Raw genomic sequence first — 53,677 nt, forward strand, 5'->3', positions numbered from 1 at the left:
GGTCGGGGGCCGCCTGGCCGAGGCGCTGCGCGGACTGGGCTGGACGGTGCTGGTCTGCGATCCACCCCGTCAGGCGACCGAGCAGGGCGACTTCCACAGCCTGGACGAGTTACTGGAGCGCTGCGACGTGCTCTGTCTGCATACCCCGCTGATCCGTGATGGCGAGCAGCGCACCCTGCACCTGTTCGAGGCGACGCGCCTGGCGAGGTTGCGTCCGGGCAGCTGGCTGCTCAATGCCTGCCGGGGCGAGGTAGTCGACAACGCCGCGCTGTGTGCCCATCTGGCTGGTGGCGCCGAGCTGGCGGTGGCCCTGGATGTCTGGGAAGGCGAGCCGGGTATCGATCCTGAATTGGCCCGTCTCTGTCAGCTGGTGACGCCCCATATCGCCGGGCACAGCCTGGAAGGCAAATGGCGCGGCACGGCGCAGATCTACGCGGCCTTCTGCGCCTGGACCGGGGAAACACCGAGGCTGGGTTTGAGCGACCTGTTGCCGCCGCAGCAGCTGGAGCGCCTGGTGTTTGGTGCGGATACGCCCGAGGCGACGGCCTTCAGGCGCGTCTGTCGTGCGGTCTATGACCCGCGCGACGACGATGCGGCGCTACGCGCGACCCTCGCCTTGCCGGGCCTGGCGCGGGCCCAGGCGTTCGACGCCCTGCGCAAGGGCTATCCCATGCGTCGGGAGATTCCGGGGCTGGTGCTCGAAGGGACGGGCGTGGCTCGCCTGGCGAGGGCCCTGGGCTGCAGCTGGCGACATGGCGACGACTCCGAAAGCGGCGGTGTCGCTTAGGACCGAGGCGAAGCGGAAGCGTTCAGGCGGGACAACGGACTCCCGCCACCCGGCCCGCGCGGCCGAATGACGGAGCCCAAGACGAGGGAGCCGTACGGCCCCCCGAGCTTAGTGGTATTCGCAGAGATAGGCGGTGTCTTCCGCGACCTTGAGCTGGAACTTGGCGTTGGCCGGCACGGTGAACTGGCTGCCCGCGGCGAAGGTTTCCCAGGTCTCGCTGCCCGGCAGCTTGACGGTCAGGGCGCCGGCCACCACGTGCATGACTTCCAGCTGGCTGGTACCGAATTCGTATTCGCCGGGAGCCATGACGCCCAGGGTGGCAGGCTTGGACTTGAGGCTGAAGGCGATGGATTTGACGGTGCCGTCGAAGTATTCGTTGACCTTGAACATCGGATTTCCTTGTACGAGAGCGGTTGGGACCGTCGGCGAGTATGCCCAAGGCCGAGGCCCACTGTCACCGCTCCAGACGCGGCTAGCGCACGAGGGCCGGCAGGCTGGCGGGGATCAGCTTGGCGGTGTTGCGCGCGTCGGTCTCGGCGCGGTGCAGCACCCCGGTAAAGGCCAGTCCCGCCGATTCCAGGGCGGCGGTGAGACCCAGCGGACGCGCCAGACCACGGGCCTTGGCGAAGGCCTGCTTTAGATTGCGATGCGGGACCCGGGCGAGGTGGGTGTGCAGATCGTATTCGCGCCAGGCCCGCTCCAGCAGACGGCGGTCGAAATCGCCCCAGCTGCACCAGCCGGCGAGAGTGGTCTCATAGGCGCCCAGCCAGGCCTCGAACGTCGGCCAGGTGCTTTGCAGGGGTTCGGCGCCATCGACATCGGCCTGGCTGATATGGGTCAGGTCGCGGCAGAAGGGCGTCAGCAGCGGCAGCCGCCGGGGCTGGACGAAACTCTGATAGCGATCGAGCTCCTGGCCTGCGGCATCCACCATGACCGCGCCGATCTCGATGATCTCCATCAGCTCCAGCGGCCAGCCGCCTTCGTCGGTGGTCGCTTCCAGGTCCAGCACCAGCCAATGCTTCATCGTCACGCCCTCGGGCCAGCCGCCTCGCTCATCGCAGATAAGACGATGGAAAGGCCGCGGGGTTGCGTGGCGAGGTGCGAATGAATGTTACATTCATGACTCGATAGCGACATCTGGTCACGATTCGCTTGTGAGGCCCAGGCCTAGCTCTTAAGCTTGAAGCCTCTCTATCTGCGAGTTTCACCCATGGAGTGCCGTCCGGGTTGTGGCGCCTGTTGCATCGCGCCCTCGATCTCCTCACCGCTGCCACGCATGCCCCAGGGCAAGCCCTCCGGGGTGCGCTGCGCCCACCTGGACAGCACCAACCGCTGCGACCTGTTCGGTTCGCCGCTGCGCCCGGCGGTGTGCGGCGGTTTCCAGGCCGAGCTGGCGTTCTGCGGCACCAGCAGCGCCGAGGCGATGGCCATCCTGCTGCGCCTCGAAGGTGAAACCGCCGCCTGATCCGGTTTTGAATTGCGCTCTCCGACAACCACAACAACAAGGGACGTCCCATGCACAAGCCGCTTCGCTCCATCCTCGCCCTGACCCTGCTCGCAGCCACCGGCCTGGCCCAGGCCGAGGACTGGCAACTCGCCAAGCAGGAAGATGGCATCCAGGTCTATACCCGGGCCGTCGCCGGCTCCAAGTACAAGGCCTACCGCGGCGTGGTCCAGATCAAGGCCGATCCGGCCACCATCGCCAAGCTGCAGGACGATCCCCTGGGTTCCTGCAAATGGATCTTCCGCTGCCAGTCGCTGCAGGTGCTCAAGCGTCAGGACAACCAGGCCTGGACCTACATGCGCATCGACATGCCCTGGCCGGTGACCGCCCGTGACGTGGTGCTGCACATCACCGAGCAGAAGACTCCCGATGGCGGCTTCACCCGCACCCTCGAAGGCCAGCCGGACTATCGTCCCGCCGCCGACGGCTACATACGGGTTGCCAGCTTCCAGGGCCAGTGGCGGGTGGTACCGAAGAACGGCGGCTCGGAAGTGACCTACGAGGCCCAGAGCGAACCGGGCGGCAGCGTGCCGTCCTGGCTGGCCAACAGCTTCGTGGTGGATGCGCCGCTCAACACCCTGAAGGGCCTGCGCCAGGCCGCGCAGCGCTGAGCGACCGCCCTCGGGCAACGGCCTGGCGCACTGGCGCCAGGCCCGTTCAATGCTACCCCTCTGCCAAGCCGTGGCGGTCCACCCGCATACCTCGACAGCTGTTTTTAATACCACCCCTACAAACTTGCCCATGAGGGATCAACCCCTCTGCCTGGGCGGTGGTAATCAGCGAGCAGGGACGGTTGCTGCCCGACTGCGTCTTTTTCGACGCCAGCCATCTACCAGGCGGAAGGCCAGCAGGGCGGCGCCGATGGCGGCGTAGAGTGCCCATTCTTCCAGGTCCGAGCGCACGATCCAGAGGTAGTGCAGCAGCCCCAGGCCCAGCACCAGGTAGGCCAGTCGATGCAGCTCCTTCCAGCGCTTGCCCAGGCGGCGCATGGCGGGGCGGTTGGAAGTGACGGCCAGGGTCAACAGGATCAGCAGCGCGGCGGCACCCACGATGATGTAAGGGCGGCGCTGTAATTCCACCCCCAGTTGCGACAGGTCGAAGCCCAGCACGAAGGCCAGGTAGCCGAGGAAGTGCAGCAGGGCATAGGTGAAGGTCCAGAGGCCGAGCTGACGGCGGATCACCGGCCAGAGCTTCCAGCGGGTGAGGCGCGACAGCGGGGTCAGACTCAGCGTCAGCAGCAGCAGCACCAGGGCGCCGGTCCCCAGCTTGTCCACCAGCGCCTTGCCCGGGTCCGGGCCGAGGGCGAAGATCCAGGCCTGGTACAGCCACCACAGCGGCGGGCTGAGTGCGGCGACGAACACCGCGACCCGCCAGAGCAGCAATCCCATCAGTAGTTTCTCCGCAGATCCATACCGGCGTAGAGCGAAGCCACTTCCTCGCCATAGCCGTTGAACATCAGCGTCGGCCGCACGTTGGGGCTGAACAGGCCGCTGGGCAGGCGACGTTCACGAGCCTGACTCCAGCGCGGGTGGTCCACTTCCGGATTGACGTTGGCATAGAAGCCGTACTCGTTGGGCGCCATGCCCTGCCAGGTGGTGCGTGGCTGCTCGGCCACCAGGCTGATGCGGACGATGGACTTGATGCCCTTGAAGCCGTACTTCCAGGGCACAATCAGCCGCAGCGGCGCGCCGTTCTGGTTGGGCAGCACCCGACCGTACATGCCCACCGTCATCAGCGTCAGCGGATGCATGGCTTCATCCAGGCGCAGGCCTTCCACATAGGGCCAGTCCAGCAGGGCGAAGCTGGAATTCATGCCGGGCATGTGCTTCGGGTCCTTGAGCGTCTCGAACTTCACATAGCGCGCCTTGCCGGTGGGTTCGACCCGCTTGAGCAGGCTGGCCAGCGGAAAGCCCAGCCAGGGGATGACCATGGACCAGGCCTCGACGCACCTCATGCGGTAGATGCGCTCTTCCAAGGTGTCGGGACCGAAGAGGTCTTCCAGGCCGTAGGTGCCGGGTTTGCCCACTTCGCCATCGACCACCACGCTCCAGGGCTGGGTGGGCAGCTGCGCGGCATGGGCCGCGGGATCACTCTTGTCCGGCCCGAATTCATAGAAGTTGTTGTAGTGGGTAGCGTCCTTGAAGGGCGTGATGTCCTCGCCCTTGACCGTGGCCGCCTGCCAGCGGGTAGCGGGCAGCTTGCCTTCGAACCAGTCCGGGCCCTTGGCGGCTTCGACGTCGCCATAGCTGGAAGCGGCCGCCAGCGCCCAGCCGGGCAGGGCGGCGCCGGCGAGCAGGGCGCCGCTGGCACCGAGCAACTGGCGCCGGGACAGGTAGACGGCTTCGGGGGTGATCTCCGACCCCAGGCAGGCAGAGCGCGGAACGATCTTGATCGGCATGACGGACCTCGGTGGGGTGCGCTCGCAGGAGAGCGGCTGGCTAACAGCGTGAGACATCCCGGTCGTGAAAAGCTTCCAGGGCCCACGATAGCCTGCCGCCCCGGTCCGGCGGAAGACCGGTGCGCCTGGCCGAGTGAAGCGTTCAGGGCGCGGTCAGGGAGCCGTGGGACCCCGTGCCATACTGCGGCGACCTCTCGCCCTCAGGAGTCCCCGATGAAGAAGCTGATCAATAGCCCCACCGCGGTGGTTCGCGAACTGCTCGAAGGTCTCGTCAGCCTGGATCCCGGCCTGGCCCTGCTGGCCGAGGAGCAGGTCATCCTGCGCCAGCCCCTGGCCGCTACGGGAGATCGCCCGGTGGCGGTGATTTCCGGCGGCGGCAGCGGCCACGAACCGGCCCATACCGGCTATGTGGGCGAGGGCATGCTGACCGCCGCGGTGGCGGGAGACGTCTTCACCTCGCCCAGCGTCGATGCCGTGCTGGCCGCCATCCGGGCGGCCGCCGGTCCCGCGGGCGCCCTGCTGGTGGTCAAGAACTACACCGGCGACCGTCTCAACTTCGGTCTGGCCGCCGAACTGGCGCGCAGCGAAGGCATTCCGGTCGAGACGGTGCTGGTGGCGGACGATGCGGCTCTGCGGCACACCGTGGCGCCGGAAAGGCGCCGGGGCATCGCGGGCACCGTGCTGATCCACAAGCTCGCGGGCGCAGCGGCCGCCGCCGGGCGCCCCCTGGCCGAGGTAGCTGCGCTGGCCCGCGCCGCGAGTGCCGAATTGCGCAGCATGGGTGTCGCCCTGGGTGCCTGCACGGTGCCGGCGGTGGGGCACCCGGGTTTCCAATTGGCGGACGACGAAGTGGAATGGGGCCTCGGCATCCACGGTGAGCAGGGCGTCGAGCGCGGTCCCCGACTGGGCGCCGACGGCACCGTGGCGCGGCTGCTGGATACTCTCATTGAAGACGGCGGCTATCCCGCCGGCACGCGCCTGGCGCTGCTGGTCAATGGCCTGGGCGCGACGCCGCCGCTGGAACTCGCCCTGATGGCGCGGGCGGCGCTGAGCCAGTTACGCCAGCGGGGCCTGGTGGTGGAACGCGCCTGGACCGGTACCTTCCTCAGCGCCCTGGACATGCCCGGCTGTTCGCTGTCGCTGCTGCCGGTAGACGAGGCGCGCCTGGCGCTGCTCGATGCGCCGACCCGGGCGCGGGCCTGGCCGGGTGACGGCCGGGTCCCGGCGGCGCCCACCCTGCTGCCCGCACCCGCGGCAGCAGCCGAAACTACTCCTCATACCCCCGGTCCCCTGGCAGAGCCTCTGCAGGCGGGGGCCGCTGCGATCGTCGCCAGCCTGCTGGCCAACGAAGCCCGCCTCACCGATCTGGACAGTCGCGCCGGGGACGGCGACCTGGGCACCAGCCTGGCCCGTGGCGCTGAAGCCATGCGCGCCTTGCCCGCCAGTGCCTGGTACACCCCGACCAGCGCCCTGGCAGCCACGGGTCAGGCACTGCGCCGGGCCATCGGTGGCAGCTCTGGTCCCTTCTACGCCTGCGCCCTGATCCGCGCCGCCCAGGTGCTGGACGGGGTGGAGCGACCCACGCTGGCCCAATGGGCTCAGGCTATGGATGGTGGCGTCCAGGCCCTGGCCGAACTGGGTGGCGCCCAGCCGGGCCAGCGCACCATGCTCGATGCCTTGCGCCCGGCCGCGGATGCCCTGCTGGCCGGTGCCCAGGCGGGCGCCAACCTGACGCAGGCCTTTGCCGCGGCGCTCGCCGCCGCCCGCCAGGGCGCCGAGGCCACCGCCGAGATGCTGCCGGCCCAGGGCCGCGCCAGCTACCTGGGCGAACGCGCCCGCGGCATTCCCGATGGCGGTGCCGTAGCGGTGGTCTGTTGGCTGGAGGCCCTGGAGCCCGTGATCACCGGCTAGGCCATTTATCGCCCTGGCGGGTCGCGTGGCGATCGGGACAGCCAGGGCGCTCAGGAAGGTCGACACGCAGTCCAGAGCTACCTAGGCGCTCGGCCAGCTGCGCTATCCGGTCAGGCCCTGGACCCCCTCGTGAAAAGCCGCGTGCCTCGCCTGGCCGCGGGTCATCCAGGGGCCTGAGCGAACCGCTTATCAAAACATTTCAGAGCATCCTTAAGCCCAGATGCAACATGCCGATAGTTAGTATGACGATAACCAAATGGTTACCGTTGGCGCCTGTGCCGGCAGTTGGCCACCATTGAACTGGTTGATGTCGCACGGAGTAGATAACCCGCTAGATAAGGCACCCGCATGCGCACGAATTTGCCGGTCACCCAGCAAGGCCGTACCTTCAAGCAAGAGGAACGACTCATCTCCACCACTGATCTGCAGGGGAACATCACCTACTGCAACGAGGCCTTCATTGCCATCAGTGGCTATACAAGGGAGGAGCTGATCGGCAGTCCGCACAATCTGGTGCGTCATCCCGACATGCCGCCACCGGTGTTCGGCCACATGTGGGCGACCCTCAAGGAAGGCAAGCCGTGGATGGGCATCGTCAAGAATCGCTGCAAGAACGGCGATTTCTACTGGGTGAGCGCCTATGTCACCCCGATCCTCGAACAGGGCCGGGTGATCGGCTACGAATCCGTGCGGTCGCTGCCCAGCGCCAGCGAAGTCCGTCGCGCCGGCGAGCTCTATGCCCGCATCAATGCCGGCAAGGCCCCCGTGCCCATGACTCGCCGGCTGGGCAGCGCCATCGCCGCCTGCTGGTCGACGGTGGCGGCCACCGGGGTGATCCTGAGCGGCCACTTCCTGCTCGACGACACGACTCAGGCGGTGCTCATCGTCGCGGCGCTGCTGGGTATCAGCGGCCATCAGCTCTACCGTCAGCGCGCCAGCATCGAGCGCATCCTCGCCGATCATCCGAAGATGTTTTCCAGTGCCGTGGTGGCCCCGACCTACAGCGACCAGTGCGGTGCTCCGGCACGCCTGGATCTGGCGCTGCACAGCGAAGCGGCGCGCCTGCAGACGGCCCTGACCCGGCTGGCCGACGTGGGCGACAGCGTGCGCGTCAAGGCGCGCGAATCCTCCCAGCTCGCCCAGTCCGAAGCCGAATTGCTGGATCAGCAGCGCCACGAGACCGACCAGTCCGCCGCGGCCATCACCCAGATGACCTCCACCATCCACGAGGTCTCGCAGAACGTCCAGGAGACCGCTCAGGCGGCGGCCAACGCCGAGAGCCTGGTGCACTCCGGGCGTGACAAGGCCGAAGAGAGCCTGACGTCCATGCGCGAACTCGGTGCGGCGGTCAGCGACATCGGCCAGGCCGTGGGCGAACTGGCCAGTTCGACCCAGAGCATCGGCAGCGTCGCCGATGTGATTACCGCCATTGCCGAGCAGACCAACCTGCTGGCGCTCAACGCCGCCATCGAGGCCGCCCGTGCCGGTGAGGCCGGTCGCGGCTTCGCCGTGGTAGCCGACGAGGTCCGCTCGCTGGCCTCGCGTACCCGTGAATCCACCGAGCAGATCCACCAGATCATCGCCAACCTGCAGGCCAATGCCGACCGCGCCGTGGCCACCGCCAGTCGCGGCGAAGAGACCTCGCGCCAGAGCGAACGTCATTCGGCGGCGGTACGCGAGTCTTTGGAGGGCATCAGCGAATCGGTCAGCCTGATCACCGCCATGAGCCAGCAAATGGCCACCGCGGTGGAAGAGCAGAGCCACGTCTCCGAAGACATCAACCGGCAGATCAGCCGTATCGCCGATCTCTCCGATCACAGCTCGGCCCAGGCCCGTCGCGGCTCGGAACTGAGTCGTGAACTGGAAGGCATGGCCGACTATCTGCACGACCTCACCGCCCGCTTCAATCGCTGAGTCGGGGAGGGCGGCGGTGATCCGGTATGATCGCCGCCCCGATTCGCTCCGGAAGTGCCGATGTCCCGTCCCGCCTGCGCGCGCTGTCAGCGGCCCCTGCCGTTGTGCCTGTGCGCGCTGATCCCCTCGCTGGCCAGTCGCACGCGGGTGCTGTTGCTGCAGCATCCCAGTGAGCGCCGTCACCCACTCAACACGGCACGCCTGGCCGCGCTGGGACTCAGCAATGTACGCCTCGAAATCGGCGAGACCTTCGCCGAATTGCCGCTCTGGCTCGCCGGCCATGACGCCTGGCTGCTGTTTCCCGGGCCCGAGGCGATGCGGGTGGATCTGCTGCCGCCCGCCGCCGTGAGCGAGTCGCGACGGCTGCTGGTGATTCCCGACGGCACCTGGCGCAAGGCACGCCTGCTGCTGCATGCCAATCCGTTGTTGGCGGCCTTGCCCAGGCTCACCCTGCCGCCCGGGGCGCCGTCGCGTTACCGGGTACGCAAGGCGCCGGCGGCGGCTGCGCTGTCGACCGTGGAGGCCGTGGTCGCGGCGTTGAATGCACTGGAGGCTCCGCGCCGCTTCGACGCCTTGCTGGCGCCTTTCGAGGCGCTAATCGACGGCCAGATCGCCGCCATGGGACCGGAAACCTTTGCTCGCAATCATGGCCGGGCAGCGCCAGGCGATTGAGGGAATTACCCCGCGGTCGGACGACTCTACCTAGGGAGTCAGCAGAGGAGTCACCCCATGTCCCGCTTCCCGATCCGCCAGCACAGTGAATTTGCCAGCCTTACCGCCCTGGTCCAGCCCCGCGCGGGCGGTGAACCCGATCAGCCTGATCCGGCTCCCATCCAGCCCAGCGAGCCGGGCGAGCCCACCGTCCCCGATCAGGCGCCCCCGACCCCCATGGCCAGGGCCGCCTGACGCCGCCAGCGGCACCCATGAAAAAGGGCGATCATTGCTGATCGCCCTTTTTCGTGCCTGACAGTGGCTAGCGCCGGGTCTTCTGCCTGAGCAGGTAGACCGTCACCGCCGCGCAACTGGTGAAAGCCGCCACCCGGGCCCAGACATAGGGCACCAGCCAGCAGGAAAATCCCACGCTGATCCACATGGCGACGATGGCGTAGACCTTGCCCTTGAGCGGGATGCCGTCGCCTTCCAGATAGGGTTTGACCCAGGGGCCCAGCCATCGGTGGTTGATCAGCCACAGGTAGAACCGCTCCGAACTGCGCATGAAACAGGCCGCGGCCAGCAGCAGGAAGGGCGTGGTGGGCAGCAGCGGCAGAAAGGCGCCGATGATGCCCAGGGCCACGCTCAGCCAGCCGATGCCCAGCAGCAGGTAGCGGACCCAGCCCTTGCGCTGGCGGGGTCTCGGAGTGGCCTCGTCCATCGCTCAGTGACGCGGCTTGAGCAGCGCCGGCTTTTCTTCGGGGGAATGGCAGAGCAGGAACAGCTGGGTCAGCAATTCCGGAATCTGCACCATCATGTCGGCAACCAGGCGGCGGTCCTGGGCGATCTCGGCGAACTCCGGCTGCTCATCGAACAGGCCCGAACCGACCATGATCGGCAGCAGCAGCTCGCTGACTTCGTCTTCGGCGTCTTCGAACCATACGGCTTCGCGCAGGAAAACCCCTTCCATGAAACCGATGCACCAGCCGCGCAACTCGGAATCGTCCGGCTCCGGACCGAGCTCCAGGTCGCACGGCAGATCCAGCTCTTCGTCGCTGCCCAGCACGCGCAGGATATGCGCCTTGAGCTGCACCAGGGAGCGCTCGATCTCTTCCTGCTGGGCGGCATCGCGATACTGCGGCGGCTCGGCGAAGAGCGCGTCGATCCACTCGCGTTCAGGAACCTCTTCCGGGCAGATGGACAGGGCGGTCAGGTAGCCATGGGCGGCTACGTAGTCGAGCGCTTCTTCGTGCAGATCGTCTGCATCGAGAAAATCGCGCAGACGGGTCAATTGTTCGGCGAAGGACATCGGCTACTTACCTCGGAAAGGATTCGAAAGGGCAGAACGGCCGGAATTGTAGACGAGCGCCCGAGTCACGTCGAACCCGACGGCCTGGGGCCGGCCGACGGAAAAGCACCGCCGCAGCGACCCCGGCATCCGTATAATGGCCTTTCCATTCGAGGAGGCTTCATGTCAGAACCCGCGCTGCGCATCCTTAAAGACGTCTTTGGCTACGACGCGTTCCGTGGCAACCAGGCCCGGATCATCGAGCGTGTGGCCAGCGGTGGCGATGCGCTGGTGCTGATGCCTACGGGCGGCGGCAAGTCCCTGTGCTACCAGGTGCCGGCGCTTCTGCGGCCGGGCGTCGCCGTGGTGGTCTCGCCCCTGATCGCGCTGATGGACGACCAGGTCGCCACCCTGCTGGAACTGGGTGTGTCGGCGACCGCGCTCAACTCCACCATGACCGGCGAGCAGCAGAGATCCGTCGCCGCGCAGCTGGAGCGTGGCGAGATCAAGCTGCTCTACCTCGCACCCGAGCGCCTGGTCCAGCCGCGCATGCTGGACTTTCTCAAGCGCCTGCCGATCGCCCTGTTCGCCATCGACGAAGCCCATTGCGTGTCCCAGTGGGGCCATGACTTCCGTCCGGAATACATGCAGCTCGGCCAACTGGCCGAACACTTCCCCGACGTGCCGCGCCTGGCGCTCACCGCCACCGCGGATTCCCGCACCCGCGAAGAGATGGCCAGCCGCCTGCATCTGGAAGAGGCCGAGCGCTTTCTGTCCAGCTTCGATCGTCCCAACATCTTCTACCGCATCGTGCCCAAGGAAGCGCCGCGCAAGCAGCTGCTGGCCTTTCTTGCCGAGCGTCGCGGCGATGCCGGTATCGTCTACTGCATGTCGCGCAAGAAGGTGGAGGAGGTGGCCGAGCAGCTCAGCAGTCAGGGCTTCCCCGCCTTGCCCTATCACGCCGGCCTGCCCAACGACGTGCGCGCCGCCAACCAGAAACGTTTCCTCAACGAGGAAGGGCTGATCATGGTCGCCACCATCGCCTTCGGCATGGGCATCGACAAGCCCAACGTGCGCTTTGTCGCCCACCTCGATCTGCCCAAGAGTCTGGAAGCCTACTACCAGGAAACCGGCCGGGCCGGTCGCGATGGCCTGCCCGCTGACGCCTGGATGGCCTACGGCCTGCAGGACGTGCTGCTGCTGCGGCAGATGATGCAGAGCTCCGAGGGCGACGAGCGTCACAAGCGCATCGAGCGGCACAAGCTCGAAGCCATGCTGGCGCTGTGCGAGGAAACCCGTTGCCGGCGCCAGGTGCTGCTGGCCTATTTCGACGAGCACCTGCCCCAGCCCTGTGGCCATTGCGACAACTGCATCGACACCGTCGAGACCTGGGATGCCACCGAGCCGGCGCGCCAGGCGTTGTCGGCCATCTACCGCAGCGGTCAGCGCTATGGAGTAGGGCACCTGGTCGACATCCTGCTCGGTCGCGAGACCGAAAAGATCACCAGCCTCGGCCACCAGCGGCTGGCCGTGTTCGGCCTGGGCAAGGCCCGTGGCGAAGACGAGTGGCGCACCCTGTTCCGCCAGCTAGTGGCCCGCGGCCTGGCCGAGGTGGACGTCGACGGCTATGGCGGCTTGCGCCTGACCGAAAGTTGCCGGCCGCTGCTGCGCGGCGAGGTGCGCATCGAATTGCGCCGTGACCCCAAGCCCCAGCGTGGCCGGGGCAGCGGTGGCAGCGGCTCGGCCAGTGCCGCCAGCCAGCTGGTGCGCGCCGACGAGCGCGAACTCTGGGAGGTCTTGCGCACCCTGAGACGCAAGCTGGCCGAAGAGCATTCGGTGCCGCCCTATGTGATCTTCCCCGACGCCACCCTGCTGGAGATGCTGCGCAGCCAGCCGCGCTCGCTGGACGAGATGAGCCGCGTCAGCGGCGTGGGCGCACGCAAGCTGGAGCGTTATGGCCAGGCTTTCCTCGACGTCCTCAATGACGGCGACGCCGCGCCGCCTCCGGTCGCTGACGTGCGCCACGAGGTGCTGACGCTGGTACGCGCCGGCATGACGCCCGAGCAGGCTGCGCGGCAGCTCAATTGCTCGGAAAAGAATGTCTATGCACTATTGGCCGAAGCCATCGCCGGGCAGCAGATCGCCCTGGAACAGGCCCTTGACCTGCCGGAGGATCTGCTGGCGGAAATCCAGGATGCCTTCCTCGAAGACGAGGGCGAGCTGCCGCCGGTAGCCCATGTCGCCGCGCGCTTCGAGGGGCGGGTGGCGGGTGGCGCGCTGTACTGTGTGCGGGCAGCTCTGCAGGCGGAATTGGCGGACTAGCGAGGCGCGGCGGTTGCCCCACCATGCCTGTAACCAGAATAATGAGAAAATCCAAGTACAAGGTTTAGCCTGAATGACCCCTACCGATCCACACCTGTTTGGCCGCCAGATCTTCCACGTCTCCCGTGCCTGGCGCGCCGAGCTAGACCGGCGCCTGAGCCACCTGGGGCTGTCTCAGGCGCGCTGGCAGGTGTTGCTGAACCTGGCCCGGATGAAGGGTGTCCAGCCCACCCAGCGTGAGCTTGCCCAGAGCATCAGCATCGAGGGGCCGACCCTGGCACGGCTGCTGGACGGCCTGGAAAAGCAGGGCCTGGTCAAGCGTCTGGCGGTCACCGAGGACCGTCGCGCCAAGCGCATCATGCTGACCCAGGAAGCCGGTCCGCTGATCGAGAAGATCGAGACCATCGCCGAAGCCCTGCGCAAGGAATTGCTCAGCGGCCTCGACGATGAGGAGATCGCCATCTGCCAGCAGGTGCATCAGCGCGTCCTGGCCAATCTCGAGCGCGGCTGACCGCCGTCTGGCGGCTGGCGTCGCCCGGGTGCCTCCGCCCAGCCCCGGGGTCGGATCTGGCCGGAGCGTCTGGCATCGCTGCTGGCGCCAGACGCCACCCCCGGCCGCTTTGTCGCGCGCGGGGCCATCGGTTTGCCGTCTGTCGGTATCGATGCTACGTTCCAGCGTAGCGGAGGCGATTTTTGTGAGCCACCGCGCTAAAACTCCGGTTTCCTCGAATACCTGACGCAGCGGTATCCATGGTCGCGAAACGCCGTCCCCTTGCCTTTGTTCTTCTGTCGGCCGCCGCGCTGACCCCTCTTCCTCAAGCGGCGTTCGCGCTCGGCCTGGGGGGCATCACCCTGCAGTCTTCGCTCAACGAACCTCTGCGCGCGCGGATCGAACTGGTCAACATCGGCGATGCCGGTGCCGAGGACTTCCGCATCCATCTGGCGGCGAACGAGGCCTTTGCCCAGGCCGGCGTGGATCGCACCCAGTTCCTCGACGATCTGAAGTTCACCCCGCACCTGCGCACGGCGGCCGGCAGCTATGTCGAGGTGACCTCACGCCGCTCACTGGTCGAGCCCTATCTGGGCTTCATCGTTCAGCTGGAACAGCCGGGCGGCAAGCAGCTGCGTGAGTTCACCCTGCTGGTGGATCCGCCGCGCAGTGGTGGCGCGCCCACCAGCGTCGCCAGTACCGCCCCGGCGCGCGTCCAGGCGGCATCCGCTCGCGCCGCCGCGCCGGCTGCTGATCCGGCGGTCCGCCAGGCCGTAGCTGCACCGCGTCAGGGGCTGGCGCCTTCGCCAGACCTGGCCGCCGGGGAAGGCGTCTACCAGACGCGTCCCAGGGACACCCTCTGGAGCATCGCCAAGCGCCTGGGGCCAATGGCCAATCGATCGGCCGAGCAGCTCATGGCCGATCTGTTCGCCCTCAATCCGGCGTCCTTCGCCAACAATGATCCCGGACGACTCAAGGCCGGTCAGCGCCTGCGCCTGCCCGTGGGTGTCAGCGAACCTGCGCCGCGGCAGCCGGTAGCGGCCAAGACCACGCCGTCCGCGCCCAGCCCGGTACCCGCCGCACCGGTCGCCACGGCGCCCGCCCTGTCACCCGCACCTGCTACGCCAGCACCTGCCGCTGCGCCGGCGCCGGCACCGGAATCAGTGGCGCCGCCAGCAGCCGCGCCGCAGCCGGCCGGAAGTTCTGCCGAAGACACCAAGCCCCTGCTGGTGACGCAGGACCTCGGGCGTCAGGTCGGCGATCTGGAAGGTCAGCTGACTCAACTGCAGGAGCGTTACGACGCACTGTTGGCGCAGAAAGAGGTGATGATCGAGCAGCTCCAGCAGGACCGTGAAGGTCTGCAGCAGCAATTGAAGCAGGCGCGGTCGGTGGCCCTGGCCACGCCGACGCCCGCCCCCGCGCCGCCGGCACCGGAAAGTCCTGCCGCTCAGGCGGCGCCCGTCGCCTCCAGTCCTGCCGCGGGCAGTACCGATGAAGGTCTGTTGTCACTACGCTCGCTGTTGTTGGTGGGTGGCGCGGCCCTGCTGGCCCTGGCCGGTGTGCTCTGGTGGCGCCGGCGGCAGGCGGAAGACGTCGTCTTCGCCGACGCGGATGACGTCGAACGTGTCGAAATGGTCGAGCCCTTGCCCGAGCCGGTGCTGGCCGCTACCCAGCCGGTGGTTGCCAAGTCCAGGACCAAGCCCGTAGCCGTCGCCGCCAGTCCGGCGCCGGTCGACGATCATGCCGGTCGTGCGGAGATCTACATCGCCTATGGCCGCTACGGCCAGGCGCGGGAAGTGCTGGAAAGCGGCCTGGCCGAAGATGATCGGCGCCAGGATCTGCGGTTGCTGCTGCTCCGGGTGCTGGCCACCCTGGGCGAGGCTCCGGCATTCAGGGAGCACGAGCAGCGTTTTCTGGCGCTGGGGGGCGTGGCGGCGAGCCTCGCGGTATTGCACGCCCAGTTTCCCGGGATGTCCGCCGATCCGGTGGAGCCCCTGCTGGAGGACGATCTGGACCTCGACCTGCCCGCCTTCGATGCGCCGGCCAGCGAATGGTCGGCGGAATTGCAGTTCGCCGAGCCGGCGGTATCTGCGCCGGTGACCGAAGAGCACTACGATCTGGATCTGGCGGATCTGAGTCTCGATGAAGCCATTGCCCTGACCGAAGAGCTGGATGCCGATTCCGGATGGAAGCAGGTCGATGCCCTGGAGGTCTCTTTGGAAGACGACTTCCCTGAAGGTCTGGGCGAGTTGCCGGCGGTCATGGAGCTGGACCTGAGTCTCGACGAGCACTTCATGGCCGATGCCATTGCCCGGCGGTTTGCCGAGGCCGAGGCCTGTCTCGATCAGGGTGACGTCCAGCACGCCACCTCGCTGCTGCAGGAAATAGTCAGCGAAGGCAGCGACAGCCAGCGCGAGCGGGCCGAGATCCTGCTCTCCCGCATCGCCTGATCACGCCTGATCAGAAGCTGTTGCCCAGGTTGATGTAGAAGGCGTGTTCGCCCTGGTCGCTCAGACCATAGGTGAACCTGAGTGGTCCCAGCGGCGTGTCCAGTCCGAGGAACAGGCTGGCCGCGCTGATGTTGCCGCTGTCGTAGTCGTCATCCCGATTCCAGATGCGTCCCTGTTCCAGGCTGCCGCCCAGATAGACCGGGGTGTCCAGCGGGAACAGCGAGCGCTGCGTGAGCTGGTGGTAGTAGATCAGCCGCGCCAGGCCGTAATTCTGGCCGGACAGGGCATCCTGCCGATAGCCTGAGAGCTGCCAGGCACCTCCCAGCAGGAAGCTGCTGGTTACCACGTTGGTGTCGCTGTCCGTCGACAGGGTGCGCCCCAGGCCGCCCCCCAGTACGAAGGTGTTGTAGCCATAGCTGAGCGCCTTGTTCAGGTGCAGGTCCAGCTGCCGGTAGCGTGAATCCGAGCCCAGGCTCGGATCGAACTGCTTGAGCGTTAACGCCAGGTCCTGGCCCTCCCGCGGGAAGTTCACGTCGTCCAGGTCGTCCAGCGAATAGCGCAACTCGTAGAAACCCTCGGTAAAGGATTCCTCCGGCGTGTCGCGCGGTCCGACATGCACCTTGGTACTGCCCCAATCGTGGCCGATACCCAGGCGCACCTCGGCCTTGTTGCCGATCTGCCGACCCACGTTGAGGCCGAAGCCATAGCGCTCGCGCCGGTATTCGGCAATGGGGTCATTGCGCTCCAGCTGCTCGATGTTGCGTGCCTCGCCGCCGACGTAGGGTGCGATGAAGTAGCGTGAGCCGACATCCAGAGGTTGGTAGAACTCGCTGTAGAGCTCCTGGTGATCACCGATCTGTACCCGGGTCAGCCATTCGCCGCCGAGGCGATTGAGGCCATTGATGCGATAGCTGGCGCCGAAGTTGAAGGCGCTGTCGCCCCGCAGGTCGTCCGACAGATTCAGGCCCAACCGCAGGAAGTCCGTACCGCTGCGCTTGCCGCGGGCATAGATCACCAGCACGTTGTCGCCAGGGCCGTCCCGGCGGATGCGGTATTCCACCTGGTCGAAATAGTCCAGGCCATAGAGGGTGCTCATGTCGTCCTGCAGCCGCTCGACATTCAGGGGGTCGCCCAGGCGTTGGCGGATATAGTGACGAATGACCTCGTCTTCGACCTTGGAGTCGTTCTCGATGCGGATGGCGTCGATGACCGGAGTTCGGCTGCTGGGCGCGCGAGCCGCTGCCACGGCCGTGGAGCGCTCGCTTTTCGCGTCCTTGCGCAACACCGCCAGTTCGCTTGCCATGGCCATGGTCGCCCGATAGCCGGCATCGATCAGCGCCCTGACCTCGCTGAAGTCGGCGCTGGTATAGCTGGCCAGCGGCGGCTGGATCAGCAGGTCCTGCTTGCCCAGGGTCGCCAGCTGCGCCTGGGAATTGTTGCGCGTCATCAGGGTGGTGGACTGATTGAGTACGTCCAGCACCGTGGTCAGGTCCCGGCGCTTGAGCAGGGGAGTGCCGATGTCGACCACCACCACCCGCTGCGCGCCCATGTCCCGCGCCACGTCGATGGGGATGTTGTCGACCATGCCGCCATCCACCAGCAGCCGACCGTCGATTTCCACCGGCGCGAACACCGCCGGAATCGACATGCTGGCGCGGATCGCTCGGGGCAGATGACCATGATCGAAGACCACCTTCTCGCCGGTGGTGATGTCCGTGGCCACGGCGCGGAAGGGGATGGCCAACTGGTTGAAGTCCCGGGTATCGCTGGTATGCACGAACAGCTTTTCCAGCATCATCCCCAGGTTCTGGCCCTGGATCACCCCGATGGGCAGGCCCAGGGTGCCGTCATCCCGAAAGCTGAGCTTCTGCTTGATCAGGAAGTCCCGGTCATCCTGCTTGCGCCGGAAGGGCACGTCCTTGCGTGGCGGCTGGTCGGACAGTACCTGGCCCCAGTCCATGCCCAGCGCGATGCGTTCCAGTTCCTCGGCGCTGTAGCCGGCGGCATAGAGGCCGCCGATCACCGCGCCCATGCTGGTGCCGGCGATGGCGTCGACCTGGATGCCCTGTTCCTCCAGGGCCTTGAGCACGCCGATATGCGCCAGCCCCCGGGCAGCACCGCCGGACAGCACCAGGCCGACCTTCGGCGGCGGGGCACTCCAGGCCAGGGCGGACAGGAGAAGGCAGGCTACCAGCAGCAACAGGCGCATAGGACGGACCACATGGCGGACGGGAACGGGGGCTGCGTATTATAGGGAGCCCAGGCCTTGCGAGGTGTACCGTGGCGAACGCCAGACCTATCATCACCATCCACTACTGCACCCAGTGCCAATGGCTGCTGCGCTCGGGCTGGCTGGCCCAGGAGCTGCTCAGTACCTTTGGTACCGATCTGGGCGGGGTGACGTTGCTACCGGGAACCGGGGGCGTGTTCGAGATCGCCTGTGGCGGAGAGGTGCTCTGGGAGCGGAAGAGGGATGGCGGCTTTCCCGATGCCCGAGCGCTGAAGAATCGGGTCAGGAATCTGCTGTTTCCGGAGCGCGATCTTGGGCACAGCGAAGGACAGCGGCGCGAAGAAGGAGATGGCGCCCCCGAAGGGGCGTGAGATCAGGCTTCCGTACTGACCGTATCCCGCACATCGAGGGCATTGGTGGCCGGCGCAGCGGCGGGTGCGCTCACTTCGGCCGCGCGAATCTCGACGGCGTGCAGGCCCTTGGGACCCTGAACGATATTGAAGCTGACCGCCTGGCCCGCCTTCAGCGTGCGGTAACCGTCCATCTGAATGGCCGAGTAATGAGCGAATAGGTCTTCATCACTGTTATCTGCAACGATGAAGCCATATCCTTTGGCGTTGTTGAACCATTTGACCTTGCCACTGAGCATACCGGCTCCCTCTGCAAAGGACTCCAAGCCTGGAGTATCATTCGACTACAGTTCCAGTGAATCCACACAGATGCCACTACAACGGAACCCTTGGTACCTCGTCGGTACAGGATGTTTGTAACACCCTTTCAGCCTTAGTCAAGGCGAGGCACTAGGCGGCTGAGACGTGGATCAAGCTCTTTTTTCCCTGCTATTCATCCCGTAATTCGGAATCGATCAGAATGCGTGTAATCGACCCCATCCGACTGGCGGCGGAAGACAACGAACATCAGGACGGCGACAACGGCGGCCTGGCGGTGCAGGAGGCAAAACCTGCACTAAAACGGCCAGCCAGATATCGAGTTCTGATGTATAACGATGACTACACCCCGATGGAGTTCGTCGTCGAGGTGCTGGAGCGCTACTTCAGCATGAACCGCGAAGCGGCTACCCAGGTGATGCTTACTGTGCATACTCAGGGAAAGGCAGTCTGCGGAACATTTACTCGCGATGTCGCTGAAACCAAGGCCATGCAAGTCAATCAATATGCCAGGGAGTGCAACCACCCGCTGCTGTGTGAAATCGAAATCGAAAGTTAGATCTGTGCTGCTTGGGCTACTGTGCTGCTTGGGCTATGAGGTGAAGCTATGTTGAATCGTGAGCTCGAAGTCACCCTGAATCTCGCCTTCAAGGAGGCGAGGACGAAGCGTCATGAATTCATGACCGTTGAGCACCTCCTGCTGGCGCTGCTGGACAATGAAGCGGCGGCCACCGTGTTGAGAGCCTGCGGCGCCAACATCGATCGCCTGCGGCGCGATCTGTTGGAATTCATAGATTCCACCACGCCCCTGATCCCACAGCAGGATGACGAGCGCGAGACCCAGCCGACGCTGGGCTTTCAGCGTGTCCTCCAGCGTGCGGTCTTCCACGTGCAGAGCTCGGGCAAGCGCGAAGTCACCGGGGCCAACGTCCTGGTCGCCATCTTCAGCGAACAGGAAAGCCAGGCGGTGTTCCTGCTCAAGCAGCAGAGCGTGGCGCGGATCGACGTCGTCAATTTCATCGCACACGGCATCTCCAAGGTGCCAGGGGCAGCACCCGAGGCCGAACAGGACCAGGACGCCGCCGAGGAGGAGGGGGCCGAGCCCAGCTCCTCCAACAACCCACTGGAAGCCTACGCCAGCAATCTCAACGAGCAGGCTCGCCAGGGTCGTATCGATCCGCTGGTAGGGCGTGAGTCGGAAGTCGAGCGCGTAGCCCAGATCCTCGCCCGGCGCCGTAAGAACAACCCGCTGCTGGTGGGCGAGGCCGGCGTCGGCAAGACCGCCATTGCCGAAGGCCTGGCCAAGCGCATCGTCGACGGTCAGGTCCCTGACCTGCTGGCCGACAGCGTGGTCTATTCCCTCGATCTCGGCGCGCTACTGGCCGGGACCAAATACCGCGGCGATTTCGAAAAGAGATTCAAGGCCCTGTTGGCCGAGCTGAAGAAGCGGCCCCATGCCGTGCTCTTCATCGACGAGATCCATACCATCATCGGTGCCGGCGCGGCCTCGGGCGGGGTGATGGATGCCTCCAACCTGCTCAAGCCGCTGCTGTCCTCCGGTGAGATCCGCTGCATCGGCTCCACCACCTTCCAGGAATTCCGCGGCATCTTCGAGAAGGACCGGGCACTGGCTCGGCGCTTCCAGAAGGTCGATGTCGTCGAGCCTTCGGTGGATGATACCTACGGCATCCTGCGCGGCCTCAAGGGGCGCTTCGAGCAGCATCACCACATCGAGTACACCGACGAGGCGCTGCGTGCAGCAGCCGAGCTGGCTGCGCGCTACATCAACGACCGGCACATGCCCGACAAGGCCATCGACGTCATCGACGAAGCCGGTGCCTACCAGCGCCTGCAGCCCGAAGATCGTCGTGCCCAGCGTATCGACGTACAGCAGGTCGAAGACATCGTCGCCAAGATCGCGCGGATCCCCCCGAAGACCGTCAACAGTTCCGACAAGGAGTTGCTGCGCAACCTGGAGCGCGACCTCAAGCTGACCGTCTTCGGTCAGGACCTGGCCATCGAATCCCTGTCCACCGCCATCAAGCTGTCCCGTGCGGGTCTGAAATCACCGGACAAGCCGGTTGGTTCCTTCCTCTTCGCCGGCCCTACCGGCGTGGGCAAGACCGAGGCTGCCCGGCAGCTGGCCAAGGCCATGGGCGTCGAGCTGGTGCGCTTCGACATGTCCGAGTACATGGAGCGGCATACCGTGTCTCGCCTGATCGGTGCGCCTCCCGGCTATGTTGGCTTCGACCAGGGTGGTCTGCTGACCGAAGCCATCACCAAGACGCCGCACTGCGTGCTGCTGCTCGATGAGATCGAGAAGGCCCACCCCGAGGTGTTCAACCTGCTGCTGCAGGTCATGGACCACGGCACCCTGACGGATAACAATGGTCGCAAGGCCGACTTCCGCAACGTGATCCTGATCCTGACTACCAATGCCGGCGCCGAAACCGCCTCCCGTGCCTCCATCGGCTTCACGCTGCAGGATCACACCACGGATGCCATGGAAGTCATCAAGAAGAGCTTCACGCCCGAGTTCCGCAACCGTCTGGATACCATCATCCAGTTCGGCCGCCTGAGCACGGAAGTCATCAAGAGCATCGTCGACAAGTTCCTTACCGAACTCCAGGCGCAGCTCGAGGACAAGCGTGTCCAGCTCGAAGTCACGGATGCGGCCCGCGGCTGGCTGGCAGAGCGGGGCTACGACGTGCAGATGGGCGCTCGTCCCATGGCACGCCTCATCCAGGACAAGATCAAGCGGCCGCTGGCCGAGCAGATCCTGTTCGGAGACCTGGCCGACCATGGCGGTATCGTCCACATCGATGCGGTGAACGACGAGCTGGAGTTCGAGTTCGAGACCACCGCCGAGCCTGCCTGAGGGCAGGTCGCGATTTACAATCGCTCATGAAAAAGCCCGGCATTGCCGGGCTTTTTCATGAAAGGCTTCGCTTAACGCGCGCGGTAAGTGATCCGGCCCTTGCTCAGATCATAAGGCGTCAGCTCCACGCGAACCTTGTCGCCCGTCAGGATGCGGATGTAGTTCTTACGCATCTTTCCGGAGATGTGCGCGGTGACGACGTGCCCATTTTCCAACTCCACGCGAAACATGGTGTTGGGAAGGGTGTCGACGACAGTACCTTCCATTTCGAAGCTGTCTTCTTTCGACATATATAGAAAAGCCCTCGGTGACAAGATAGGCCCAGAGCAGTCCGGGCGAAAAAGGCCCATATTCTGACAGAAATTCAGAAAAAGCGCTATTTCGTCAGGCCAGGGCAACCCAGCGCTGATTGACGAAGAGCTCAATGGGGCGGTACTCGGTCTTATAGGACATCTTGCGACACCCTTTGATCCAATAGCCGAGATAAACCGCATCGAGGCCTAGGCGGCGGGTTTCGGCGATCTGCCAGAGAATGCCGAATACGCCCAGGCTGCGCTTCTCTTCGCTGGGGTCGTAGAAGGTGTAGACCGCCGACATGCCATTGGGCAGCACATCGGTCACCGCGATGCCGATCAGGCGGTCCTCGACGCGCATCTCGTAGAAGAAGGCGTAGGGCAGGTGGCTGACCAGGAAGGTGGAGAACTGGCCGCGGCTCGGTGGGAACATGTCGCCGTCGGCGTGGCGTTCGCTGATATAGCGTGCATAGAGTTGATAGCGCTCTTCGGTGAAACCCGGGTCGCAGCGCGTGACCTTGATGTCGAGATTGCGCTTGAGCACGCGCGTCTGCTTGCGGCTGGGGCGAAAGCGGGCAATGGGGATGCGGGCGGGGACGCAGGCCTTGCAGAGCTGGCAGTGGGGGCGGTAGAGATGATCGCCACTACGACGGAAGCCCAGTTCGGACAGTTCGGCGTAGATCTGGCCGTTCATGGGTTGCGAGGGGTCGAGAAACAGCGTGGTCGCCTGCTCGTTGGGCAGGTAACTGCAAGCGTGAGGCTGGGTTGCGTAAAACTTGAGTCTCGCCAGCTCGGTCATGTCGAATCTCTACATAAGCCTGGCTTGAGTGTAAGTCACCCGTGGAAGCTAGGCCAGGCGGCCATGCTGGCCTGATCCAGGTATTTGGCCAGGTATTCGGCAAAGCGTTCCCGGGAGAGACTGCTCGCGCCGAGACTCTCCAGATGCGCGGTTTGCATCTGGCAGTCGATCATCACGAAGCCCCAGGCGGCCAGGTCCCGTACCAGGGTCACGAAGCCGATCTTGGAAGCGTTGTCGGCGTGGCTGAACATGGATTCGCCGAAGAACAGCTTGCCCATGGCGATGCCATAGAGACCGCCGACCAACTGGTCGCCGTCCCAGACTTCCACGGAGTGAGCCCAGCCCTGGGCGTGCAGTTCCTGGTAGGCCTGACGCATCTCCATGGTGATCCAGGTACCGTCGGCATCGCGTCGCGGACCGGCGCAGGCCTGGATCACCCTGGCGAAGGCCTGGTCGTAGGTGACGCGCAGCGGCGTCTTGCGCAGGGTCTTCGCCAGGCTGCGCGAGACGTGCAGGTCCGGCGGGAAAAGCACCGTGCGGGGATCCGGCGACCACCACAGCAGGGGTTGGCCGGCCTGGTACCAGGGAAAGCAGCCGTGACGATAGGCGCCGATCAGGCGTGCCGCGCTCAGGTCGCCGCCGATGGCCAGGAGGCCGTTGGGTTCGCGCAGCGCCTGCTGCAGGGGCGGGAAGTCAGGGCTTGCGCGGGTCAGCCATTTCACCATGGTAGGGGAGGGCGCCTTCTGATGGGTGAAGCCGAAGGGGTGCAGCTTGTGCGTAACAAGCTCAAGAAATCGTCATAACTCTTTGTCAGGACAACGAAAGAATGCTCCAATGTTGTGCCTGAAGGCGGTTCCGGTACGGCCGTCCGCTATCGTGCCATGTTTCGCCGCGGGACTGTAGAAGCAGGGCCCGGGCGATCTAGAATGGCGCACTGTTTTTGATTCACGGTCACACGTTCCGTGTGCGGGAAAAGCGCGCTTGAAGCAATCCAGTTCTGTCAGCCACGTCAACCAATGGCGTGAGCATCTGCATTATCGTCTCAAGGAGGTGGTGCTCATCGCACTGGCCGCCTTGTGCCTGTATCTGCTCATGGCTCTGCTGAGCTACGACCCCTCCGATCCGGGCTGGACCCACACCAGCCGCATCGATCAGGTCCATAACACCGCGGGCCGCGCCGGCGCCTGGCTGGCCGACGTGCTGTTCATGGCACTCGGCTACTTTGCCTTCGTGTTCCCCGTCCTGCTCGCCGTCAAGACCTGGCAGATCTTCCGCAAGCGGCACCTGCCCTGGGAGTGGAGCGGCTGGCTGTTTTCCTGGCGGCTGACCGGGCTGGTCCTGCTGGTGATCTCGGGTTCGGTGCTGGCCTATATCCATTTCCATGCCGTGTCGGCGCTGCCGGCGTCCGCTGGCGGCGCGCTGGGCGAGAGCCTGGGGCAGCTGTCGGTGGCCGCCCTCAATGTCCAGGGCAGCACGTTGCTGTTCCTCGCGCTGTTCCTGCTGGGATTGACCGTTTTCACCGATCTGTCCTGGTTCAAGGTGATGGATTTCACCGGCAAGCTCGTGCTCGACCTGCTGGACCTGGTGCAGGGTGGCTTCAGCCGCCTGGCCGGCGGTCGCCGTCAGGCGCCGGAACTGGACGTCTTCGACGAGCCGGTGTCGCCGCCGGTTGCGCGCAAGAGCAAGGCCCGCGAGGTGCCGATTCCCGTCGCCGACGAAGACCTCGACGACCTGCTCGACGTCGCGCCCCCGCCACGGGTGGAGCGCGCTGCGCCGCGCATCGAGATGCCCGCGCCCAGTCGCTTCGTCGCCGAAGCACCCGAGTCCGCGCCGGTGGCCGTTGCGCCCGTCGCAGCGCCGGCCCGTGTCGCCCTGCCCACGCCGCCACCGCGCAAGGCGGCGCCTGCACCGGCTGGGGCGTCCTATTCGCCCGCGGCTGCCGTGGTCCGGGTCGACGCGGATCTGGAAGGTACCCTGCCGCCGCTGTCGATCCTGGATCGTGCCGAGAAGAAACAGCAGAGCTATTCGCCGGAATTCCTCGAGAACATGTCGCGCCTGCTCGAGGTCAAGCTCAAGGAGTTTGGTGTCGAGGTCATCGTGGAGAGCGTGCATCCCGGTCCGGTGATCACCCGCTTCGAGATTCAGCCGGCGGCCGGCGTCAAGGTCAGCCGCATTTCCAACCTGGCCAAGGACCTGGCGCGTTCGCTCGCCGTGTTCAGCGTGCGGGTGGTGGAAGTCATTCCCGGCAAGACCACCGTGGGTATCGAGATCCCCAACGAGGATCGCCAGATGGTGCGCTTCTCCGAGGTCCTCGAATCGCCCGAGTACGCGGCGGCCAAGTCGCCCGTCACCCTGGCCCTGGGTCATGACATCGGTGGCAAGCCGGTCATCACCGACCTGGCGAAGATGCCGCACCTGCTGGTGGCCGGTACCACGGGTTCCGGTAAGTCGGTGGGCGTGAACGCCATGCTCCTGTCGATCCTGTTCAAGTCGAGTCCGGAAGACGCCCGCCTGATCATGATCGATCCCAAGATGCTGGAACTCTCGATCTACGAGGGCATTCCACACCTGCTCTGCCCGGTGGTTACCGACATGAAGGAAGCCGCCAACGCCCTGCGCTGGAGCGTGGCGGAGATGGAGCGGCGCTACAAGCTGATGGCGGCCATGGGCGTACGTAACCTGGCCGGCTTCAACCGCAAGGTGAAGGACGCCGAGGACGCGGGTACGCCGCTGACCGATCCGCTCTATCGTCGCGAGAGCATGGACGACGAGGCACCGCTGCTGAAGACGCTGCCGACCATCGTGGTGGTGGTGGACGAATTCGCCGACATGATGATGATCGTCGGCAAGAAGGTCGAAGAGCTGATCGCGCGGATCGCGCAGAAGGCGCGGGCGGCCGGCATCCATCTGATCCTGGCTACCCAGCGTCCCTCGGTGGACGTCATTACCGGTCTGATCAAGGCCAACATCCCGACGCGGATGGCCTTCCAGGTATCGAGCAAGATCGACTCCCGGACCATTCTCGACCAGGGCGGCGCTGAACAGCTGCTTGGTCACGGAGACATGCTCTATCTGCCGCCGGGTACCGGCCTGCCGATCCGCGTCCATGGCGCCTTCGTGTCCGACGAAGAGGTCCATCGCGTCGTCGAGGCCTGGAAGGAGCGCGGCGCACCCGACTACATCGAAGACATCCTCAGCGGCCCGGACGAGGGCGGTGGTGCCGGCGTCGACGGCAGCAGTGGCGAGGGTGGCGACAGCGACGAGGACGATCCGCTCTATGACGAGGCCGTGCGCTTCGTCACAGAGAGTCGTCGGGCCTCCATCTCCGCGGTCCAGCGCAAGCTCAAGATCGGTTACAACCGGGCGGCACGGATGATCGAAACCATGGAAATGGCCGGTGTCGTATCGCCCATGAACACCAACGGCTCGCGCGAGGTCACAGCGCCTGCCCCGGTGAGAGACTGACATCCATGAGGACCTCGATGCACAAGCTGCGTTGCTTCGCCCTGGCCGCCCTGGCCGCCGTAAGCTTTTCCGCCCATGCCGACCAGGCGTCGGTGGGTCGTCTGTCGCAACTGCTGGACAAGGCCCAGACCCTGACCGCGCGCTTTTCGCAGCTGACCCTGGATGGTTCGGGTACTCGCCTGCAGGAAACCGCCGGCAACATGAGTCTCAAGCGTCCCGGGCTGTTCCGCTGGCATTCCGATGCGCCCCAGGAGCAGCTGCTGGTGTCCGACGGCAAGCAGGTCTGGCTTTACGATCCGGACTTGGAGCAGGTCACCATCCGCAAGCTGGACCTGCGCCTGACCCAGACGCCGGCGCTGCTGCTGTCAGGTGACATTTCCAAGATCGAAAGCAGCTTCGATGTCACCAGCAAGGATGCCGGCAACGTCGTCGACTTCGTGCTTAAGCCCAAGACCAAGGACACCCTGTTCGACAGCCTGCGGCTGTCGTTCCGCAACGGCGTGATCAACGACATGCAGTTGATCGACGGTGCCGGTCAGAGAACCAACATCCTCTTCTTCAACGTCAAGCTCAACGATCCGGTGGCGGCGTCCCAGTTCACCTTCCAGGTGCCCAAGGGAGCCGACGTCATCCAGGAGTGATCGCACCCCATGGATCTCTTCAGCACCGCACCCGTCGGGCAGCCCTTGGCTGCCCGCATGCGTCCCGAAACCCTCGATGAATACGCGGGTCAGCAACACCTGCTGGCGCGGGGCAAACCCCTGCGCGAGGCGCTGGAGCAGGGCGCGCTGCATTCGATGATCTTCTGGGGGCCCCCAGGCGTGGGCAAGACCACCCTGGCGCGGCTGCTGGCCCAGGTTTCCGATGCCCACTTCGAAACGCTCTCGGCAGTGCTTTCCGGGGTCAAGGAGATCCGCCATGCGGTGGAGGTGGCCAAGCAGCAGGCTGCCCAGTATCGCCGCCGCACCATCCTCTTCGTCGACGAGGTGCATCGCTTCAACAAGTCGCAGCAGGATGCCTTCCTGCCCTATGTCGAAGACGGCACTCTGATCTTCATCGGGGCGACCACCGAGAATCCTTCCTTCGAACTCAACAATGCGCTGCTTTCGCGGGCGCGGGTCTATGTGCTCAAGAGTCTGGACGATGATGCCCTCGGCGGCCTGGCACGACGGGCTCTGACCAGTGCCAAGGGGCTGGGTGAGCGACGGCTGAGTCTGCCGGACGACGCCCTGGCGCTGCTGCTGGCCGCCGCCGACGGCGATGGCCGGCGACTGCTCAATCTGCTGGAGAACGCTGCGGACCTGGCCGAGGACGGTGGCGTCCTGGACGCCGAACTGTTCCAGAGTCTGCTGGGCGATCAGCGCCGTCGCTTCGACAAGGGCGGCGAAGCCTTCTATGACCAGATTTCCGCGTTGCACAAGTCGGTGCGCGGCTCCAATCCCGATGGCGCCCTCTACTGGTTCGCCCGGATGATCGACGGCGGCTGCGATGCGCTGTACATCGCCCGGCGCGTGGTGCGCATGGCCAGCGAAGACATCGGCAACGCCGATCCGCGCGCCCTGAGCCTGTGCCTGGACGCCTGGGATGTCCAGGAGCGCCTGGGCAGTCCGGAAGGCGAGCTGGCCATCGCCCAGGCGATCGTCTATCTGGCCTGCGCGCCCAAGAGCAACGCCGTCTACATGGGCTACAAGGCCGCCCTGGCCGACGTGCGCCAGAACGGCTCGCGCGAGGTGCCGCTGCACCTGCGCAACGCGCCGACCAAGCTGATGAAGAACCTTGGCTATGGCGACGAATACCGCTATGCCCACGATGAGCCGGAAGCCTATGCCGCGGGTGAGGACTACTTTCCCGAGGAACTCGAGCCGCGCCGCTACTATGAGCCGGTTTCCCGTGGGCTGGAGCTGAAGATCCGCGATAAACTGCAGCATCTGGCGGACCTCGACCGGTCCAGCCCGCGTCAGCGCCGGCCGCGTTCCTGACGCCCCGCCCGCACGGCTGCCCCCATTCCTAAGCAAGAGACACGGACATGCTTGATTCGAAACTGGTTCGCACCCAAACCGAGGAGGTGGCCGCACGTCTGGCGACCCGTGGCTACGTTCTCGACGTCAGCTTGGTGGAGTCGCTGGAAGCCCGTCGCAAGGCCGTGCAGACCCGCACCGAGACCCTGCAGGCCGAGCGCAATGCCCGCTCCAAGGGTATCGGTCAGGCCAAGGCGCGTGGTGAAGACATCGCACCGCTGCTGGCGGAAGTCGATCGCATGGGCAGTGAGCTGGAAGAAGCCAAGCGTGAGCTGGACATGGTCCAGGGTGAACTGGATGCCCTGCTGCTGGGCCTGCCCAACCTGCCCGACGCCTCGGTGCCGGTCGGCAAGGACGAGGAAGACAATGTCGAGGTCCGTCGCTGGGGTACCCCGCGCGACTTCGATTTCGAGATCAAGGACCACGTTGCCCTAGGCGAGACCCACGGCTGGCTGGATTTCGAGACCGCTGCACGGTTCTCCGGCGCCCGCTTCGCCGTGATGCGCGGCCCCATCGCGCGTCTGCACCGTGCCCTGGCGCAGTTCATGCTCAACCTGCACACCGGTGAGCATGGCTACGAAGAGACCTATACCCCCTACCTGGTGCAGGCCGAGACCCTGCAGGGCACCGGTCAGCTGCCCAAGTTCGAGGAAGATCTGTTCAAGATCGGCCGCGAAGGCGAGAGCGATCTCTACCTGATCCCCACCGCCGAGGTAACCCTGACCAATCTGGTCGCCGGCCAGATCCTCGATGCCAAGCGCCTGCCGCTGAAGTTCACCGCCCATACCCCGTGCTTCCGCAGCGAAGCCGGTGCCTCGGGGCGCGATACCCGCGGCATGATCCGTCAGCACCAGTTCGACAAGGTGGAGATGGTCCATATCGTCGAGCCGAGCACCTCCTTCCAGGCCCTGGAAGAGCTGACCGGCCACGCCGAGACCGTGCTGCAACGGCTGGAACTGCCCTACCGGGTGCTGTCGCTGTGCACCGGCGACATGGGTTTCGGCGCCACCAAGACCTACGACCTGGAAGTCTGGGTGCCGAGCCAGGGCAAGTATCGCGAGATCTCGTCCTGCTCCAACTGCGGTGACTTCCAGGCACGCCGCATGCAGGCCCGCTATCGCAACGCCGAAGGCAAGCCCGAGCTGGTACACACCCTCAACGGCTCCGGCCTGGCCGTTGGCCGTACGTTGGTTGCCGTGCTGGAGAACTATCAGCAGGCCGACGGCAGCATCCGCGTCCCCGAAGTGCTCAAGCCCTACATGGGTGGCCTCGAGGTCATCGGCTGATGGATTACCTGCCGCTCTTCCACAAGCTCGATGGCCGTCCGGTGCTGGTGATCGGCGGGGGCGACATCGCCCTGCGCAAGAGCGTGCTGCTGGCCGAAGCCGGCGCACGCATCACCCTGGTGGCGCCGGAGATCGAGCCGGAGGTACGCGCCTTCGTCGAGGCGCGGGGCGGCAGTTGCCGGGTCGAGCGCTATGCGGCGGATCACCTCGCCGGGCATTGCCTGGTGATCGCGGCCACCGACGATGACCAGGTCAACGAGACCGTGTCCCACGATGCCCAGGCCCTGGGCCTGCCGGTCAACGTGGTGGACGCTCCCAAGCTGTGCACCGTGATCTTTCCGGCCATCGTCGATCGCTCGCCCCTGGTGATCGCCATATCCAGCGGCGGTGACGCCCCGGTGCTGGCGCGCCTGGTGCGGGCCAAGCTGGAGAGTTGGATTCCGGCGACCTATGGCCAGCTGGCGCAACTCGCCCAGCGCTTTCGCGCCCGGGTGAAGACCCGCTTCGCCGACCTGCAGGCGCGGCGAATCTTCTGGGAAGAGGTGTTCCAGGGCGAGGTCGCGGAAAAGGTCTTTTCCGGCCAGCCCCAGGCTGCCGAACAACTGCTGGAAGCCAAGCTGAGCAGCGAAACGGCCACCTTTCGCGGCGAGGTCTATCTGGTCGGCGCCGGTCCCGGTGATCCGGACCTGCTGACCTTCCGCGCCCTGCGGCTGATGCAGCAGGCTGACGTGGTGCTCTACGATCGCCTGGTGGCGCCGACCATCCTCGACATGTGTCGGCGCGATGCCGATCGCATCTATGTCGGCAAGCGGCGCGCCGAGCATGCGGTGCCCCAGGACGATCTCAATCGCCTGCTGGTCAAACTGGCCCAGGAAGGCAAGCGGGTGCTACGGCTGAAGGGGGGTGATCCTTTCATCTTCGGCCGCGGTGGCGAAGAGATCGAAGAGCTGGCAGCCGAAGGCATTCCCTTCCAGGTGGTGCCGGGCATCACCGCGGCCAGTGGTTGTGCGGCCTATGCCGGCATCCCCTTGACCCACAGAGACCATGCCCAGTCGGTGCGCTTCGTCACCGGCCATCTCAAGGACGGCTCGGCGGATCTGCCCTGGACCGATCTCGTGGCGCCGGGGCAGACCCTGGTGTTCTACATGGGCCTGGTGGGGCTGCCGACCATCTGCGCGCAACTCATCGCCCATGGCAAGGATTCGGCAACGCCGGCAGCGCTGGTGCAACAGGGCACTACGCCTAATCAGCGGGTGTTCACCGGTACCCTGGAGGATCTGCCGCAACTGGTGGCCGAGCACGAGGTCCACGCGCCGACCCTGGTGATCGTCGGCGAAGTGGTGGCGCTACGCGAGAAGCTGGCCTGGTTCGAAGGCGATCAGGCGGCGGTCTGATCTCAGGCTGCGCCCTGGATGCCGGCACCGCTCAGGGCCTCGCGGCCGTGGGGCAGGTCCAGCTCTAGGGCCGGCCCCTTGGGCACGATAGCGGTCGGGTTGATCTGCGCATGGCTGCCGTAGTAGTGGTGCTTGATGTGCTGGAAGTCCACGGTCTCGGCGATCCCCGGCCACTGATACAGCTCTCGCAGCCAACCCTGTAGCGCCGGATAATCCCGGATGCGCCGCAGGTTGCACTTGAAGTGGCCGTGATAGACGGCGTCGAAGCGAATCAGGGTGGTGAACAGGCGCCAATCGGCTTCGGTCAGCCATTCCCCGGTGAGATAGCGCTGGGTCTGCAGCAGCTTTTCCAGGTCGTCGAGGGTGGCGAAGACCTCGTCGAAGGCCTCTTCGTAGGCCTCCTGGGTGGTGGCGAAACCGGCCCGGTAGACACCATTGTTGACCGTCGGATAGATACGGTCGTTGAGGGCATCGATGCGACCGCGCAGTGCCTCTGGGTAGAGATCCAGGCGATTGCCGGTCAGTTCGTCGAAGGCGCCATTGAACATGCGGATGATCTCGGCGGATTCGTTGCTGACGATGCGCTCCTCCTGACGATCCCAGAGCACCGGGACAGTAACCCGCCCGGTGTAGTCGGCCTGGTCGCGCTGATAGAGCTGGTAGAGGCGGTCGAGGTGATAGAGATCGTCACCACTGGCACCCCTGGCCAGGTCGAAGGTCCAGCCTTCCTCACGCATCAGCCAGCTGACCACCGAGACGCCGATCAGATCTTCGAGGCCCTTGAGCTGGCGATAGATCAGGGTGCGGTGCGCCCAGGGGCAGGCCAGGGACACATAGAGGTGGTAGCGACCGGCTTCGGGGGCATGGCGTCCGGCGCCTTGCGGAATGGCTTGCTCGGGGCGGGCGATCCAGTCGCGACGCTGGGCCTCTTCCCGTTTGAAATGGCCATCCTTGCCATTGTCATACCACTGGTCCTGCCACTGTCCATCGACCAACAAGCCCATATCGTCATCCTCCGCTGCGTTGCGGTTAGGAACCCGGGGAGCCGCTCCGGGTTCCTGAGGCGACGTCAGAGCGCGCGGTCGCGCGCTTCCCAGCGCCGCTCGGCTTCGCTCTGGGCACTCGCCTGATCCTGACCCAGGGCCCGCAAGGCCACGGCCAGGGTGGCGATGACCGCCAGGCGCCCATAGGGATCTTCCGCTTCACCTCGCCAGGTGGCGGCTAACAGGGCCGGATCGAGGCGCTCCGGCTTGACCTGGCGGCGCTCGGTCAGCGCCGGCCAGCTTTCGTCCCAGGCTTCGCCAGCACGGGTGCCATAGAGGTGGGCGATGACATCGGGATTGCGCTCGACTTCACCGCCTTCGCCCTTGATGACGATGCTGTCGTCAGCCAGCAGGCGACTGGCTTCGCGATGCACCTCCTGGTAACCCGGGTGGAAGATGCTCTGCAGGATGCAGCGCGCCTGGCTGGGGTTGAGCAGCCGTACCAGGGAGTGGATCGGCGAGCGCAGGCCGAGCTCGGCCTTGAGATCGATCATCCGCTGCAGGGCCGGCATCCAGGCGGCCAGCGGCAGGAAGGCCGGTTGACCGCGATCGAGGAGGGTGCCGACGCCCTGCCAGTCAGTGGCGGTCGGCATCCCCAGGTCGGCCAGGCATTGTTCGGTATAGAGTCGGCCCGCGGTGTGGGTACCGCCGCCATGCATGACCACCCGGACGCCGCTACCGGCCAGGCATTTCACCGCCAGCAGGTACCAGGGCAGATGACGCTTCTTGCCGGCGTAGGAGGGCCAGTCGAGGTCGACCGTGAAGCCTGGCGGCTGCAGCCGCGCGCGGACGGCGCGGGTAAAGCCGGCCAGCTCCTCGGCGCTCTCTTCCTTGTGCCTGAGCAGCATGAGAAAGGCGCCGAGCTGGGCATCGGTCACCTGGCCGTCGAGAATCAGGCCCATGGCCATTTCCGCCTCGGCCTCGGTCAGGCTGCGGGCGCCGCGCTTGCCCTTGCCCAGGGCCCGGACATAGACGGCGAAGGGGTGTTCTTCGGGCGTGGTGAGGGTCATAGACAGTTATCCGGTTTCGGCAGGCCGGCCAGTTTGGCGCCCATTTTGGCTGGCGCCCCCTTGAACAGCAGGTTGAGCTGCAGACTGGTGCCCAGTTCCGGGCCCAGTGTCTGGGCAATGTACTTGATCAGCGGCCGATTGGCCGGCGCAAGCTGGAATTGTGCGTAGAAGTCACGCAGCGCCTGCAGCACCTGCCAGTGGCGATCGGTCAGCTCGATGCCCTCCTTGAGTGCCAGTTGCTGGGCCACTTCCGGACTCCACTGCGAGAGGTCGCGTAGATAGCCTTCGGGGTCGAGGTCGAGAGGAGGCATGCTCAGGTCCAGCTGATGACCTTGGCGCAGCTCACGCTCAGGTCGACGAAGGTGGGGTAGTCGATCAGGGTCACGGTCCGTTCGGCTTGCAGGCGACGGGCCTGGACATCTTCCGCCAGGGCATAGAGGGTGGCCTCGGCCGGGAGTTGGGCTAGCCGCTCGGCCGCAACGCTGCCAGGGCGCAGGGCCTCGACCGCAGCGCCGGTGAGCAGCACGGTGTCCTCGCCACGGACCCAGCTCAGGCCGTCCAGGGCGCCGGCATCCAGCAGCGGCGAGCGGGAAAACAGGTGCAGGGTAGTCAAATGGAAATCACCTGGTCGTGTTCATGAATCAGCGCTGCCAGGGCGTCGGGCTCCAGGGGCGTCACCCAGGCGGGCAACTGCGCGGGCGTGATGCCCAGGCGCTGCAGGGCGGTGGCTTCGCAGTAGATGGCCTCGACACCGAACAGCGGTAGTGCGGAGAGATTGGCACTCAGGTCCTTTTGCTCAAGGGCAGCGCTGTCGGCGGCCAGCAACTGGGTCACGCCAGGCCCTGCGAACAGCAGCGCCAGGGGCAGTTCGAAGGCACCGCCGGCCAATACGATATCCAGGGCCTCGCGCGGACCGGGGCCGCTCAGCGCGGGCTGGCGGGAAATGACGAGGGTGCTCCTGGCCATGCTAGTCGCCTCCAAAGCAGAGCAGGCGATCGGCGTCCTGCACCGCTTCATGCAATTGGCCCAGACCGGACAGCTGCCAGGGCGCCCGCACGTTCACCGCGCCCTCACGTTCGTAGCGCCGTGCTTCGCTCTCGTCCAGCAACCCGCGCTTGAGGGCGGCGGCGATGCAGACCACCGCATCGATCTGGTGGCGTTCGATCAGTTCGCGCCAGCGCGCCGGCAGATCGGATTCGTCCTGGCCGCTGACCAGGGCATGGGAAGCGTTATGGACGCCGTCGCGATAGAGAAACAGGCGCGACAGCTCGTGACCCCCGCCCAGCAGCGCCTCGCAGAAGCGCAGGGCCCGCCGCGCCGAGGGCGCCTGGGGTGGAGAAAGGACAACGATGGCAAATTTCATGGATGTAAAAAGGCCCGCCGAAGCGGGCCTCTCGGGCTACCGCTGGTGATCAATCGTTGCTGCTGGCAAATCCGAAGATCTGCAGCAAGCTGATGAACATATTGTAGATCGAGACGTACAGGGTGATGGTAGCCATGATGTAGTTGTCTTCGCCGCCATGCACGATGGCGCTGGTCTGGAACAGGATGGCCGCGGCGGCGAACAGTACGAAGCCCGCGCTGATGGCCAGTTGCAAACCGCTTATCTGGACGAAGAAGGACAGCACCACGGCGCCCAGCAGGATCCAGAAGCCCGCCATCAAAAAGCCACTGAGGAAGCTCATGTCCTTGCGGCTGATCAGGGCGTAGGCCGACAGACCGAAGAAGGCCAGGGCGGTCATGCCGGCGGCGGAGGCGATCACGCTGCCCCCGTTGGGCAAGCCCAGGTACATGTTCAGGATCGGGCCAAGGGTGTAGCCCATGAAGCCGGTCAGGGCGAAGGTACTGACCAGACCCCAGCCGCTGTCGCGGGTCTTCACGGTCAGGAAGAACAGGCCATAGAAGCCGATCAGGACCACGAAGATGTTGGGGTAGGGCAGCCGCATCTGCTGCGAGACGAAGGCGACCAGGCCGCTGAACGCCAGGGTCATGGCCAGCAGGGCATAGGTGTTGCGCAATACACGGCTGACGTCCCGCGGTTGCGCGATGGCAGGGTTATAGGCGTATTGACGCTCGTTCATGGTGTACTCCAAAGCTAGATTAACGGTGTGATGTACCGTACGACCCCGAAGATAGCAAATGTTGCTTAAGGATCGCTTGCGACTGTTTGACAGTGTGTTGCCATCAGGTACTATGCGCCCCTCTTACGGAAGTGTGGCCGAGTGGTTTAAGGCAGCGGTCTTGAAAACCGCCGACTCGCAAGGGTCCCAGAGTTCGAATCTCTGCGCTTCCGCCACCTTCGAAGCCCCGTTTCTACGGGGCTTTTTGCTGTCTGCAGGGTCTAATTTCAAGGACCGTCGGGCAGGTAAAAAAGAAAGAGTTCCGAAACTACTTCTATTGTGCGGGCAGGGGATTGCGCCCAGGCATCGATAGATCCGCTCGGTGATGTCCTCCCTGGTGGGGCCCAGAAGTTGCTCGCCTTCTTTGGAGCTAAGATCTCGGACACCGCTTGCGCTCGGGTGCCTCGGGACTGGAACTGGCCGATCCGGAGCGCCGATTGCTTACTTAGCCGGCATCTCCCATCCCGAGATCGTCACTGTGCTGAGAAAGGATGCTGTGCTGGCTGCATTATGGATGGCTGCTACGGAGTAAGCCGGACGTTTCATAAAGGCTCTTCCACGGCCGCGCTAGGTGATCCCCGATTGCTTCTGGTTGTCGCTCCTGGCGAGATTGCAGCTGTGAGCAAGAGCGCGAAATTCACTAGCTGCACGGCCTGCCAGCCACCAACGTTCAGCAGTCTATTCGACGAAAATGAGCCGATCGCCATCATGCGGAGCCTGATGAAGTCATTCAGCGACCGCACCTGTGTTTTCTCCTCTCGGTGATGACATACAAGTACCAGGGCAGCGGCGCCAACAAAGCCAAAACGTCCACCCTGGTCCCAGTAGTACGAGCAGCAGGTAGAAGTGCGGGATGTCCAAGCCGGCTGTACCCAACGGCGCCGAGATCCCGGTTAGCACTGGTCCAACTAGGGCTATTCGTGATGCCCGAAAGCGTGAGATCAGGCGACCGGTGAAGAAACTTGGGGCGTACATGGCCATCACGGGCTACTGCAGACCTTGACTCGACTGCTGTTGCGAGCGACCAGGCAGATGATCATGGCGTTGGCACCGGCCACGCCTGCGTCGCCATCAGGCGCCAGATATCGCCGCGCTACGGGTGCTCAGACAGGCAATGGCGTCTTCGCTCATGGGAAGCGTCCCTTGGGTTCGGTAGGTGAACTCAACGAGCGAGGCGCGGCGCGGCTATCGACGCAAATACTGGATACCCAAGGTCGCCGCTTCCAGAGCGCCGGCCAGATAGCCTGGATAGTTCGTTGACCACTCGCTTCCAATGCCGATCAGGTGATCAGCCCAGGGCGCACCGGCTGCTCGCTGCCTTGGCGTCTTGGTGTGATGGGGACCGGCGTGCCAGTCGGAGTCCGTAGCGGTCAGCGGATCCTGAGCCCAGTCCTTGAAACAGGTCGTTATCGGCTCGGCCGCTTGGGGCCCGAATAGGCGCGCGAGCTGGCGTTGGCACAGCATCCTCAGCTGGCGGGCATCTACCTGCTGGCGAGCTGTGGCATCCACGCCCAGGAATCCGAACAAGCCAGCGGGGCCGGAGGGAACGCTTGCATCGTGGATCTCGGCCATGGGGCCTAAGGCACTGCGGGCTTGGCCAGACAGTCCGTATTGCCGCCAGAACGGGGTGGGATAGACGGCGACGAATTTCGCATGGGGCGCCATCCAGGTCGGCGTCTGTTGCCATTGCCTGACCACGTCAGACGGCAGCGGCGGTGAGCACTCAACCGTTTCGATGAAAAGGCGGGGTGGCATCGCCAGCAGTACTTGGTCTGCTGACCAGAAGGCGATCCCACCATCAGGATCTCGGGTCTCCAGGATCACTTGGCGACCCTCAAGGGTCAGTTTGCGCAGCAGCTGGCCTCGCGTTAGTCGGCTTGGGTTCAACTGCATCCGGATGGCATCGATCAAGGCAACCATGCCGCCTTCCAATCGCATGGAGACGGCCGCGGAGCCATAGCCTGAGACGCGCTGCGCAGGCGCATCGCCTCTGCGTTCAAGCAGGATCTCTCCCTGCTCGTGTTGCTCGAATCGGCTAAGGCCAAGTTCGGTCACGAATTGGTCGAGGTTCGGCTGATGATCGGGCCAGAACCAGGAGGGGCCCAGGTCAAAGGCGCCGCCCATCAAGCCTCGCCCGTCGGCCAGGATAGCGGACGAAATACGGCCTCCCAGGCGATCTCGGGCTTCCAGCAGAACGTAATCGGTAATGCCTTGCCGTTCGAGAAGCAGCGCTGCATACAGGCCGCTAAGGCCACCCCCGATGATGGCGATACGCACGGTGTTCAAGAGACGGTCTCCGGCGGCAGACCTATCAGCCTGCCACTACGCAGGTAGATCGTTGCACCCTCGTCTCCGGTGATTACCGCGGCCTGTTCACTACTCGGGAAACGCAGCCAGCTTCCAGCGTTGTACTGAAGCCCGTCTTCGATCAGGAAGCCTGCCAGCACGAGGATCTCGACGTTCCTCAGGGGATGCTCGAACAAGGCGGCGTGGGGGCTGATCCTTTGCAGGCATACCCCCTCGTCGGCTCGGTCGAGCAACGTGCATATCGCTCGCCCTCCATGGTCCCGCCAGTGCTTCGGGTCATTGGTATCCACGCGTATTGCCTGGGTTTCCTCAGGGGTCATCTGCCAGAGTTTGACGAAGAGGGTGGCGCCGTTTGGGCTTGAGGGGACATGACTGGATCCGGGCGGGCTGCGCAGGTACCAGCCCGCGGGGTAGGGTCGGCCGTTCTCCATGAACTCGCCCTTCAGCACCAGGATTTCCTCGCCCCCTGGGTGCCGGTGAGCGGGGAAGCTGGACCCCGGGGCGTAGCGAACAAGGCTGGTAGCCCGAGCCTTCTCTGCACCGATTCGATCGAGCATTACCCGCTCCACCCCTGGTTGTGGCGAAGGCACCCACTCGTATTGCTCAGCTCGGACGACGGCGCGCCGGTTGAAGTCGGCATTGATCAGCATGGGACCTCCAGGAAAACGAACCAGGCCTGGCGCACTCAATCGAGCAGCACCAAGCCCGATGCTCAGGCAGTGGGCAGTTGCGCGTGCGCTTCAAGAACGCGTGCGGAATAGACCAGCGCTGCTCCAGCATTGAGCGCGATAGCCACCCCGAGCGCTTCCGCGATCTCGCCTCGCGTCGCACCATGCTCCGCAGCCTTTTGGGTATGGACGCTGATGCAACCATCGCAGCGCGTGGTGACAGCGACGGCCAAGGCGATCAGCTCGTGCGTCTTGGTGTCCAGATACCCGGTCTTGGCCGCCGCACCGTCCATCATGGTCAGACCACGGACAACATCGGGGCTCTGCTTGGCGTAGTCGCCGACGCGGGCCAAAAGCGCGTCACGGTAGGCGTTCCAGTCTTGCATCATGGTAGTGATTTCCCGATCTAAAAAAGAGCGCCTGCCTGGGCAGGCGCCATTCAGTCCTAGTTGCGGCCAGCCATGACGCCGCCGTCGACGTCCCAAACCGCGCCGGTGACCCAGCTCGCCTTCTCGGACAGCAGGAAGACCACCGCCTCGGCGACGTCTTCCGGCGTGCCTACTCGGCCAATCGGGTGGAAGCTGTTGAAGCCCTGCAGTGCCGAGTGGACGTCGGCCTTGGGAATGAAGCCTTCGTAGATCGGTGTCTGAACCACGGCAGGCGAAACGGCATTCACCCGGATGTGCTTGGCAGCGAGTTCCATGGCCAGATGCTGGGTCAGCGAATGCAGACCGGCCTTGGCCATGGAGTAGGCAGAAGAGGGTGTGGCGGCGATCGCTTGCTTGGCCCACATCGAACCGATATTGACGATGGCGCCCGGCCGACCCTTAGCCACCAGGTTGGCAGCGACTTTCTGGGTGATGAAGAAGGTCGCCTTGTTCAGCTGCATGTACTGGTCATAGTCCGCGTCCTGGTGCTCCAGGAAAGGTTTGGGAAAAAACACCCCCGCAGCGTTGACCAGCATATCCACATCGGCATGGTGCTGATCGATTTCACGCAGCAGGTCGGTCAGGCCCTGAGCAGTGGTCAGGTTGGCAATGAGCGCACTGACGGTACCCAAGGTGGCCAGCTCCTGACGCGCCTGTTCGGTTTTTTCCGGACGGCTCCCCACGATGACGACGCTACCGCCCTGCTCCAGCACCAGGCGGGCTGTTTGCAGACCCATGCCGCTTGTACCACCGATAACCAGCAGCTTCTTACCTTGGAATGGCATGCTCATAAGGCACCTCGAAATGTGGGAGAGATTGATGCGGTGGTACGTCGTCAGCTTTACCGTTCATTCGGAGTGATGAGCTGGGCGCCTGCCGCGATGTGGCGACGTGAAGTATCTGGCTGCTACCGATGGCGCGACAAACGAGATAAAGTTTTCATCCGCTAAATAAAATCTTTAGTGATATGAAATCCATCGTTCATCTCAATGCGCTGCGCGCCTTCGAAGCCAGCGCCCGCTACCAAAGCTTTTCTGCTGCTGCCAGCGAACTCAATGTCACGCCGGCCGCGGTCGGCCAGCTGGTCAGGACGCTGGAGCTGTGGCTGGGTACCGCGTTGTTTCATCGCAGCAGCTCGGGAAAGGTAAGGTTGATCGCTACAGCGGCAGCCGAGGCGGCATTGCCGGATATTCGGGCAGGATTGGAGCGGCTCTCACTGGGGCTCGAGCGACTGAAGGAAAACACCTATGGGGGCGTCCTGACGGTGACGGTCAGCCCTGCCTTTGCCGCTAAATGGCTACTTCCGCGTATCGAAGGCTTCCATAGCGCCTGGCCTGATATCGACCTTCGCCTCGACACCCAGCTCAGGGCGGTTGACTTCCAGGCCCAGCGAATCGATATCGGCGTGCGGTATGGCGGCGGCAATTGGCCTGGGGTGATTGCCGAGAAGTGGCTGGATGAGGAGGTGTATCCAGTGTGCGCACCGGCGCTGATGACGGCGCAGGCCGAGCTGCAGCAGCCGATCGACCTGGCAAGTCACACCTTGATTCACGACTTGTCGATGGATAGCCAAAGCGGCTTCACGACCTGGGAGACCTGGTTTGAGAGCGTCACCGGAAAGAAGCTGGCCGTGGAGCGCGGGCTGAAGATCAACAATTCGGCGGCGGTACTGCAGGCCGCCATCGATGGTCAAGGGATCGCGCTCGCCCGTGGTGTCATGGCGCAGGACGACCTGGCTGCCGGTCGGCTGATACGACTATTCCCGGACGTGAATTTCCCATCGCCGCTGGCCTACTACATCGTCTATCGCCCTGACGGCAGCGATCGTCCCAAGGTGAAAGCCTTTCGGGACTGGATGTTCAAATGCGTTTCCCGCCCAACGTTGTGAGCTGTGACATTCAGAATTGGCAGGACATCGCTATGGCGGTATTACCCGGCAGACTTGCAAGCCGCCGACTTGCAAGAGTCCGAGAGTTCCAATTCCTGCGCTTCCGCCACCCTTGAAGGCCCATTGCCAAGGGGTTTTTCGCTGCCGGCAAGGTCGGATTTCAAGGGCTAGCGTGTCGGTGGAAACGAGGCGCTCCGAAACTGTTTCGGACCACCTCAGCAATACGGCCATCAACGGCGAGACGCGCCATCGAGTCGGATAGCGGCGGCACTCGAAGATGCCTGCTCACGGTAGATGAGAAGTCAGAGCAATTGGACTCGGGGCGTACAGGACGTCGGCAACTGATCAGCAACCCGCTCACGCTGTCAGTCATCTGCATTTATCAGGTGCCGACCATGGCCATCACAAAGATGGTCGCCAGTCCGATACACATGGCACCCAAGGCAAGGGCCAGCAAGCCTTGATCGCCGGTGAGCGATCTCGGACGCATGAGTGCGGATTCTAGTGGGATGCTACTTAGCCGGCCGTGGGGCCTGGACTCGAAGAGCGTCACTGTCCTTGTTAACTGATAGCGCAACTGAAATATCCTTTTCAGTTTCGGTGCCGGGCTGCGGCGCCCAGCTATTGGCTGCGATTGTGGCTTCAGCGAAGCTCAACAGCAAGACAATTGCTGATATGCAGGTTCCTATGGCAATCGCATTGATCACCTTCTGTTCTTTCACAGGCGCATTCATGTTGATTGCCTAGTACGGGTCCGCTTCGATTGAGGACATCTGACAACCGATAGCGGCAGAAGTGCGGGCACTCATCGAGCGCTGAAAGGTAGCCGTTGCACGCACCACCGCGGGAAAGAGTCACCAGTCAGTTGGAGGCTGCAGTCGGCAACCTCCGGTTTGACTGGCACGCTGCCAGATCACGCTCGGTACGGCCGCTTCACTTCCCACAGGGCTACCAACTAGGGCCGTTTCCGGATTCGGTATGGCAGCCGAGACCTATGTCTACCCCCTGAAGCTAGCAAGGTCTTCACTGATATCTTCGCCACTCGCGATATTTCTCGCCGATGATCTGGTTCAGCGCCTTGGGCTGCTGGCACTCGACGCCGGCCAGGGGATTCGGCTCGCAGAGGGTGCTTTTGTTGGAGTAATGGCTGCAGCCCAGGAGCAATACGGTCATTCCCACTAACGTCAGGTATTTCACGGGGTCTCCACGATGCTGAAGTGCCGGAAGCTGGCGGTCATATCGACCGCTGCGCGCCGCGATCTGCCGTGGATTCTGGTCCAGCCTCTGTGGACATGAAAAAGCCCGCGCGAGGCAGGCTTTTTCCATGGCAGGGTGCAGCGTCCAGTCAGGGTGTGTTGCCCTTGGCCAAGGCGCCAGCGATGGCCGGTGCGTCGATGGCATTGGTCAGGACCTGGGTGCCCGAGAGGATGACATTGTTGGTCGGGCCGCTGCCTTTGATCTCGTCGCTGGCAAGAAGCTTGCCCTGGTCGTCGAGGACCTGGGTGACGACGTCGTAGTCGAAGCGGACGCGCATGTAGGCGTCGGATTTCCACTCGCGCAGTTTCAGCACCAGCAGTTTCTGGCCCTGGGGGGCGCGGTCGCTGGTCTGGCTGGGCAGGGCGGTGATGGCAGCGCGGGCCAGGGCCTTTTGCACCGCATCCTGCAGATCGGCGGAAAGGGGGCTGCCGCTGTAGGTGCGGACGCTCCAGGGGTTGTAGTAGAGGCCGCGGATGGTGCCGACGTAGGTGGCGTCCTTGTTCTGGGCGACTACATAGGGGCGCTCGTCGAGTACCGCGACGGCGACCGGCTTGTCGGCCTTGACGCTGAGTTGCGGCGCGGTCTGGCGGTAGTCGATCTTCTGGCCGATGGCGCAACCGGCCAGTTGCAGCGCAGCGAAGGTGATGAACAAGAGCTGAGACGGCTTCATGCGAAACTCCTTTTTCGAAAGGCGCGCAGTCTAATCCATCAGGTCGGTCATGCCAAAATAATGCGATGCAGGTCACTAAATTGCGGGATAGTCGCGAGTCGATTACCGGGCTCTGCAGCCGCGTGGATGCGCCTGGCAGGCTCATCAGTGAGGTAGGCAGGACCGGGGATTGCCTGCCTTACAGTAGTCGGGACTCACGCAGCCTCAAGGGAAGGGACAGAGCTCGAGGACAAGACCGTCCCCCGACTCTGCCCCGACCCGAGCGGGTTACAGCGTCTTCTTGTATTCCTTGTCCACCTTCTTGTCTTCACGGTGGCGTTCCTTGTCCAAGTGGGTATCGGTGCGGTCGGCTTCGTCGGCGGCATGGGCCGCGCCCTTGTCGACCTCCTTGCGGTCATGGCGGGCGTCCTTGCTCACGTCACGGCCGTCCTGGCGGACGCTCTTCTCCACTGGGCTTTCGGCCAGCGCGACCTCTGTGCCGAGGACGCTGAGCAGAAGGGTCATGGTTGCTGCGATTAGGCGTGATTTCATCGAGAAGCGCTCCTGGGTCGAGACAACGGGAGTGGTCGCCCACGGCGACTGCTTCCTTGCAGTAAAGCGGTAAAACGGCCGGCTTGAAAGGAAAGCAGCAGAGAGGCTCTGGTCAAGCGGGCGAGCTGGAGGCCCAGGCGGACGCATCGTGGGGATGCAGACTCTCCAGATGACGCACCTGGATGCTCACGTCCTGGTGCCCGTCACGCAGGGCGACCAGCAGGCGGCGGGCGGCGTCCTCGACGAACATCAGGTTGCTGCCATTGAGCGCGGCGAAGGCCTGTTCGTCGGCGCGCTTGACGGCGGTCTGTACCGGCGTGCCCAGGGCCTGTTCGCACTGGTCGATCAGGGGCAGCAGTCCGAAGTCGGTGGCACCTGCCGGCAGCCTGGTCCGTACCCGGGCCAGGCTGCGCTGGCTGTGCGGGGTGGCTCGGGTGGCGTGACCGCTCAGCCAGAGGGCGACGGTGGCTGGATCAAGCTGCGTGGCAGTCCCGTGCTCGGCGAGAAAGGCTCGTTCGATCAGTTGCCTGGACAGGGCGGCGGAGCAGGGGCAGGTGGAGGCGTAGAGGATCTCGACGCGGGCGCTGAGCTGGAAAGCACCGGCCACCCAGCTCGCTTCCAGGCGCACGGGATAGCGTTTCCAACCGCTCAGTCCGATGGTCATCAGCGCGGGGCGGCGAAGCAGCAGGGCGAAGTCCAGGCGCAGGCGAGCGGCGCGGGAGTCGCAGCTGCGGTGGCTGGCGACCATGTCGCTCAGCAGCAGGCGCAGGCGTTCGGGCGTCAGGAGGGCTTCGCTGCTCAGGCGATCCAGCAGCTGATAGAGACGGGACATATGGATGCCCTTGGCGGTGGCCGAGGGCAGGTCGACCTGCACGTCGGCGCTGGCGGGCAGCAGGCCGCCGAGTTCGTCCTCGCCGAGGCGGATCGGCAGGTCGATGCCCTGCATGCCGACCCAGTCGAGGGCGGCAGGCAGTTCGGCGGTCTCGCTGAGGGAGACATCAGGCAGAATGGCGTTCATGGGCAGGGTTCGGCTCAGTGGAGGTCGGCGGCCTGGGGCCAGTCGCTGAAGGGGTTGTGCAGCTTCATCCAGGCCCTGGGGCCGGCGGCGAGTTCGCTGTCGTTGAGCAGGCAGGCGTCCAGGCGGGCGCGCAGATCAGCTTCGTCCACGTCCATGCCGATCAGCACCAGTTCCTGACGGGCATCGCCGACGCCTTCATGCCATTTCTCCTTGATCAGGACGACGGTCTCTTCATCGTCCGGCCACTGCTCGGGAGGTACCGCGGCCCACCAGCGACCGGCCACGCCATGGCGGGCGACGGCGCCCGCCTGGGACCAGCTCCCGGCATGAGCGGGATGGCTGGCCAGCCAGAAATAGCCCTTGGAGCGGATCACGCCGGGCCATTCCTGCTCGATCAGGGCGAAGAAGCGCTCGGGATGGAAGGGGCGGCGCGCCTGGTAGACGAAGCTCGAGATGCCGTATTCCGTGGTCTCGGGCGTGTGCTCGCCGCGCAGCTCCTGCAGCCAGCCCGGCGCCTGGGCGGCGGCATCGAAGTCGAAGAGGCCGGTTTGCAGTACCCGCTCCAGGGGCACGACGCCAAAGCTCGCCAGCTCCAGCCGCGCGCGGGGGTTGAGGCTGCGCAGGATGGCCAGCAGGCGATCGCGTTCCGCCGGCTCGACCAGGTCCAGCTTGTTCACCACCAGGACATCGCAGAATTCGATCTGCTCGATCAGCAGGTCGACCACGGTGCGTTCGTCTTCCTCGCCCAGGGATTCGCCGCGGGATTCCAGGAGGTCGCTGGAGGCGTAGTCGCGCAGGAAGTTGAAGGCATCCACTACGGTGACCAGGGTATCGAGCTGGGCGACATCGCCGAGGCAGCGCCCGTCTTCGCCGGCGAAGGTGAACGTCTCGGCCACGGGGAGCGGCTCGGAGATCCCGGTGGATTCGATGACCAACTGATCGTAGCGGCCATCGCGGGCGAGGCGTTCGACTTCCAGCAGCAGGTCTTCGCGCAGGGTGCAGCAGATGCAGCCGTTGCTCATCTCCACCAGCTTCTCCTCGGTGCGCGACAGCTCGGCGCCGCCGTCGCGGACCAGGGCGGCGTCGATGTTGACTTCGGACATGTCGTTGACGATGACCGCCACCCGCCGGCCTTCGCGGTTGTTGAGAATGTGGTTGAGCAGGGTGGTCTTGCCGGCGCCGAGAAAGCCGGACAGTACGGTGACAGGGAGTTTCTTGCTGGGGGGGCTGGCTTGGGTGGTCATGGTCGTCACGGTTAGGGGAGGTTGCAGGGTGGGGCATCCCTGGACCAGGGTGATTGGATGTTTTTTAGATGTTATAACATAACATAAGTGGAGGGTTAAGAACAGCGGGTGTCTTGCCCGGCGTCCTCCCTGCTAACCGATAGGGCGGCGTGCCACGAATCCAGGTGGGCTGCCCTGAGCGACAGCGCTACCTAGACGTGCTGACCGCCGTTGATATGGATCTCGGCGCCGTTGATGTAGCAGGAGCGTTCGCTGCAGAGAAAATAGATGGTCTCGGCCACTTCGTCGGGGGTGCCCAGGCGCTTGAGCGGGACCTCGGCCTGCACCAGGCCGTCGGTACCGGGCGAGAGGATGGAGGTGGCGATCTCGCCCGGTGCTATGGCGTTGGCGCGGATGCCACGGGGGCCGAATTCATGGGCCAGTTCGCGGGTGAGGGCGGCCAGGCCCGCCTTGGAGGCGGCATAGGCTACCCCGGCGAAGGGATGCACCCGGGAGCCGGCGATGGAGGTGACGTTGACGATGCTGCCTTGCGCCGCTTCCAGCTCGGGTAGCAGGGCGCGAGCCAGCAGGGCGGTGGAGACCAGGTTGACGTTGAGCACCTGGGTCCAGGTTTCGGCATCCGAGGCCAGCACGCCGAGGCGGCTGCCATCGGTTCCCTTGGGCGAGATCCCCGCGTTGTTGACCAGCGCGTGCAGCTTGCCGCTTGGCAGGCGCTCGCGGACGGTGGCGACCAGGCGATCGATCTGGGAGAGGTCGGCGAGATCGGCCTGGATGTGCGCGTCGCGGGCTTCCGGCCAGCCGCATTCCTCGGAGAACGGCTGGCGGGAGACGGTGAGCAGACGCCAGCCCAGATTGCGGAACAGCTTGACGGTGGCGTGACCGATCCCGCGACTGGCGCCGGTGAGCAGCATGGTGCGCTGGGTCATGGGCGAGCCCGGCAGGCAGCGGGGTGGGCGAGGGGCGACAGGACGGGCATGGTAGGTAACTCCGGCGTCTGGCAAGCCGGTTCACTATGCCCAAGTGGGGTGGGTGGGGCAATCGATGGGCGTTGCAGGTCAGCCTGAGTTGGAGGCTGAGCCGTCGTCGTGCTTCAGCCGCCCATGCTCGCTGCGCACCGCCACCATGAAGGTCTGCATGGCCGAGGACTGCACCCGGTGCCGGCGACGGATCAATCCATAGGGCGGCAGCCGCGGCTCGAAGGCGATGGGCAGCACCGCCAGCAGGTGACGACCGGGGTAGTCGTTGACCACCGACAGCGGCGTGACGCCGAGCATGTCGGTCTGCTGCACCAGCGCCAGCAGGGTCATGATAGAGGTGGTCTCGACGATGCTGCCGGGGATATCGACCCGGGCATCGTGGAAGGCCTGGTTGATGATGGCCCTCATCGGGCTGGGGTGCTGCTGCAGCACCCAGGTGTGTTCCTGCAATTCGCCCCAGGTGAGGTGGGTGGCCTGGGCCAGGGGATTCTGGGCGCCGGCGATCACGCAGAGCACCTCTTCGCCGAGGCTGTCGAACAGCAGTTCCTCAGCGCGGGCGCCAGTGGGGATGCGCCCCAGAACCACGTCCAGCTGGTCCTGCAGCAGCGCCTGAACCAGCACGTCGCTGGTATCCACCTGGATCGACATGGACAGTCGCGGATGACTCTGCTTGAGCGTGGCGATGGTACGGGTCAGCAGCCCCGAGGCCAGCGCCGGGATGGCGCCCACCGCGACCCGGCCGAGATTGCCCGATTCCAGCGCGACCAGCTCCTCGCGCATGCCCGAGAGTTCGGCGAAGACCATCCGCGCGTAGTAGATCACCGTCTCGCCAAAGGCCGTGGCGCGCATGCCCCGCGGCAGCCGCTCGAACAGCCCCACGCCCAGCAGGCTCTCGATCTCGTGGAGCATCTTGGTGGCGGCCGGCTGGGTCATGCCGATGTCGTCGGCGGCGCGGCGCAGCGAGCCGAATTCCGCCAGCGCCAGCACCAGGCGCAACTGGCGCAGGCGCAGACGGCTGTGGATGGTATGGGCATCGGGAATGCGCGTCATGCTGGCGGACCTGGGTACCGGGGAGCCGGCTAGGGTAACGCATGAGTCCAGGCCTGGCGTCGGTGGGGTGCGTCCGCGCCAGGCCGGGGCATTCACGACGGCCGTACCTTGACCCGCGGCTGGCCCGGGCGCAGCGCCTGCAGTCCGCGCGCCAGCAACGGCCAGCAGAGCATCAGCAGCGCCGCGGTGGTCAGACTGCCCACCAGCGGGTTGGACCAGAAGATGCCCAGCTGGCCATCGGAGAACAGCATCGACTGGCGGAAGGCGTCCTCGGCCTTGTCACCCAGCACCGCCGCCAGCACCAGCGGGGCGATGGGATAGCCGAGCTTCTTGAAGGCATAGCCGAGGATGCCGAAGCCGAGCATCAGCCAGACGTCGAACAGGCTGTTGTGCACCGAATAGGCGCCGATCACGCAGACGGTGAAGATGATGGGCGCGATGATGCAGAAGGGGATTCGCAGGATGGCGGCGAACAGCGGCACCGTGGCCAGCACCACGATCAGGCTGACCACGTTGCCCAGGTACATGCTGGCGATCAGGCTCCAGACGAAGTCGTGCTGTTCGGTGAACAGGGTCGGCCCCGGATGCAGGCCCCAGATCATCAGGCCGCCGAGCATCACCGCGGCGGTGGCGGAGCCGGGAATGCCCAGCGTCAGCATCGGCAGCAGGGCGCTGGTGCCGGCACTGTGGTCCGCGGTCTCCGGGGCGATCACCCCTTCCAGCTCGCCCTTGCCGAAGCCGTCGCGGTTCTTCGAAAAGCGTCGCGCCAGGCTGTAGCTCATGAAGGAGGCGGCGGTAGGGCCACCGGGCGTCACACCCATCCAGCAGCCGACCAGGGCGCTGCGCAGCCAGGTCAGCCAGTAGCGCGGCAGCTGCTTCCAGGTGCCGAGCACGGTGCGCAGGGTGATGCGCGCCTGCTCGCCACGAAAGACCAGGCCTTCCTCCACGGTGCAGAGGATCTCGCCGATGCCGAACAGGCCGATCACCGCCACCTCGAAGCTGATGCCCGAGAGCAGCGCCGGCTGGTCGAAGGTCAGGCGCAGATTGCCGGACACCGTATCCATGCCCACCGCCGCCATGGCGAAGCCGATCATCATGGCTGCCACCGTCTTCAATGGCGGATTCTTGCTCATGCCGATGAAGGTGCAGAAGGCCAGCAGGTAGACGGCGAAGAATTCCGGCGAGCTGAATTCCATGGCGAAGGCGGCGATGCGGCTGGAGAGGAAGGTCAGCAGCAGCACCCCGACCAGGGCGCCCAGCAGCGCCGAGGTGAAGGCCGCGGTCAGGGCCTCGCCCGCGCGGCCCTGGCGGGCCAGCGGATAGCCGTCGAAGGTGGTGGCCACCGACGAGGGTTCCCCCGGGATGTTGAACAGGATCGAGGTGATGGAACCGCCGAACAGCGCCCCCCAGTACATGCAGGAAAGCAGGATGATGGCCGAGGTCGGGCTCATGGTGAAGGTCAGCGGCAGCAGAAGGGCGACGCCGTTGGGCGCGCCCAGGCCGGGCAGCACCCCGACCAGGATGCCGAGCAGCACGCCGATCACCATCAGCGCGATGTGATGGAAGGACAGGATCAGGCTCATCCCGTGCATCAGGGAATCGAATTCGCTCATGACAGGCTCCTCAGCAGGCGGGCAAGGTCGGCCAGGGGCCCGGCATCCAGCGGCACCTTGAACCAGAGGGCAAAGATCAGATAGCTGGCGAGGCTCACGCCGCCCGCGATGGCGAGGATCTGCCCGGCGCCGTAGCGCCTTTGCCGCTGGCGATCCCGCGCCATGAACCAGGCGATGAACAGGAAGGCCGTCAGGTAGAGGCCCAGCAGGGGCAGGGCGACGACGAAGGCCAGCATCGGCAGGAACACCCGCAGCACCTGGCCGAAGGCGGCGCGCTCGACGAAGCTGGTGCGCAACGCCTGCCAGCGCCACAGGGTCTGCAGCGCCGTGGCCAGGCTGGCCAGGCTCAGTAGCAGGCCGATGTAGAAGGGGAAGTAGCCCGGCTCGGGGCCGGCATCGCCCCAGCCGATACCCTGTTCCAGACTGCCAATCATGACGATGCCACCGAGTCCGGCGGTAAAGGCCGCCAGGCCCAGCTCCACCCAGCGGGTGGTGATCAGGGAATCTCCGGCCATGGCCGTCTCTCCTGTGTCGATGCGCCAATCAGCGCTTGAGCCAGCCCGCGGCCTCGAACACCGGGGTGACCCGGGCGGTGTCCTGGGCGATGTAGTCCTGCAGCGCCTGGCCTTCGAGGAAGGTCGGCACCAGGGCATTGCGCTCGATGTAGGCCTTGAATTCCGGTGTCTGGCTGACCTTGCGCAAGAGCTCCACATAGAAGGCGCGCTGTTCGTCGCTGACGCCGCCGGGCAGCAGCACGGTACGCGGGAAGCGGTATTGATCGATGCCCAGGCCCTGCTCCTTGCAGGTGGGCACGTCGGACCAGGCCTGGGTCTCGGTGACCTTGGCGGTGTAGGCCATGCGTGCCTGGCTGAATACGCAGAGCGGCACCACCTGTCCACCACGCCACTGGCTCAGGCTCTCGCTGGGGTTGTTGACGTTCGAGGTGATGTGCTTGCCGGCCAGCTGGGTCGCCGCTTCGCTGCCGCTCTTGAAGGGGATGTAGGTGAGCTTGGTACCTTCGGTGCGATTGAGCAGCAGGGTCAGCGTCTGGTCGACGTCCTTGGACTGGCTGCCTCCCATGCGCTTGCCGGCGGGATCCTGCTTGATGGCTTCGATGTAGCCACGGGCGTCTTTCCAGGGCGCGTCGGCGTAGCTCCAGAGAATGAAATCGTCTTCGGCGATGGCCGCCACCGGGGTGAGGTCGGCGAGCTGGTAGCCGAGCTTGGCGGTCAGCGGCAACAGATAGACGTTGTTGGTGGCGATGACCAGTTTGTCCGCCTCGCCCTTGGCCAGCTTCATCTCCAGGAAAGCCTCGGCGCCATTGCCGCCGCCCTTGTTCATCACCACGGTGCTGGCGTCGAGCAGCTTGTGCTGGGTGATGATCGACTGAATCAGCCGACCGAGCTGGTCGGTGCCGCCACCGGGGCCGCCGGCGACGACGATTTCCACCTTGCCCTCGGGCTGCCAGGCGGCTTGGGCCACGGGAGACACCGCAGCGGCCAGGCACAGGGGGAGGGCGGCGAGCAGAGAGATGCTGCGCATGGGACTACCTCTTTCTTGTCGTTGTTTTGGGTGGGCCGAGTGTGCGCAGTCCTGGGCAAGCCTGACCACTCAAAATAAGGCATGCACCGATAGCCTGAGGTTATGTCGCCGATGACTCCTTGTCCCGGGCCGCATGGCACAAGGGCTACAGCGAGTAGACACGGTCGACCTATATCCTGGGGCTATACACCTATGCGTAGATTTGATTAGACGGTTATCGATCTGGGTCCGATAGTCGATCTCGCCAGCCGGCAGCTGAACACCCATAACAAGAATCCCAGGGGTCCACGCCATGCTCTCGACGTCCCGCTCATCACGCCTTGCCGATGCCGCCGTGCCGACGGCGCTGCAGGCTTCCCGCGTCCGCTGGCGCATCTTCGCCATCATCTTCGGCCTGACCGTCATCAACCTGGTGGACCGCGTGTCGCTGTCCATCGCCATGCCCACCATCGCCCGCGAATTCCAGCTGACGCCGGCCATCCAGGGCCTGATTCTCAGCAGCTTCTTCTGGGCCTATGCGCTGCTGCAGATTCCCGGTGGCTGGCTGATCGACCGCTATGGCCCGCGCCGGGTGATCGGCTGGTCCACCGGCCTCTGGGGCGTCTTCCAGACCCTCGCCGCCTTCGCCACCGGCGGGCTGTCGCTGATCTTCGCCCGGGTCGCCCTGGGCGCCGCCGAGGCGCCGCTGTTTCCGGCGGGTGGCAAGCTCAACTCCCTCTGGCTGGCCTCCAGCGAACGTGGGCGTGGCGCGGTACTGATGGATTGCGGTGGACCGCTGGGCGTCGCCCTGGGCGGTCTGCTCATCGCCTACCTGATCGTCGTCTTCGGCTCCTGGCGCACCGCCTTCTTCGTCGCCGGTATCGCCACCCTGGCCATGGCCTGGCTTGCCTGGCGCTACCTGAGGGACGACCCGGCCGCCCACCCCGGCGTCAATGCCGCCGAGCTGGCTCGCATCAACGAAGGTCGCACCACCTCGATGGCCCAGGCCGCCAAGGCTGGCGCCCGGGGCTTGGGCATCGCCCGCCGCTCCCTGGCCGGCATCCTCATCGGTCGCGCCAGCTGGGCCATGGTGTTCTTCGGCCTGCTGACCTGGGGCCCCAGCTATCTGGCCCAGGCCCGCGGCTTCGACATCAAGGGCATAGGCGCCGCTACCTTCGTCATCTTTCTCTGCGGGGCGGCCGGCTCCCTGGTCGGTGGCTTCCTCTGCGACCTGCTGGTGCGCAAGGGCGTGCGCCGTGGCCTCGCCGCCAAGGGGCTGCTGTCCTGCTCCGGCCTGGTGGCGCTGGCAGCCTTCCTGCTGCTGCCACGGCTGACCGATCCCTATGCCGCCGTGGCGCTGCTGTCGCTCACCGCCTTCTTCCTGATGTGGGGCAGCCTCTACTGGAGCTTTCCGGCACTGCTGGCAGCGCCGGCACGGGTCGGCCTGATCGGTGGGGTGATGAACCTGGCCGGCAGCCTCGGCGGCATCGCCGTGCCCATTCTGGTTGGCCTGCTGCTGCAGCACCTGGGTGGCTACCCGGCGGTGCTGGGCTTCTTCGCCCTCTGCTCCGGCCTGTTCATCCTCGGCACCCTGCTGATCGCTCTGGATACCCAGGAGGTGGCCCATGACTGAGCTCTACAGCGGACCCATCGTTGATGCCCATCACCACTTCTGGGAGCCCGGGCGCAATGTTCACCCCTGGCTGTCCGGTGCGGAAACCATCCCGTTTCGCTATGGTGATTACAGCGCCATCAGGGGCGACTATCTGCCGGAGCACTATTTCGCTGACGCGGCGGGCCATGACGTGGTCCAGACCGTCTATGTCGAGACCGAGTGGGATCCCCGCGATCCCCTGGGTGAGACCCGCTACGTTCACGACCTGGCGCGCCGCCATGGCGTGCCCAATGCGGTGGTCGCCCAGGCCTGGCTGGATGCCGAAGACGCCGCCGAGCTGCTCGCCGCCCAGGCCGCCTTCGAACGGGTGCGCAGCGTGAGACACAAGCCCGGTGGTCCGGCGCGTCCCGAAGACGTCGGCAGCCAGCGTACCCTGATGAGTGACGACAGCTGGCGCCGGGGCTATGCCGAATTGCAGCGCCATGGCCTGCACTTCGATCTGCAGACGCCCTGGTGGAATCTCGACGAAGCCTGTCGCCTGGCGCGGGACTTCCCGGCTACCCAGCTGATCCTCAACCACACGGGGCTGCCGTCCGATCGCAGCGCCGAAGGTCTGGCCGCCTGGCGCGCTGCCCTGGCCCGCCTCGCCGAATGGCCCAACGTGGCGCTGAAGATCTCCGGCCTGGGCCTCGCCGGCCAGCCGTGGCGCGCCGAGGACAACGCCTGGATCGTCCGCGAGGCCATCGCCGTCTTCGGTGCCGAGCGGGCCATGTTCGCCAGCAACTTTCCCGTCGACCGCCTGTGCGGCAGCTACGACACCATCATCGGCGGCTTCAAGCGCCTGGTGGCCGAGCTGCCTGCCACGGCGCAGCGCCGGCTTTTCCACGACACCGCCCGGCGCCTGTATCGCCCGGTGGCCGACGTCATCCGCCTGGACACCTACCTGAGGACTTCCGCATGAGCAACTCCCCGCTTCCCCGCCTGGCCCTGGTGCTGGGCGACCCGGCCGGCATCGGTCCCGAGCTGATCGCCCGCCTGCTGGCCGATCCCGAGGTACGCAGTCGCGCCCGCATGGTGCTGATTGCCGACGAGGAAGAGGCGCGCGCCGGCATGCGCATCGCCGGTTGCGAGTACCCCTGTCGCCGCATCGACAGCCTGGATGCCCTCGATTTCCAGGACGACATACCCCTGCTGTATCCCTACCGTGGCGCCGCCGAGGGCGCCTTCCCGCGCAGCGAGGCCAGCGCCGTCGGTGGCCGCTACAGTCTGGACACCCTGGCCGTCGCCCTCGACCTGACCCGGGCCGGCCACACCGACGCCATCCTCTTCGGTCCGCTGAACAAGACCTCGCTGCACCTGGCGGGCATGGGCCATAACGACGAGCTGCACTGGTTCGCCGAGCACCTGGGCTACCAGGGGCCGTTCTGCGAATTCAACGTGCTCGACGACCTCTGGACCTCGCGGGTGACCTCCCATGTCGCGCTCAAGGACGTTCCCGGCCTGCTCAGCCAGGAGCGGGTGATCGAGGCGATCCAGCTGATCGACAACGAACTCAAACGCAGCGGCCTGGCCCGGCCGCGCATCGGTGTCTGTGGACTCAATCCGCACAATGGCGACAACGGCAGCTTCGGCCGCGAGGAGCTCGACCTCATCGGCCCGGCCGTGGAGCGCGCGAAGGCGCTGGGCATCGCCGCCGACGGTCCCTATCCGGCGGACACCATCTTTCTCAAGGTCCAGGGCGATGACCGCGCCTTCGATGCCGTGGTGACCATGTACCACGACCAGGGCCAGATCGCGATCAAGCTGATGGGCTTTTCCCGCGGAGTGACGGTGCAGGGTGGCCTGCCCATTCCCATCGCCACGCCCGCCCACGGTACCGCCTTCGACATCGCCGGCCAGGGTCGCGCCAACCGCGGCGCGCCCCCTGAGGCCGTCGCGATCGCCAGTCGCCGGGGCGCGGCTCGCCCCGGA

The 53,677-nt window shown here is 65.3% G+C and carries 55 protein-coding genes, 1 tRNA gene and 1 pseudogene; 24 read left to right on the forward strand and 33 right to left on the reverse strand.

What is annotated here, in order from left to right; genetic code table 11:
* The coding region (locus QMX82_RS13620) for a DUF3410 domain-containing protein (protein ID WP_282284421.1) at positions 1 to 787 on the forward strand (787 nt) is incomplete at its 5' end.
* Positions 788 to 895: 108 nt separating this feature from the next.
* Here the strand turns inward: QMX82_RS13620 and ppnP are convergent.
* Both ppnP and QMX82_RS13630 read right to left on the reverse strand, forming a co-directional pair.
* Positions 896 to 1,177 carry a pyrimidine/purine nucleoside phosphorylase gene (ppnP, locus tag QMX82_RS13625; protein ID WP_027597776.1) on the reverse strand — a complete coding sequence of 94 codons (282 nt, stop codon included), beginning with the start codon at positions 1,175 to 1,177 and terminating at the stop codon, positions 896 to 898.
* A gap of 82 nt (positions 1,178 to 1,259) precedes the next feature.
* Positions 1,260 to 1,811 carry an exonuclease domain-containing protein gene (locus QMX82_RS13630; RefSeq protein ID WP_208690908.1) on the reverse strand — a complete coding sequence of 184 codons (552 nt, stop codon included), beginning with the start codon at positions 1,809 to 1,811 and terminating at the stop codon, positions 1,260 to 1,262.
* 186 nt (positions 1,812 to 1,997) lie between these two features.
* Between QMX82_RS13630 and QMX82_RS13635 the strand changes: the two genes are divergently transcribed.
* Together QMX82_RS13635 and QMX82_RS13640 are read left to right on the forward strand one after the other, a co-directional pair.
* Positions 1,998 to 2,252, forward strand: a complete 255-nt coding sequence (locus QMX82_RS13635) for a YkgJ family cysteine cluster protein (RefSeq protein ID WP_027597778.1) — start codon at positions 1,998 to 2,000, stop codon at positions 2,250 to 2,252.
* A 50-nt stretch (positions 2,253 to 2,302) separates the two neighbouring features.
* Positions 2,303 to 2,902, forward strand: coding sequence for an START domain-containing protein (locus QMX82_RS13640; protein ID WP_208690909.1), 600 nt, complete (start codon positions 2,303 to 2,305; stop codon positions 2,900 to 2,902).
* A 165-nt stretch (positions 2,903 to 3,067) separates the two neighbouring features.
* Here QMX82_RS13640 and msrQ read toward each other — a convergent pair whose 3' ends face one another.
* On the reverse strand, positions 3,068 to 3,679 hold the full coding sequence (gene msrQ / locus QMX82_RS13645) for a protein-methionine-sulfoxide reductase heme-binding subunit MsrQ (RefSeq protein WP_282284429.1): 612 nt from the start codon (positions 3,677 to 3,679) through the stop codon (positions 3,068 to 3,070).
* Complete coding sequence (msrP, locus tag QMX82_RS13650; RefSeq protein ID WP_208690911.1) at positions 3,679 to 4,689, reverse strand: protein-methionine-sulfoxide reductase catalytic subunit MsrP; 1,011 nt, start codon at positions 4,687 to 4,689, stop codon at positions 3,679 to 3,681. Before msrP ends, msrQ begins: the two co-directional genes overlap by 1 nt.
* Before the next feature lie 213 nt (positions 4,690 to 4,902).
* Here msrP and QMX82_RS13655 point away from each other — a divergent pair, with 213 nt between their 5' ends.
* From QMX82_RS13655 to QMX82_RS13670, 5 genes and pseudogenes are all read left to right on the forward strand, one after another.
* The gene (locus tag QMX82_RS13655; RefSeq protein ID WP_282284432.1) at positions 4,903 to 6,600 is read left to right on the forward strand and encodes a dihydroxyacetone kinase family protein; all 1,698 of its coding nucleotides are present in this window, start codon (positions 4,903 to 4,905) and stop codon (positions 6,598 to 6,600) included.
* A 348-nt stretch (positions 6,601 to 6,948) separates the two neighbouring features.
* Positions 6,949 to 7,278 (forward strand): annotated as a pseudogene (locus QMX82_RS26030) (PAS domain-containing protein); the annotation flags it as partial.
* Positions 7,279 to 7,371: 93 nt separating this feature from the next.
* On the forward strand, positions 7,372 to 8,514 hold the full coding sequence (locus tag QMX82_RS13660; protein ID WP_405046469.1) for a methyl-accepting chemotaxis protein: 1,143 nt from the start codon (positions 7,372 to 7,374) through the stop codon (positions 8,512 to 8,514).
* A gap of 60 nt (positions 8,515 to 8,574) precedes the next feature.
* On the forward strand, positions 8,575 to 9,186 hold the full coding sequence (locus QMX82_RS13665; RefSeq protein WP_282284438.1) for a tRNA-uridine aminocarboxypropyltransferase: 612 nt from the start codon (positions 8,575 to 8,577) through the stop codon (positions 9,184 to 9,186).
* 57 nt (positions 9,187 to 9,243) lie between these two features.
* Positions 9,244 to 9,420: a hypothetical protein gene (locus tag QMX82_RS13670; RefSeq protein ID WP_208690915.1), complete on the forward strand. Its 177-nt coding sequence runs from the start codon at positions 9,244 to 9,246 to the stop codon at positions 9,418 to 9,420.
* 67 nt (positions 9,421 to 9,487) lie between these two features.
* On the opposite strand, the gene QMX82_RS13675 is transcribed toward QMX82_RS13670, so the two are convergent.
* Positions 9,488 to 9,886 (reverse strand): YbaN family protein, encoded by a 399-nt coding sequence (locus QMX82_RS13675; RefSeq protein WP_133859233.1) that lies wholly within the window; start codon positions 9,884 to 9,886, stop codon positions 9,488 to 9,490.
* 3 nt (positions 9,887 to 9,889) lie between these two features.
* Positions 9,890 to 10,474 carry a UPF0149 family protein gene (locus QMX82_RS13680; protein WP_158895048.1) on the reverse strand — a complete coding sequence of 195 codons (585 nt, stop codon included), beginning with the start codon at positions 10,472 to 10,474 and terminating at the stop codon, positions 9,890 to 9,892.
* Between the two features lie 162 nt (positions 10,475 to 10,636).
* Between QMX82_RS13680 and recQ the strand changes: the two genes are divergently transcribed.
* The 3 genes from recQ (at position 10,637) to QMX82_RS13695 (ending at position 15,715) form a co-directional block, all read left to right on the forward strand.
* Complete coding sequence (gene recQ, locus QMX82_RS13685) at positions 10,637 to 12,775, forward strand: DNA helicase RecQ (RefSeq protein WP_282284444.1); 2,139 nt, start codon at positions 10,637 to 10,639, stop codon at positions 12,773 to 12,775.
* 73 nt (positions 12,776 to 12,848) lie between these two features.
* Positions 12,849 to 13,286 (forward strand): MarR family transcriptional regulator, encoded by a 438-nt coding sequence (locus tag QMX82_RS13690; protein ID WP_007162293.1) that lies wholly within the window; start codon positions 12,849 to 12,851, stop codon positions 13,284 to 13,286.
* A gap of 239 nt (positions 13,287 to 13,525) precedes the next feature.
* Positions 13,526 to 15,715 (forward strand): FimV/HubP family polar landmark protein, encoded by a 2,190-nt coding sequence (locus QMX82_RS13695; protein ID WP_282284450.1) that lies wholly within the window; start codon positions 13,526 to 13,528, stop codon positions 15,713 to 15,715.
* A 10-nt stretch (positions 15,716 to 15,725) separates the two neighbouring features.
* On the opposite strand, the gene QMX82_RS13700 is transcribed toward QMX82_RS13695, so the two are convergent.
* Entirely contained in the window at positions 15,726 to 17,924 is a 2,199-nt protein-coding gene (locus tag QMX82_RS13700; protein ID WP_282284452.1) for a patatin-like phospholipase family protein, read from the reverse strand.
* Positions 17,925 to 17,995: 71 nt separating this feature from the next.
* On the opposite strand from QMX82_RS13700, the gene QMX82_RS13705 reads away from it, so the two are divergent.
* Positions 17,996 to 18,316, forward strand: coding sequence for a SelT/SelW/SelH family protein (locus QMX82_RS13705; RefSeq protein WP_208690920.1), 321 nt, complete (start codon positions 17,996 to 17,998; stop codon positions 18,314 to 18,316).
* Between the two features lie 2 nt (positions 18,317 to 18,318).
* On the opposite strand, the gene cspD is transcribed toward QMX82_RS13705, so the two are convergent.
* Positions 18,319 to 18,594, reverse strand: a complete 276-nt coding sequence (gene cspD / locus QMX82_RS13710; RefSeq protein WP_208690921.1) for a cold shock domain-containing protein CspD — start codon at positions 18,592 to 18,594, stop codon at positions 18,319 to 18,321.
* A gap of 221 nt (positions 18,595 to 18,815) precedes the next feature.
* Between cspD and clpS the strand changes: the two genes are divergently transcribed.
* Both clpS and clpA read left to right on the forward strand, forming a co-directional pair.
* Positions 18,816 to 19,172 carry an ATP-dependent Clp protease adapter ClpS gene (clpS, locus tag QMX82_RS13715; protein WP_208690922.1) on the forward strand — a complete coding sequence of 119 codons (357 nt, stop codon included), beginning with the start codon at positions 18,816 to 18,818 and terminating at the stop codon, positions 19,170 to 19,172.
* Between the two features lie 48 nt (positions 19,173 to 19,220).
* Positions 19,221 to 21,491 (forward strand): ATP-dependent Clp protease ATP-binding subunit ClpA, encoded by a 2,271-nt coding sequence (clpA, locus tag QMX82_RS13720; protein WP_282284459.1) that lies wholly within the window; start codon positions 19,221 to 19,223, stop codon positions 21,489 to 21,491.
* 71 nt (positions 21,492 to 21,562) lie between these two features.
* On the opposite strand, the gene infA is transcribed toward clpA, so the two are convergent.
* The 3 genes from infA to aat all read right to left on the reverse strand — a co-directional run bounded on the left by infA (position 21,563) and on the right by aat (position 23,308).
* Positions 21,563 to 21,781, reverse strand: coding sequence for a translation initiation factor IF-1 (gene infA / locus QMX82_RS13725; protein ID WP_002553999.1), 219 nt, complete (start codon positions 21,779 to 21,781; stop codon positions 21,563 to 21,565).
* A 94-nt stretch (positions 21,782 to 21,875) separates the two neighbouring features.
* Positions 21,876 to 22,583 (reverse strand): arginyltransferase, encoded by a 708-nt coding sequence (locus QMX82_RS13730; RefSeq protein WP_282284462.1) that lies wholly within the window; start codon positions 22,581 to 22,583, stop codon positions 21,876 to 21,878.
* Between the two features lie 35 nt (positions 22,584 to 22,618).
* Complete coding sequence (gene aat, locus QMX82_RS13735; protein ID WP_282284464.1) at positions 22,619 to 23,308, reverse strand: leucyl/phenylalanyl-tRNA--protein transferase; 690 nt, start codon at positions 23,306 to 23,308, stop codon at positions 22,619 to 22,621.
* Between the two features lie 256 nt (positions 23,309 to 23,564).
* Between aat and QMX82_RS13740 the strand changes: the two genes are divergently transcribed.
* The 5 genes from QMX82_RS13740 to cysG are packed head-to-tail and all read left to right on the forward strand — an operon-like array spanning position 23,565 to position 30,746.
* Positions 23,565 to 26,048, forward strand: a complete 2,484-nt coding sequence (locus QMX82_RS13740) for a DNA translocase FtsK (RefSeq protein ID WP_282284466.1) — start codon at positions 23,565 to 23,567, stop codon at positions 26,046 to 26,048.
* A 17-nt stretch (positions 26,049 to 26,065) separates the two neighbouring features.
* Positions 26,066 to 26,689, forward strand: coding sequence for an outer membrane lipoprotein chaperone LolA (lolA, locus tag QMX82_RS13745; protein ID WP_282284468.1), 624 nt, complete (start codon positions 26,066 to 26,068; stop codon positions 26,687 to 26,689).
* Positions 26,690 to 26,698: 9 nt separating this feature from the next.
* The gene (locus QMX82_RS13750) at positions 26,699 to 28,027 is read left to right on the forward strand and encodes a replication-associated recombination protein A (protein WP_282284469.1); all 1,329 of its coding nucleotides are present in this window, start codon (positions 26,699 to 26,701) and stop codon (positions 28,025 to 28,027) included.
* Between the two features lie 47 nt (positions 28,028 to 28,074).
* Complete coding sequence (gene serS / locus QMX82_RS13755; RefSeq protein WP_282284471.1) at positions 28,075 to 29,352, forward strand: serine--tRNA ligase; 1,278 nt, start codon at positions 28,075 to 28,077, stop codon at positions 29,350 to 29,352.
* Positions 29,352 to 30,746, forward strand: coding sequence for a siroheme synthase CysG (gene cysG, locus QMX82_RS13760; RefSeq protein ID WP_282284473.1), 1,395 nt, complete (start codon positions 29,352 to 29,354; stop codon positions 30,744 to 30,746). Before serS ends, cysG begins: the two co-directional genes overlap by 1 nt.
* Before the next feature lie 2 nt (positions 30,747 to 30,748).
* Here cysG and QMX82_RS13765 read toward each other — a convergent pair whose 3' ends face one another.
* From QMX82_RS13765 to QMX82_RS13795, 7 genes are all read right to left on the reverse strand, one after another.
* Entirely contained in the window at positions 30,749 to 31,750 is a 1,002-nt protein-coding gene (locus QMX82_RS13765) for a glutathione S-transferase family protein (RefSeq protein ID WP_282284475.1), read from the reverse strand.
* A gap of 65 nt (positions 31,751 to 31,815) precedes the next feature.
* Positions 31,816 to 32,799, reverse strand: a complete 984-nt coding sequence (locus QMX82_RS13770; protein ID WP_282284477.1) for a glycosyl transferase family protein — start codon at positions 32,797 to 32,799, stop codon at positions 31,816 to 31,818.
* On the reverse strand, positions 32,796 to 33,110 hold the full coding sequence (locus QMX82_RS13775) for a TusE/DsrC/DsvC family sulfur relay protein (protein ID WP_208690931.1): 315 nt from the start codon (positions 33,108 to 33,110) through the stop codon (positions 32,796 to 32,798). The genes QMX82_RS13770 and QMX82_RS13775 overlap by 4 nt, the downstream gene beginning before the upstream one ends.
* A 2-nt stretch (positions 33,111 to 33,112) precedes the next feature.
* Positions 33,113 to 33,412, reverse strand: a complete 300-nt coding sequence (gene tusB / locus QMX82_RS13780; protein ID WP_208690932.1) for a sulfurtransferase complex subunit TusB — start codon at positions 33,410 to 33,412, stop codon at positions 33,113 to 33,115.
* Positions 33,409 to 33,765, reverse strand: coding sequence for a sulfurtransferase complex subunit TusC (tusC, locus tag QMX82_RS13785; protein WP_208690933.1), 357 nt, complete (start codon positions 33,763 to 33,765; stop codon positions 33,409 to 33,411). The genes tusB and tusC overlap by 4 nt, the downstream gene beginning before the upstream one ends.
* Before the next feature lies 1 nt (position 33,766).
* Positions 33,767 to 34,162, reverse strand: a complete 396-nt coding sequence (gene tusD / locus QMX82_RS13790; protein WP_208690934.1) for a sulfurtransferase complex subunit TusD — start codon at positions 34,160 to 34,162, stop codon at positions 33,767 to 33,769.
* A gap of 49 nt (positions 34,163 to 34,211) precedes the next feature.
* Entirely contained in the window at positions 34,212 to 34,880 is a 669-nt protein-coding gene (locus QMX82_RS13795; RefSeq protein ID WP_158895084.1) for a Bax inhibitor-1/YccA family protein, read from the reverse strand.
* Between the two features lie 127 nt (positions 34,881 to 35,007).
* On the opposite strand from QMX82_RS13795, the gene QMX82_RS13800 reads away from it, so the two are divergent.
* Positions 35,008 to 35,095 (forward strand) — tRNA-Ser (locus tag QMX82_RS13800).
* A 1,009-nt stretch (positions 35,096 to 36,104) separates the two neighbouring features.
* Here QMX82_RS13800 and QMX82_RS13805 read toward each other — a convergent pair.
* The 4 genes from QMX82_RS13805 to QMX82_RS13820 all read right to left on the reverse strand — a co-directional run bounded on the left by QMX82_RS13805 (position 36,105) and on the right by QMX82_RS13820 (position 39,113).
* Positions 36,105 to 37,196, reverse strand: coding sequence for a flavin monoamine oxidase family protein (locus tag QMX82_RS13805; protein WP_282284518.1), 1,092 nt, complete (start codon positions 37,194 to 37,196; stop codon positions 36,105 to 36,107).
* Positions 37,197 to 37,201: 5 nt separating this feature from the next.
* A complete protein-coding gene (locus QMX82_RS13810; protein WP_282284485.1) occupies positions 37,202 to 37,876 on the reverse strand; it encodes a cupin domain-containing protein in 675 nt (224 codons plus the stop codon).
* A 62-nt stretch (positions 37,877 to 37,938) separates the two neighbouring features.
* Positions 37,939 to 38,280, reverse strand: coding sequence for a carboxymuconolactone decarboxylase family protein (locus QMX82_RS13815; RefSeq protein WP_282284520.1), 342 nt, complete (start codon positions 38,278 to 38,280; stop codon positions 37,939 to 37,941).
* A 59-nt stretch (positions 38,281 to 38,339) separates the two neighbouring features.
* Positions 38,340 to 39,113, reverse strand: coding sequence for an SDR family NAD(P)-dependent oxidoreductase (locus QMX82_RS13820; protein ID WP_282284489.1), 774 nt, complete (start codon positions 39,111 to 39,113; stop codon positions 38,340 to 38,342).
* Positions 39,114 to 39,289: 176 nt separating this feature from the next.
* Between QMX82_RS13820 and gcvA the strand changes: the two genes are divergently transcribed.
* Positions 39,290 to 40,210 (forward strand): transcriptional regulator GcvA, encoded by a 921-nt coding sequence (gcvA, locus tag QMX82_RS13825; protein ID WP_282284491.1) that lies wholly within the window; start codon positions 39,290 to 39,292, stop codon positions 40,208 to 40,210.
* A gap of 512 nt (positions 40,211 to 40,722) precedes the next feature.
* Here gcvA and QMX82_RS13830 read toward each other — a convergent pair.
* From QMX82_RS13830 to QMX82_RS13880, 11 genes are all read right to left on the reverse strand, one after another.
* Positions 40,723 to 40,944 (reverse strand): hypothetical protein, encoded by a 222-nt coding sequence (locus QMX82_RS13830; protein WP_282284493.1) that lies wholly within the window; start codon positions 40,942 to 40,944, stop codon positions 40,723 to 40,725.
* Between the two features lie 289 nt (positions 40,945 to 41,233).
* Entirely contained in the window at positions 41,234 to 41,383 is a 150-nt protein-coding gene (locus QMX82_RS13835) for a hypothetical protein (protein ID WP_208691014.1), read from the reverse strand.
* 172 nt (positions 41,384 to 41,555) lie between these two features.
* The gene (locus tag QMX82_RS13840; RefSeq protein ID WP_282284496.1) at positions 41,556 to 42,137 is read right to left on the reverse strand and encodes a hypothetical protein; all 582 of its coding nucleotides are present in this window, start codon (positions 42,135 to 42,137) and stop codon (positions 41,556 to 41,558) included.
* A gap of 267 nt (positions 42,138 to 42,404) precedes the next feature.
* Positions 42,405 to 42,641 carry a hypothetical protein gene (locus tag QMX82_RS13845; RefSeq protein ID WP_282284498.1) on the reverse strand — a complete coding sequence of 79 codons (237 nt, stop codon included), beginning with the start codon at positions 42,639 to 42,641 and terminating at the stop codon, positions 42,405 to 42,407.
* A gap of 139 nt (positions 42,642 to 42,780) precedes the next feature.
* A complete protein-coding gene (gene folE2 / locus QMX82_RS13850) occupies positions 42,781 to 43,686 on the reverse strand; it encodes a GTP cyclohydrolase FolE2 (protein ID WP_282284501.1) in 906 nt (301 codons plus the stop codon).
* A 14-nt stretch (positions 43,687 to 43,700) separates the two neighbouring features.
* Positions 43,701 to 44,930 carry a zinc metallochaperone GTPase ZigA gene (gene zigA / locus QMX82_RS13855; RefSeq protein ID WP_282284503.1) on the reverse strand — a complete coding sequence of 410 codons (1,230 nt, stop codon included), beginning with the start codon at positions 44,928 to 44,930 and terminating at the stop codon, positions 43,701 to 43,703.
* Between the two features lie 191 nt (positions 44,931 to 45,121).
* Entirely contained in the window at positions 45,122 to 45,856 is a 735-nt protein-coding gene (locus QMX82_RS13860; protein WP_282284505.1) for an SDR family NAD(P)-dependent oxidoreductase, read from the reverse strand.
* Between the two features lie 129 nt (positions 45,857 to 45,985).
* A complete protein-coding gene (locus QMX82_RS13865) occupies positions 45,986 to 46,957 on the reverse strand; it encodes a LysR family transcriptional regulator (protein ID WP_133859207.1) in 972 nt (323 codons plus the stop codon).
* Positions 46,958 to 47,049: 92 nt separating this feature from the next.
* Entirely contained in the window at positions 47,050 to 48,570 is a 1,521-nt protein-coding gene (locus tag QMX82_RS13870) for a tripartite tricarboxylate transporter permease (RefSeq protein WP_208691020.1), read from the reverse strand.
* Positions 48,567 to 49,085 (reverse strand): tripartite tricarboxylate transporter TctB family protein, encoded by a 519-nt coding sequence (locus QMX82_RS13875; RefSeq protein WP_208691021.1) that lies wholly within the window; start codon positions 49,083 to 49,085, stop codon positions 48,567 to 48,569. The genes QMX82_RS13870 and QMX82_RS13875 overlap by 4 nt, the downstream gene beginning before the upstream one ends.
* A gap of 28 nt (positions 49,086 to 49,113) precedes the next feature.
* The gene (locus QMX82_RS13880) at positions 49,114 to 50,112 is read right to left on the reverse strand and encodes a tripartite tricarboxylate transporter substrate binding protein (protein WP_282284512.1); all 999 of its coding nucleotides are present in this window, start codon (positions 50,110 to 50,112) and stop codon (positions 49,114 to 49,116) included.
* 292 nt (positions 50,113 to 50,404) lie between these two features.
* Between QMX82_RS13880 and QMX82_RS13885 the strand changes: the two genes are divergently transcribed.
* The 3 genes from QMX82_RS13885 to QMX82_RS13895 form a co-directional block, all read left to right on the forward strand.
* A complete protein-coding gene (locus QMX82_RS13885) occupies positions 50,405 to 51,724 on the forward strand; it encodes an MFS transporter (protein ID WP_282284514.1) in 1,320 nt (439 codons plus the stop codon).
* Positions 51,717 to 52,667 (forward strand): amidohydrolase family protein, encoded by a 951-nt coding sequence (locus tag QMX82_RS13890; protein WP_282284516.1) that lies wholly within the window; start codon positions 51,717 to 51,719, stop codon positions 52,665 to 52,667. The genes QMX82_RS13885 and QMX82_RS13890 overlap by 8 nt, the downstream gene beginning before the upstream one ends.
* The coding region (locus tag QMX82_RS13895; RefSeq protein WP_282284517.1) for a 4-hydroxythreonine-4-phosphate dehydrogenase PdxA at positions 52,664 to 53,677 on the forward strand (1,014 nt) is incomplete at its 3' end. The genes QMX82_RS13890 and QMX82_RS13895, both read left to right, overlap by 4 nt.

The sequence above is a fragment of the Pseudomonas sp. PS02302 genome, assembly GCF_029959585.1.
Classification (GTDB): domain Bacteria; phylum Pseudomonadota; class Gammaproteobacteria; order Pseudomonadales; family Pseudomonadaceae; genus Chryseomonas; species Chryseomonas aestiva.

Excerpts from the sequence above, each read along its gene's own strand:
- ppnP (WP_027597776.1), bottom strand. The coding sequence starts at position 1,177 with ATGTTCAAGGTCAACGAATACTTCGACGGCACCGTCAAATCCATCGCC.
- QMX82_RS13630 (WP_208690908.1), bottom strand. The coding sequence starts at position 1,811 with ATGAAGCATTGGCTGGTGCTGGACCTGGAAGCGACCACCGACGAAGGC.
- QMX82_RS13635 (WP_027597778.1), top strand. The coding sequence starts at position 1,998 with ATGGAGTGCCGTCCGGGTTGTGGCGCCTGTTGCATCGCGCCCTCGATC.
- QMX82_RS13640 (WP_208690909.1), top strand. The coding sequence starts at position 2,303 with ATGCACAAGCCGCTTCGCTCCATCCTCGCCCTGACCCTGCTCGCAGCC.
- msrQ (WP_282284429.1), bottom strand. The coding sequence starts at position 3,679 with ATGGGATTGCTGCTCTGGCGGGTCGCGGTGTTCGTCGCCGCACTCAGC.
- msrP (WP_208690911.1), bottom strand. The coding sequence starts at position 4,689 with ATGCCGATCAAGATCGTTCCGCGCTCTGCCTGCCTGGGGTCGGAGATC.
- QMX82_RS13655 (WP_282284432.1), top strand. The coding sequence starts at position 4,903 with ATGAAGAAGCTGATCAATAGCCCCACCGCGGTGGTTCGCGAACTGCTC.
- QMX82_RS13660 (WP_405046469.1), top strand. The coding sequence starts at position 7,372 with ATGACTCGCCGGCTGGGCAGCGCCATCGCCGCCTGCTGGTCGACGGTG.
- QMX82_RS13665 (WP_282284438.1), top strand. The coding sequence starts at position 8,575 with ATGTCCCGTCCCGCCTGCGCGCGCTGTCAGCGGCCCCTGCCGTTGTGC.
- QMX82_RS13670 (WP_208690915.1), top strand. The coding sequence starts at position 9,244 with ATGTCCCGCTTCCCGATCCGCCAGCACAGTGAATTTGCCAGCCTTACC.
- QMX82_RS13675 (WP_133859233.1), bottom strand. The coding sequence starts at position 9,886 with ATGGACGAGGCCACTCCGAGACCCCGCCAGCGCAAGGGCTGGGTCCGC.
- QMX82_RS13680 (WP_158895048.1), bottom strand. The coding sequence starts at position 10,474 with ATGTCCTTCGCCGAACAATTGACCCGTCTGCGCGATTTTCTCGATGCA.
- recQ (WP_282284444.1), top strand. The coding sequence starts at position 10,637 with ATGTCAGAACCCGCGCTGCGCATCCTTAAAGACGTCTTTGGCTACGAC.
- QMX82_RS13690 (WP_007162293.1), top strand. The coding sequence starts at position 12,849 with ATGACCCCTACCGATCCACACCTGTTTGGCCGCCAGATCTTCCACGTC.
- QMX82_RS13695 (WP_282284450.1), top strand. The coding sequence starts at position 13,526 with ATGGTCGCGAAACGCCGTCCCCTTGCCTTTGTTCTTCTGTCGGCCGCC.
- QMX82_RS13700 (WP_282284452.1), bottom strand. The coding sequence starts at position 17,924 with ATGCGCCTGTTGCTGCTGGTAGCCTGCCTTCTCCTGTCCGCCCTGGCC.
- cspD (WP_208690921.1), bottom strand. The coding sequence starts at position 18,594 with ATGCTCAGTGGCAAGGTCAAATGGTTCAACAACGCCAAAGGATATGGC.
- clpS (WP_208690922.1), top strand. The coding sequence starts at position 18,816 with ATGCGTGTAATCGACCCCATCCGACTGGCGGCGGAAGACAACGAACAT.
- clpA (WP_282284459.1), top strand. The coding sequence starts at position 19,221 with ATGTTGAATCGTGAGCTCGAAGTCACCCTGAATCTCGCCTTCAAGGAG.
- infA (WP_002553999.1), bottom strand. The coding sequence starts at position 21,781 with ATGTCGAAAGAAGACAGCTTCGAAATGGAAGGTACTGTCGTCGACACC.
- QMX82_RS13730 (WP_282284462.1), bottom strand. The coding sequence starts at position 22,583 with ATGACCGAGCTGGCGAGACTCAAGTTTTACGCAACCCAGCCTCACGCT.
- aat (WP_282284464.1), bottom strand. The coding sequence starts at position 23,308 with ATGGTGAAATGGCTGACCCGCGCAAGCCCTGACTTCCCGCCCCTGCAG.
- lolA (WP_282284468.1), top strand. The coding sequence starts at position 26,066 with ATGCACAAGCTGCGTTGCTTCGCCCTGGCCGCCCTGGCCGCCGTAAGC.
- QMX82_RS13750 (WP_282284469.1), top strand. The coding sequence starts at position 26,699 with ATGGATCTCTTCAGCACCGCACCCGTCGGGCAGCCCTTGGCTGCCCGC.
- serS (WP_282284471.1), top strand. The coding sequence starts at position 28,075 with ATGCTTGATTCGAAACTGGTTCGCACCCAAACCGAGGAGGTGGCCGCA.
- cysG (WP_282284473.1), top strand. The coding sequence starts at position 29,352 with ATGGATTACCTGCCGCTCTTCCACAAGCTCGATGGCCGTCCGGTGCTG.
- QMX82_RS13765 (WP_282284475.1), bottom strand. The coding sequence starts at position 31,750 with ATGGGCTTGTTGGTCGATGGACAGTGGCAGGACCAGTGGTATGACAAT.
- QMX82_RS13770 (WP_282284477.1), bottom strand. The coding sequence starts at position 32,799 with ATGACCCTCACCACGCCCGAAGAACACCCCTTCGCCGTCTATGTCCGG.
- QMX82_RS13775 (WP_208690931.1), bottom strand. The coding sequence starts at position 33,110 with ATGCCTCCTCTCGACCTCGACCCCGAAGGCTATCTACGCGACCTCTCG.
- tusC (WP_208690933.1), bottom strand. The coding sequence starts at position 33,765 with ATGGCCAGGAGCACCCTCGTCATTTCCCGCCAGCCCGCGCTGAGCGGC.
- tusD (WP_208690934.1), bottom strand. The coding sequence starts at position 34,162 with ATGAAATTTGCCATCGTTGTCCTTTCTCCACCCCAGGCGCCCTCGGCG.
- QMX82_RS13795 (WP_158895084.1), bottom strand. The coding sequence starts at position 34,880 with ATGAACGAGCGTCAATACGCCTATAACCCTGCCATCGCGCAACCGCGG.
- QMX82_RS13810 (WP_282284485.1), bottom strand. The coding sequence starts at position 37,876 with ATGCTGATCAATGCCGACTTCAACCGGCGCGCCGTCGTCCGAGCTGAG.
- QMX82_RS13815 (WP_282284520.1), bottom strand. The coding sequence starts at position 38,280 with ATGCAAGACTGGAACGCCTACCGTGACGCGCTTTTGGCCCGCGTCGGC.
- QMX82_RS13820 (WP_282284489.1), bottom strand. The coding sequence starts at position 39,113 with ATGAGCATGCCATTCCAAGGTAAGAAGCTGCTGGTTATCGGTGGTACA.
- gcvA (WP_282284491.1), top strand. The coding sequence starts at position 39,290 with ATGAAATCCATCGTTCATCTCAATGCGCTGCGCGCCTTCGAAGCCAGC.
- QMX82_RS13830 (WP_282284493.1), bottom strand. The coding sequence starts at position 40,944 with ATGAATGCGCCTGTGAAAGAACAGAAGGTGATCAATGCGATTGCCATA.
- QMX82_RS13835 (WP_208691014.1), bottom strand. The coding sequence starts at position 41,383 with ATGACCGTATTGCTCCTGGGCTGCAGCCATTACTCCAACAAAAGCACC.
- QMX82_RS13840 (WP_282284496.1), bottom strand. The coding sequence starts at position 42,137 with ATGAAGCCGTCTCAGCTCTTGTTCATCACCTTCGCTGCGCTGCAACTG.
- QMX82_RS13845 (WP_282284498.1), bottom strand. The coding sequence starts at position 42,641 with ATGACCCTTCTGCTCAGCGTCCTCGGCACAGAGGTCGCGCTGGCCGAA.
- folE2 (WP_282284501.1), bottom strand. The coding sequence starts at position 43,686 with ATGAACGCCATTCTGCCTGATGTCTCCCTCAGCGAGACCGCCGAACTG.
- zigA (WP_282284503.1), bottom strand. The coding sequence starts at position 44,930 with ATGACCACCCAAGCCAGCCCCCCCAGCAAGAAACTCCCTGTCACCGTA.
- QMX82_RS13860 (WP_282284505.1), bottom strand. The coding sequence starts at position 45,856 with ATGACCCAGCGCACCATGCTGCTCACCGGCGCCAGTCGCGGGATCGGT.
- QMX82_RS13865 (WP_133859207.1), bottom strand. The coding sequence starts at position 46,957 with ATGACGCGCATTCCCGATGCCCATACCATCCACAGCCGTCTGCGCCTG.
- QMX82_RS13870 (WP_208691020.1), bottom strand. The coding sequence starts at position 48,570 with ATGAGCGAATTCGATTCCCTGATGCACGGGATGAGCCTGATCCTGTCC.
- QMX82_RS13875 (WP_208691021.1), bottom strand. The coding sequence starts at position 49,085 with ATGGCCGGAGATTCCCTGATCACCACCCGCTGGGTGGAGCTGGGCCTG.
- QMX82_RS13880 (WP_282284512.1), bottom strand. The coding sequence starts at position 50,112 with ATGCGCAGCATCTCTCTGCTCGCCGCCCTCCCCCTGTGCCTGGCCGCT.
- QMX82_RS13885 (WP_282284514.1), top strand. The coding sequence starts at position 50,405 with ATGCTCTCGACGTCCCGCTCATCACGCCTTGCCGATGCCGCCGTGCCG.
- QMX82_RS13890 (WP_282284516.1), top strand. The coding sequence starts at position 51,717 with ATGACTGAGCTCTACAGCGGACCCATCGTTGATGCCCATCACCACTTC.